Source organism: Kribbella sp. NPDC004138, from assembly GCF_053603655.1.
In genome coordinates this window covers 109,913-167,583 of the sequence record NZ_JBSGFZ010000021.1, presented here as the reverse complement: position 1 = coordinate 167,583, position 57,671 = coordinate 109,913, and the positions used below count along the sequence as shown (strand labels likewise).

Sequence of the window (57,671 nt, the reverse complement as noted above, 5' to 3'; positions counted from 1 at the left end):
GGCCGCGTCCTACGGGTACTCGGACTCGATCACCGACGAGCCCCTGCTGGCCGCCGTCGGGCACCCGTACGCGGTCAACCCGGACAAGGCGTTGCGCCGGGTCGCGGTCGAGCGCGGCTGGCCGATCCTGGAGTTCGCCGAGCCGGCCGAGCGGATCGGATTCCAGGGCGTACGGCGTCCCGCGCTGGCGGCCGGGGTGGTCGCCGCGATCGCCGCCGGGGCGCTGCTGCTGGCCTCCCGCCGCCGGGCCCGGGCGAGCTGAGAGCTGAAGCGCGCTTCATACTTCTCAACTCCATGAAGCACGCCGCATCCCCTTCCCAGAAAGGGGTTTCAGGAGTACAAAGGAATCAACAAAGGACCTTCGGGTCCGGTAGAGATTGCACGGAAACTCAGGTACCCACGCGGCGACCAGCCCATCCCAAACGGGCAGCGCGACCCAGGCCAGTCCTGTGGCGGCAAACCGGTGCACGCATGGTAACCAGGGCAACGTGCCAGCGACGGCGTTCTCCCAGGAGAGCGCCGTTCGCACGTTCGGCCGAGCATCCGGGGACGCGCTCAGGAGGCGAGCGGCGACAGCTCGGCACCTTTTGTCACGACCTCGCAGGATCGCAGCAGCCAATCACGAACACCCGTCAGTCCTCGCGCTGTGTAGTCGGTGAGGCCGGACGCATAGCTGGCTCGCAACACATAGTGACCACCCTCAGGGACCGTGACCGCGACCGGGTCGATGCCCCGGGCAACCAACAGGCAGCGCTCGGCGGCCCGGGCGACCAGTCCGTTCGCCGCCGGGAACGGGCGCAGCACGGCGAGTTCGGCGTGCACGATCGCCGCGACGACCAGGCCGGGCGCCTTCGTCGGGCGGGTGAGGTTCTGCGCGAGAGCGCTCAACCGCTCCCACATCTCGTCGGCGCCGGGGGCCGGCGGCAGTCCGGGGATGTCGTCGGGTACGGGTTCCGCACTGGTCCGGAGATGGCCCAACTGGTCTTCGGGGAGCAGATCGGCCGCGGCCAACTGGTGCAGTCTGGTCCAGACCTGCACCGGGGCCTTGTCGAGCTGCGGAGCGAGCGTCATCAGTTCGCCGGTCAGCCGGACCGCGCCGGAGGCCAGTCCGTCGGCGGTGCCCTGGCGTACGTCGTCCGGTGTCGCCGTACTGCCGGCCAGCGCGGCGGACGCGTGCGCCCCACGCAGCAGCGCCTCCGCGGTCATGTCCGAACCGACGCGGCGCAGACCCCGGTCCCGGAGCAGGACGTCGACCGCGTCCCGGGCCGCCCGGGCCGCCGACCCGACCCCTTCCAGACCACCCAACGGCTCGAACACGTCAACACTCATACCTGCACCCTAAGGCCGTGCCTGGCGGCCCCACGTCTACTGCGCGGCACTCGGCACGGCATCTCGCCGCACTGGAGCAAAGGACATGATGGATCCGCATCGCGCCCTTCGCTCCAGCACGCCGAGCTACCGCGCCGAGCACCTGCTCGCGACGACGTGGGACCACCAGGCACGGCCTAGGATGACTAGGCATGGCGCTCGGCACCGTCCCCAGGTTCAGCATCGTGGTCCCCTGCCATGGCTCGCGGGCGTGGTTGCGGCCGTGCCTGGACTCGGTGCTCGGTCAGTCGTTCAGCGATTTCGAGGTGATCGGGGTCGACGACGCGGACCCGGACGGCTCCGGACGGATCCTGGACGAGTACGCCGCCGCCGACCCGCGGGTCCGGGCGCTGCACCTGGAGGAGAACATCGGCCTCGGCCCGGCCCGCAACGCCGGCCTGAAGGAGTGCCGCGGCGAGTACGTGCTCTTCCTGGACGCCGACGACGAGTACCTGCCCGGCTCCCTGGAAGCGATCGCGACCCGGATCGACAACGCGCGGCAGCCGGACATCGTGATGTTCGACTACGAGCGGATCTACTGGGACGGCCGGGTGCTCGGCAGCCAGCGGCACGACGCGTTCGCGCGCGAGGGCGCAGGGGTGTTCACGGCGGCCGAGCGGCCGATCTTCCTGACTTTTCTCGAGGTGGTCTGGAACAAGGCACACCGGCGGGAGTTCCTGACCCGGCACGGTTTCGCGTTCACCAGCGGCTTCTACGAGGACGCGCCGTGGACCTACTCGACGATGCTCACCGCCGAGCGGATCGCGACCCTGGACCGGGTCGTCGTGCACTACCGGCAGCACCGGACCGGCGGCAACATCCACGCCACCAGCGGCCGCCGCCAGTGGGACATCTTCGACCAGTACGACCGGGTGCACGCGTTCATCCAGTCCGACCCGGACCTGGCCGGCTGGCGCCGGTTCGCCTTCGACCGGTCGCTCGATCACATCCTCGCCGTGCTCGCCAAGCCCGAGCGGATCGACACCGAGGACCGGGCCGAGTTCTTCCACGCCGCCCACGCGTTCGCCAAGCGGTGGAAGCCCGGGGGCTACAGCACCGACCGGACGGCCCGCGGGTTCAAGCGCTGGCTGCTGATCCACGACGACTACGCGACCTACTCGACGCTGAAGCTGAGCGCGCGGATGCTGCACGCCCCGAGCCCGCGCAAGCGGGTCGGCAAGCTGCTGCGCCGCGGCAAGCTCGATCCGAACCTGGTCGCGTACGCCGCGGGCGGGTGCACGCAGTACGCCGGCAATCCGCGCGCGATCTGCGAGAAGGCGGCCGAGCTCGCGCCGCAGCTGCGCGGGGTCTGGGTCGTCGACGAGGAGCACGTCGGCGCGATCCCGGAGGGCGTCGAGTACGTCGTCGCGGACTCCCCGGCGTACGAGAAGCTGCTCGGCAAGGCGACGTACTTCGTCAGCGACGCGAACTGGCCCAAGGACCTGGACAAGCGCCAGGGCCAGGTGCATCTGCAGACCCAGCACGGTACGCCGCTGACGACGGCGGCGTTGACCGTGGAGGGCAGGGACGAGCTGATGCGCGCGGTCGACCGCTGGGACTTCAACCTGTCCTCGAACCGGTACTCGTCGGAGATCTGGGAGCGCATCTACCCCTCGTACTTCGAGGAGCTCGAGTACGGCTACCCGCGCAACGACCGGCTGCTGACCGCGACACTCGACGAGGTCCGCGCGATCCGCGCCGGACTGGGGTACGACGACTCGCACCTGGTGATCCTCTACGCGCCGGCGTCCGACGAGCGCCTCGATTCGGACCGGCTGGCGACCGCGGCCGGCGAGCACACCCGCGTGCTCGGCATCGACGAGCAGTCCCGGGCCGAGGACCTGATGCTGGCGGCTGACGTCCTGGTCTCGGACCACTCGTCGATCATCTTCGACTACGCCAATCTCGACCGGCCGATCCTGCTCCTCGATGACGACCGGACCGACACGTACTTCGATGTCGCCGAGTTCCCGCCCGGCGTTGTCGCGCGCTCCGCCGAGGAGCTGTTCACCGCGCTGCGCAACGGCACGTTCGCGGCGCCCGAGGCGGCCAAGCACCGGCATCTGTTCCGGGAGAAGTTCTGCGAGTTCGACGACGGCCGCGCGGCCGAGCGCGTCGTCCGGCGGGTGTTCCTGGGCGAGCTCGAGCTCCCGGCGATCACGCCGTTGGCCGACCGGTCCCCGGCCCCCTCGGCGTACTTCGTGCATAATGGCTGACATGTCGATCAGCCTGAAGCCTGTCCACACCTCGCGTGTGCGCTTCAGCCTGCGACGACGACGCACTGTCTGAACACCTCAGCCTGTTCCAGTCGCGTCATCTTCGGTGAAGGACCACGTCATGTCCGCAGTTCTGCCTGTCCTGTCCACGAGACTGTCCGCTGCCGCCGCGGCCGCCTTCGGTACGCCGTACGACCCGGAGTTGCGGTCGGCGACCAAGCCCGAGTTCGGACATTACCAGAGCAATGTCGCGCTGCGGATCGGCAACGCCCTCGGCCTGCCGCCGCGGGGCGTCGCCGAGCGCCTGATCGCCGAACTACAGCTCGACGACCTCTGCCGGCCGCCGCAGATCGCCGGACCTGGATTCATCAATCTGACGTTGCTGCCCGAGACGCTCGCCAGGGCGGTCAACGAGCCCGAGACCTTCGGCAGCAACGGCCGGCGGGTCGTCGTCGACTACTCGCAGCCGAACGTCGCGAAGCAGATGCACGTCGGCCATCTCCGGTCGACGGTGATCGGCGACGCGCTGTGCAAGGTGCTCGAGTTCGTCGGGTACGACGTGATCCGGCAGAACCACGTCGGCGACTGGGGCACGCAGTACGGGATGATGATCGAGCAGTTGCTCGACGAGGGGATCACCGCGCATTCCCTTGATCTGCAGGGATTGCAGCAGCTGTACGAGCGGAGCCGGAAGCACTTCGACGCCGACGGCGCCTTCGCCGACAGGTCGCGGCTGCGGGTCGTCGCGCTACAGTCGGGTGCTCCGGAGACGCGGACGATGTGGCGGCACATGGTCGACGTGTCCCTCGACGACTTCGACCAGGTCTACGCGTTGCTGGGTTCCGCACTGACCAGACAGGACGTCGTCGGCGAGAGTGCCTACAACGACGACCTCCCGCACGTCGTCAGCGACCTGGATCAGCAGGGTCTGCTGACGGAGTCCGACGGCGCCCTGTGCGCGTTTCTCCCCGGGTTCCAGGGCCGGGACGGCGATCCGCTTCCGGTGATCGTCCGGAAGTCCGACGGCGGATTCGGCTACAGCGCAACAGACCTCGCCGCCGTACGTCACCGGGTGAGCACCCTGAAGGCGGACCGGATCGTCTACGTCGTCGACCACCGGCAGGCCCTGCATTTCGACATGATCTTCACCCTCGCGAGAACCGCCCACTGGCTCGACGTACCCGCAGAGCACGTCTCGTTCGGCACCGTCCTCGGACCGAACGGAAAGCCTTTCAAAACAAGAGAAGGCGGCACGGTCAAGCTCGTCGACCTGCTCGAGAGCGCGGTCGCCCGGGCCGACGCGCTGCTGGCGGGACGCGAAGGTGTCGACCGGTCAGCGACCGCGAGAGCCGTCGGGATCGGTGCGGTCAAGTACGCCGACCTGTCGAGCGACCGGGGCAACGACTACGTGTTCGACCTGGACCGGATGGTCGCGATGACCGGCAACACCGGCCCGTACCTGCAGTACGCCCACGCCCGGCTCACCAGACTGCTCTCCAAAGCAGACGTATCAGGTGAGGTCACCGAGCTGAAGGACCCGGCCGAGCAGCGGCTCGCTCTCCTCCTCACCGGCTTCGGCGCCGTTGTCGAACAGGTCGCCGAGACACTCCAGCCGCACAGACTCTGCACCTATCTGTACGACGTCGCCTCGGCGCTCTCGGTGTTCTACGAGCAGTGCCCCGTGCTGAGCAGCGAAGGCGAGACCAGAGCAAGCCGGATCGCCCTCTGCACCGCGACCCGGAAAGTGTTGCAGGATGGACTCGGCCTGCTGGGGATCGAGGCCCCCGATGCGATGTGAGTGGAGGACCGATGCTGCCGTGGTCGGCCGAGTTCAAGGGACGTCTGGACCAGACGACGTACACGAGTGAGTTGCTCCGCGGGAACCCGCTGGGCGATCCGCACGAGCGTCCGGTGCTGGTCTACCTGCCGCCGGGGTACGACGACCCGGCCAACGCGGGCGAGCGGTACCCGGCGATCTACGTGACGATGGGCTACACCGGTCACGTCGGCATGTGGTTCAACCGGGTCCCGTTCCGGCAGCCGTACCCGGAGCTGCTGGACGCGATGTTCTCCGACGAGAGCGTGCCGCGCGCCGTCGTCGTGTTCGTCGACTCGTGGACGAAGTACGGCGGTAGCCAGTGCCTCGACTCCCCCGGCACCGGGCAGTACCAGTCGTACCTGTGCGACGAGATCGTGCCGTGGGTCGACGCGACGTACCGGACGATCCCCGACCGCGACCACCGCGCCGTCACCGGCAAGTCGAGTGGCGGCTACACCGCGATGGTGACGCCGCTGCTGCGCCCGGACGTGTTCGGGGCGCTCGCGACGCACGCCGGTGACGCGCTCTTCGACGTCTGCTACCGGCCCGAGTTCCCGGAGCGGGCGCGGACGCTGCGGGACAAGTACGACGGCAGCTACGAGAAGTACTTCGAGGTGCTCGCGACCAAGACCGGCCGGACCACCAACGAGGACCTGCACCTGCTGGAGATGTACGGCTATGCGTCGGCGTACTCCGCCGAGCCCGACGGCACGGTGCTGATGCCGTTCGACGACCTCGGGGCGATCATCCCGGACATCTGGGCTCGCTGGCTGTCCCGCGATCCGGTCGAGATGGTGAAGGAGCCGCAGTACGCCGAGGCGCTGCGCTCGTTGCGCGCGGTCTGGATCGACGCCGGCCGGCAGGACGAGTACTACCTGGATCTCGGCGCCACCGCGTTCCACCGGGCCGCCCGCGAGGCCGGTCTCGCGGACGAGCGGATCCACTTCGAGTTGTTCGAGGGCACCCACGGCGGGATCGAGTACCGCTACCCGATGGCGGTGCGCTGGCTCGCCGAGCAGCTCGGCTAATTGGCGTGCCGTCGCCCGGCGGACGCCGTACCGTCGAGCCATGAACTGGCCGGAGGGGATCGCGGCGCGCCCGATCGACAAGGGTGACGTCGAGGCGTGGGCGGTGCTGATGGCCGCCAAGGAGAAGGCCGACCAGGACGGCGAGAACTTCGCCGCGGCGGACCTGGCCGAGGCCGTGAACCGCCCGAACGTAGACCTGGGCCGGGACAGCATCAGTCTGTGGGCCGACGGCCGGATGGTCGGCTACGGCCAGCTGCACGTGCCGCACACCGTGGTCGACGTCGACCGGGTACGGACCGAGGGCACGATCGACCCCGAATGGCGGCGGCGCGGCCTGGGTACGGTGCTGATGCGCTGGCTGATCCAGCGCGCCGGCGAAGTGCACGCCGCCACCCACCCGCAGGTGCCCGGCCTGGTCGGCACCGGCGCGGCCAGCGACAACGTCAGCGCGAGCAGCCTGTTCGAGGGCCTGGGTTTCAAGCCCGAGCGGTTCTTCTTCGACATGCGCCGTCCGCTCGACCAGCCGGTGCCGGAGGCGTCGGTGGCCGACGGGCTCCGGCTGACGGGATACGACCCGTCGTACGACGAGGCCCTGCGGCTGGCGCACTTCGAGGCGTTCTCCGACCACTGGGGCTGGGCGCCGCCGACTCCGGAGACGTGGCGGTCACGGTCGATCGGTTCGCGGGCGTTCCGCGGCGGGCAGTCGTACCTCGTGCTGGACGGCGACACCGTCGCGGCGTACGTGAACTGCTACGAGTGGGAGGCGGACACCGAGGCGACCGGCGTCCGCGAGCTGTACATCGGCCAGGTCGGCACGCGGCGCGCGTACCGTGGCCGCGGGCTGGCACGGGCGACCATCGCGAAGGTGCTCACCGAGGGCGCACAGGCCGGCTACCAGCGGGCCGGTCTCGGCGTCGACGCCGACAACCCGACCGGTGCGCTCGGCCTGTACGAGAACCTCGGCTTCACCACTCACAAGAAGTTCACCGACTACGCGCTGCCCCTTCCGTCAGACGTGTGAGTCCGCGACGACCGGGGCCTCGACCGGCTCCGGCTCGCTGCGGAACCACGTCCACGGCCGGACCGTGAACACGATCATCGCCAGGCTCACGGCCGCGTAGACGAGCGCTCCGACGAACGCGGCGTGCACGCCGTGGACCAGGACCTCCCGCGGTGCGGTCGCCGTCGAGTTGCGGCTCGCCGTACCGAAGATCGTCACCAGGATGCCCAGGCCGAGCGCGCCGCCGACCTGCTGGACCACGTTCAGCATGCCGGACGCGGCGCCCGAGTCCTCCGGCGCGACACCCGAGATGGCGCGGCCGACGAGCGGGATGAAGATCATCCCGGCGCCCGCTCCGAACAGCAGCATCGGACCGACCACGTCGTGCAGGTAGGTGCTGTGCGCGTCCAGCCGGGTCAGCCAGATCGTGCCGAGCGTGACCAGGGTGGACCCGGCCACCAGCAGCTTCGCCCCGTCGATCCGGGCGACCAGCTTCGGTACGACGCGCGACGCGGTGAACAGCAGACCGGTGAGCGGCAGGAACGCCAGACCGGCCGTCAGCGGGCTCAGCGCGAGCACGCCCTGCAGGTACTGCGTCAGGAAGAAGAACATCCCGAACATCGTCCCGACCACGAGCAGCATGGTGAGGTACGACGCCGACCGCTGAGCGGACTTGAACAACCGCAACGGCACGATCGGGTGGCTCACGCGGCGCTCGATCAGGACGAACGAGACCAGCAGCACGACGCCGGCCGCGAACGCGACCAGGACCTCCGCCGACGACCAGCCGGCCTCGGCGACCCGGATGAACCCGTACACCAGCGAGGTGATGCCGAGCGTCGAGGTGAGCGCACCGGCCACGTCGAACCGGCCGGTCTCCGGGGCGGTCTCGCTCAGCACGCGGCGGGCCGCGAAGACCAGGGCGATACCGATCGGGACGTTGATGAACAGGCCCCAGCGCCACGACACCCAGTCGGTCAGCATGCCGCCGAGCACCAGCCCGACGCTGCCGCCGCCGGAGGAGACGAGGCTGTAGTAGCCGAGCGCCTTCATCCGCTCGGGACCTTCGCGGTACGTGAGCATCAGCAGCGTCAGGGCCGCCGGCGCGGCGATGGCGCCGCCGATGCCCTGCAGGACGCGTGCGGCGAGCAGCAGCTCGGCGTTCGGGGCGAGGCCGCCGAGCAGCGACGCGAGGGTGAAGACACTGATACCGGTGATGAACACCCGGCGGCGGCCGAGCAGGTCGCCGGCGCGGGCGCCGAGCAGCAGCAGGCCGCCGAACGCGAGCGCGTAGGCGTTCTGCACCCACGACAGGCTCGACGGGCTGAAGTGCAATGCCTGCTGGATGTGCGGCATCGCGATGTTCACCACGGTGCCGTCGAGGATGACCATCAGCTGGGTGACCAGGATGACCGCGAGCACGACCCCCGGCCGCCGCGCAGGCGTGCCGGTTCCGGCGCCGGCCGGGCCTGAGGATGTTGCCGACATATTGCTCCTTACCCCGGAGGGGCTACAGTTGTGGAAGGAAAAGTGGAGTGCTCCTCCGGATACGATACGGAGGCACCCTCCGCTTTGCAAGCGATATTCTGGACCGACCCGTGAGGAGGTCGAACTTGGCGCCGCAACCCCTGCCGTGCGCACGGCCCACCCGTGCGGACGCCGCCCGGAACTACGACCGCCTGGTGACGGCCGCCCGGGAGACCTTCGGCGAGCACGGCACCGACACCTCGCTGGAGGAGATCGCCCGCCGGGCCGGAGTCGGCATCGGCACGCTCTACCGCCGGTTCCCCAGCCGGACCGCGCTGCTCGAGGCGGTCTACGTGGACGAGATCCAGTCCGTCTGCGACCGGGCGTACGACTTCGACCGGGAGCTGGAACCGTTCGACGCGCTGGCCGCGTGGCTGCGCAGCTTCGTCGGCTACGGGCTGTCCAAGAAGAGCCTGGCCACCGAGCTGATCGATGCCCTCGGCAAGGAGTCCCCGTTCTTCAAGGCCTGCAAGGTGAATGTGCAGGAGGCTGGGCAACTACTGCTGGACAAGGCGAAGGCGACCGGCGACGTCCGGCCGGAGCTGGAGCTGGCCGACGTCATGCGGCTCGTCGGCGGCATCACCCACAACGCCGACACCCCGCCGGAGCAGGCCCACCGCCTGCTCGACATCGTGCTCTGCGGGCTCAGGCCCGCTGCTCCCGCAGCGCAGCCAGCGAAGGGTTAGCCGCGTCCCGCTCGGTGTACTTGAGCTCCCGGACCGGCCACTCGATCGCCAGCTCCGCGTCGAACAGGTCCACCGCCACCCGCTCCGGCGACCAGTGCTCGTTCACCAGGAAGTTGTATGTCGTGTGCGGCGCCACCGTGCAGAATGAGTTGCCGACGCCGCGCGGCACGTAGAGCGCGTCCGACGGACCGAGCTCGAAGGTCTCGACGCGGCCGAAGGTGTCGTTGTCGCGGAGGTCGACGATCGCGGCGAACACCCGGCCGGACGACGGCGACAGGTACTTGTCCCACGGCTCCGCGTGGATCCCACGGACGATGCCGGCGTCCTCGAAGTACGCGACGTTGTGCTGGACGACGACCATGCCGAGCTCGGCCAGCTTCTCGCGGTGGAAGTTCTCCTTGAACCACCCGTCGTCGTGCGGCTGGACCTGCAGCCCGACATGCACCACTCCCGGGATCGACGTCTCCTCGGTCCTCACCGGCGCACCTGCCGACGGGCCTCGAGCTGCGCCTGGTCGGCGGCGGCCAGGCCCGCGTGCCACCCGGCGCCGTTGGTGATGCGGGTCCGCCGGGTCGTCGTCCTCGGGAACAGCTGGGTGAACAACGCATCCACCTGCTCCTCCCGCTTGGCGAGCACCGGCAGCAGCCGGCCCGCCTCGGCCTCGGGCACGGCGGCCTGGGTCGCGGCGGAGGCCTGCTCGAGCCGCTCGGCGATGCGCTGCGCATAGGCCATCAGGAACGACTGCCGGAACGACCGGGTCCGCGACTCGCCGCGCTGACCGATGTGCTTGCCGGCAGCAATCATCGCCCGGTTCGCCTGGACCAGCAGCGAGGTGCTGAGGATCTCGGTGAGCTGCAGATCGAGCTCGGCGCCGACGATCGTGACGACGGCCAGGTCCTCGATCACGACGGTCCGGCAGCGGTTCGCCGCGGCGACCGCGCCGACCAGCTGCGCCTTGGCCGAGACGTACGGCGTGTCGATCCAGAGCCGGCGCGCCGACGAGTCGTCCGGGATCTCCTCCTCCGCCGTCACCAGCACACTGTCCAGCGAGAACTTCGCCATCAGCTCCTGCGCCTTCCCGGACAGCGCTTCCGCCTCGTCCGGGAACTCGGTCGCTTCCGCCTTCGCGAGCAAAGCCCGGATCCGCGCCAGCATCTTTCCGTCCACGGGTACGGCGGGGCGTGCCGCGCGGGCCGGCGCACCGGGCAGCGGGAGCAGGCGGGCCATCACCGGCAGGGTCTGCAGGAAGCCCGCAAGCGCGAGCGCGTGATGCAGGCTCAGGTAGCGGCCGACCCGCGCGGTCGCGGCCCACGCGGTCAGGCGCAGCTCGGCGAACGGCTGCGGCACACCGAGATCGGTGAGCTGGTCGAGCCAGCGCGGATCGATGGCGGCGGGAGCATACTGCTCGTGCTCGGCCGAGATCGCGGCCAGCAACAACGGCTCGACGGCTGCCTCCAGCTGGCGCCGTCCGTGCTGGACCACATCCGCCGGCGCCCAGCCGCGCTCCCAGGCACCGCGGACCAACGCATTCAGGAATCCTTGCAGGCAACGATCCACGGCCGCCTGGTCGCGCTCGTCGTACGCCCCCAGCCTGGCCAGCTGGGTGTCTGCGCGGTCGTCGGCGACGGCAACGGCGGCCGCCGCGATCGGCAACAGCCGGAGGATTTCCTGATCAGTCACGCGGACGAGTCTGACAGTCGCGCACGGTCGACCCAAACGGCGTCCGCGGAACCTGTGGACAGACTCCGGCGGCAGATCAAGGCGACGTACGATTCGGACAACGCGTTCCACCGGAATCAGACCATCAGACCCGTTGCTTTGAGCCCGCGTCGGGACGATCCTGCCTACAGGGGACATCACAGGGGGAGGCTTCGTCATGACTCAACTTGCCGGCAGTGGGATCGGCGATCTGCGACAGAACTTCGAAGGATCGGTGCTCGGCCCTGACGACGGCGGGTACGACGACGCGCGCCGGCTGTGGAACGCGGACCAGGACCTGCACCCGGCCGTAATCGCCCGGTGCCGGAGCGCTGCGGACGTCAGCCGTGCGGTGTTGTTCGCGCGTGAGCACGGACTGGAGATTGCGGTCCGTGGCGGCGCGCACAGCATCAGTGGCATGAGCTCGGTCGACGACGGGCTGATGATCGACCTGAGCGAGTTCAACGAAGTCACGGTCGATCCGCAGGCGCGCCGGGCCACGGCCGCCGGCGGCGCGTTGCTCGGTCAGCTCGACGCGGCGGCGCAGGAACACGGTCTGGCGACGCCGGCCGGCATGGTGAGCCACACCGGTGTCGCCGGACTGACGCTCGGCGGCGGGATGGGCTGGCTGAGCCGGAAGTTCGGTCTCAGTATCGACAACCTGCTGTCGGTCGAGGTCGTCACCGCGGACGGCCGCATCCTGCGCGCGTCCGACGACGAGAACCCCGACCTGTTCTGGGCGATCCGCGGCGGCGGCGGCAACTTCGGCATCGTGACGGAGTTCGAGTTCCAGTTGCACGAGGTCGCGCCGATGATCCAGTTCGGCATGATGTTCTGGGATCTCGACCAGGGCGCCGAGGTGCTGCGGATGGCCCGCGAGGTGATCGCGAAGCTGCCGGCCGAGGTGAACATCGTGGTGGGCGCGATCAGCGCACCGCCGGCTCCGTTCGTGCCGGCCGAGTACCACTTCCGGCCCGGGTACGCGCTGATCGTCCCGAGCTTCGGGTCGGCCGCGGAGCACGCGGCCGTCCTGGACGAGATCCGCGCGACGGTGCCGCCGCTGTTCGAGTTCGCCAGTCCGATGCCGTACCTCGCGCTGCAGCAGATGCTCGACGAGGCGAACGGCTGGGGATTCCACGCCTACGACAAGGGCTTCTACCTCGACGACTTCACCGACGAGGCGATCGCGGTGCTCACCGAACACGTGCCGCGCAAGCAGTCGCCGGGCTCGGTCGTGCTGTTCTACCGCCTCGACAACGCGTACTCGAAGGTCCCCGACGACGCCACCGCGTTCAGCGGCAGCCGGGCGCCGGGGTACGCCGGTTTCATCATCGCCGTCTGCCCGACGCCCGAACTGCTCGAGCACGACCGCGAGTGGGCCCGCTCGTTGTGGGCGGCAACAATCCCGGTGAGCCGCGGGATCGGCAGCTACGTGAACGCGATCAGCGACACCGGCGTGGACGACCGGGTACGCGCGTCGTACGGCGCGAAGTACGACCGACTGGCGGCGATCAAGGCGAAGTACGACCCGGAGAACGTCTTCCACCGCAACGCGAACATCAAGCCCGCCTAGAAGCCCTTACAAGCAGAGAGCCTGGGGGTTCGGGCGCGTGGCCGGGTTCGTGGGCCGGTGACGTCTGTCGCCGTTTGGACCGCTCCCGGCTCACCGAACTCGCCCGCCGGACCAGTCGCTGAAGTTCTCCTCCTCTCTCGGCTGGTGCCGCGATCGAGCTGCGGACCGAGGGGGGCAGTCGTCCGCAACCGAGGACGCCCAGTCCTGAAGATGCCAGGGTGTTTGCTGGCGTGGGCCCACAGAAAGCCCACAAAATAAGGGGATTCCGGCTCGGAAACTGTCGGTGCCGCCGTCTAGAGTCAATGCCATGGAACTTCTAGGCGAACGGCCGGCGTGGTCGATGAGTGGCAGCGAACTGCTGTCCACCCTCGACACAGTCGAAGCCGAGCTCGCCCGCCTGGAGGCCTACCGGCTGAGCGTGATCGCCGCCATCGAGTCCACCGGGTACGCCGAGGAGCTCGGCGCCCGCGACACCGCCGAACTCCTGCGCTTCCGCTACCGCCTGGACCCACCGGCCGCCCGCCGCACCCTCCGCCTCGCCCAGACCGCCACCCACTACCCGGCCGTAGCCACCGCCCTCGAACGCACCGCCTCGCCCGCCTCCGCCACGACCGCCGACATACCCGACAGCGGATCCGGGGACGGCGTACCCGACGACAGCGGATCCGGGGACGGTGGATCCGAGGCCGGTGGTGATGATGGCTGGCTGCTGCGGCCAGCGCAGGCGGCCGCGATCGTGTTCGGGCTCGACCGGGTCCGGCCGCGGGTCCCGGTGGAACACCTGGACGCCGCCGCGGAGCAGTTGGTCGGGCTGGCCGGCCACCTGTCACCCGGCGAACTACGCACCGCCGCTAAGGAGATCGCCGACCTGCTCGACTCCGACGGCCCCGAACCAGAAGAACTGAAGGCGTATGAACGCGAGTCCCTGACACTCTCGGCTGCCGACAACGGCGTGAAGTTCAACGGCTTCCTGGCCAACGAGAACGCCGAACTCCTGCGCGCCGTCGTGCACGCCGGCGCCCGCCCACACAAGACCGTCGACGGCGAACACGACCCCCGCCCCCGCGACAAGCGCCAGGCCGACGCCCTGTCCGGCGCCCTGAGCATCGCCGCTGCCGCATGGGACACCACGGGACCCACCGCGCCCACCGGACCGACCGGACCGACCGGACCTGCAGCGGCGCCCACAGCCGCGGCGAGCAGCGCCGGCAACGCGGGCAGCGCCAGCAGCGCGGGCGATGCGGGGGGTGCTGGGAGGGTGGGGAAGGATCGTCGGGTGGCCGGGTACGGGGCGAAGGCGAACATCACCGTCACGATCGACCTCGAAGACCTCAGGTCCGCCACCGCGGACGCGATAGGGCGCACCGTCTACAGCGGACTGTCAGCGGCCACGATCCGGCGGCTGGCGTGCGACGCGAACATCATCCCCCTGGTGCTGGGCTCGAACTCCGAACCGCTGGACGTCGGGCGCCTCGAACGCCTGGTCACCAAGGCGATGCGCCGCGCGCTGGAGGCCCGCGACCGCGGCTGCGTGGTCTGCGGAGCCCCGCCGATCATGTGCGACGCCCACCACCTGATCTCCTGGATCGACGGCGGCGACACCAAAGTCTCGAACCTGGCGTTGCTCTGCCGTCGCCACCACGTCGACCTGCACAGGGGCCGCTGGCACATCACCATCCTCGACGGCATCGTCCACGTCGCCCGCCCCAGCTGGGCCGAACCCGCACCCAGCCCCGCCACAGCCCGACGCACAGCACCCCCGCGCGCCCGACCACCCAGCGGCAGGACGGACCCGCGCGAGTCCGAGCCCACCGAGCCCACCCAGTCCACCCAGCCCAACGAGCCCACCGAGCCCGGAGACGTCGGCCTGCGGGCGGTCGAGGGCGTCGTGGTGGAGACCGTCGCCGACCGCTCGCGATGGCGGGCCGACGAGGCTGCCCTCCGGGAAGCGGCCGCCTTCGCAGCCACCGGCTGAGCCCGGACAACACAACAACCTCCTACCCGCAGGCCTGCGGGCAGGAGGCTGTTGTGCTGCGGTAGGCCGGGAGCGGGTGAATGCTTCCAGCCGCCTCCGACGGCTGGCCCATGCTTTGTATACCCTTCGCGCGGTGCCCGGCGCGGCTTTAATCCGAGTGCAGGGGTCGAGTGGATCGACCTACCTGGGTCAAGAGTTGACGTGTGGAACTCCAACTCTTCTGCCCGGCATGATCGAGCGGTAGATCCGCGACACGGTCGGCCGGCTGGCGCCGTCGATGTCCACGCGTCCCGTCTGACCGACGTTCTGCCGCAGGTACATCAGCACCAGCGCTGACGTCGCGCAGAACAAACCGACGGCTGACCGCCGAAGCCGGCCACCATTCTGAATCGCTTTCTTTCTTGAATCTCTTTCCTGCAAGGCCTACTCGAGACTTCTGAATAGACCGCTGTCTTTATCTCTTTCCTTGGTTTTCCAACGAGGATTTCTGAGCGACCTGCGAGCCCTAGATCGAGGCGGCGCCGTCCACGACCAGGACCTGGCCGTTGATGTTGGTGTTGTCGAGTAGGAGCATGCGGACCAGCGGGAGGACGTCCTCCGGCTCGGTCAGGTGGCCGGTCGGGGTTCGGCGGACGATCTGGTCGAGTTGGGTCTGGCCGAGGACGGCCGACATCTCCGAGGCGAAGAACCCCGGGGCGATCGCATTGGCGAGGATGCGGCCACCGAGTTCACGGGCCAGTGACCGGGTCGCCGCGTCCATCCCGCCCTTGGTGGCCGAGTAGGCGACCAGGCCGGGGTAGCCGCGTTGCGCGCAGATCGAGGTGATGTTGACGATCCGGCCCTTCAGACCCTTCGCGAGCATCCGGCGCAGGACGAAGCGGGTCAGGACCAGCGGTGCGGTCAGGTTCGTCTGGATGATCTCGGCCAGGTGCTCCGCGGACGTGTGGACGTGCAACGAGTCCTGGCCGATCGCCGCATTGTTGACCAAGGCATCGACCGGCCCCAGGGCATTCTCGACCTCGCGAACGAACGCCTGCCCGGCCGCGGTGTCGTTGATGTCGACGGATCCGTAGTACAGGTGCTCGGGGTACTTCTCGCCGAGCGCGGTCAGCTCGGGCGTGACCGTCCGGGCGAACGCGGCGACCTTCAGACCGGCCGCGAGCAGATCGGTGACGATCGCCAGGCCGAGGCCGCGGGAACCGCCCGACACGAGCACGACCGAGGCCGGCGGGACTGTGGTGACGTCAGACATCGCTCTTCAGGGTTTCCTTCTGCGGGATCTCGTCGAGGAACCTGATCCGCCGCGGTACGCCGTAGTCCGGCAACCGGGTCGAACACCACTGCACCAGGTCGGCGTCGGTGATCGGGCCGAGGGACCGGTTCGGGACGACCTCGGCCGCGACCATCCGGCCGACCAGCGGGGCCTTGCGCGCGAACACCCGCGCCCAGGACACGCCCGGATGGCCCATCAGGACGTTGCGGACGACGCCCGCCGACACCTTCGACCCGCCGACGTTGATCTCGTCGGTGTCCAGGCGGCCGGTGATCAGCACCCGGTCGCCGTCGAACTCGACCCGGTCGCCGGTGCGGACCGCCCCGACCAGGCCGGCGCCGTGGTGCGGTGAGCGGATGACGAGCTCGTCGCCGTCGACGCTGACCACCGGGCGCTCCGGGTGCGGGTCGCGGTCCAGCCAGGACCTGGGGAATCCGGCCTTACCGTCGTGCACCACGATCGAGGCGCCGACCTCCGAGGACGCGTAGATCCACGAGATCCGGGTGGCCGGGAAGAGCTCCCGGAGCTGATCGAGGATTGCCTGGTCGACCGGTTCGCCGCCGAGCGTGATCTGCTCCAGCGGTACGCCGGCGAGCGCGTCGGCGTCCCGGTAGATCGCCTGCCGCCAGAAGGTCGGCGTACCCGAGGCGGCCGTGACGCCGTGTTCGGCGGCGATCGCCGGCCAGTTCTCCAGCTCGTGCGGCTCGATCACGACCAGGCCCTGGTCGGCCTGAGTCAGCGAGAGCGTGACGACCTGCCACCAGGCGTACGTCCCGGGCGAGTACGGCAGGAGCCAGGTCCGCGGCGGCTGGTCAGCGGTGACCGTGGTCAGCGACTCGAGTGTGTGGCCGATGCGCTTCGGACGGCCGGTGGAGCCTGAAGTGAGCAGCCAGGCCCGCCCGGACTCCTCGACGCGCTTCAGTCTGGCGGGTGTGACTGCCCCATCGGGCAGGACGACCGCGAACCCGGACTCGCCCAGCTCCTCGCGCATGCGCTCGTCAACGCGCGACTCGGTGGCGACCAGCAGCTCGGTGCCGTGCACGGCGTGGTGGCGCAGGGCCGCGAGCGCGTCGGCGCCGTTGTCCACCAGAACGGCCGCGGGCGACGGCAGCTGCGGCAGTTTGTGTAGCGTCCGCCAGGTCAGGCGCTTGCCCGCGACGACCACGGTGTTGTCGTCGCCGATCAGCGCGGTGGTGCGGCGCCGGCTGCTCACGCCGACTGGAGTTGCTCGATGAAGTCCAGTACGTCGCCGACCGTCGCGATCCGGCGCAGCCCAGGGGCATCGAAGTTCAGCTCGTCGCCGAGCTCGTCCTCCACCCGGAGGGCCAGCTCGGAGAAGTCCAGCGACCGGAACCCGATCTCGCGCAGGTCCGCCATGTCGTCGGCCGGTAATGCCCGGCCTTGTGCCGTCATCACCTCACCCATCAACTCCCTGACCCGACTCCGATCCACCGAACTCATAGTCCCGAAGCCTAGCGTTCGAGGCTTGGGGACTCCACGCGTGCTCCGTAGAGTCCCCACACACCGTGACTTCGGTGACTCATACACTTTGCCGTTGACGTCCTCCACCGCCCGAAGGCGGGGATTCCAACCCTTGCGGGTTGAGGTTCGCGGTTCACAGCCGTGCCCTACTGCGCAAGAAGGCTCCCCGCACTGCCACGGCCCGCCCGGCCGCGGTTGTCCGGTCCTGCAACTGCTGGTTGTTTGGCTATCACAACCAGTGACAAAGACTATCCGATCCAACCGACAAGTTCGAAGGACTCAGATGATCAGAGCGGGCCGGCGGCGTGCGACCGGACGGGGCATACGGACCGCGGCGGCGGCGAGTCTGCCCGTGCTCCCACTGGCATGGTTCGTGGCGCTGCAGGAGCACCCGCCGTGGATGCCGGCCGCCTACCTCGCCTATCTGCTGGTCGTGGTCGTCGTCCCGGGCACGATGTTCTGGCGGAGGCTGACCGGCGGCGTCGGCTGGCTGTCCGCGGACGTGATCCTCGGTACGGCGTTCGGGCTGGCCGTCGAGGCGCTGCTCTATCCGATCGGGATGCTGTTCGCGATGCCGTTCGCGGCGTTGCTGATGCCGGCGCTGGCATTCGGGATGTGGCGCGCGCTGCCCCGCCGCACGCTGCCCGAACGGCCGACGCCCTGGTGGTCGATGGCCGGGATGATGGTCGCGGTCGGCGTCGCGGCCGCGTGGTTCGTGCGGGCCGGCTCGCAACTCATCCCGCTGAACGGCGCACAGGCGCTGCGGCCGGACTCGGACGCTCCGCACAACCTCGCGCTGGCCGGTGAGGTCACGCACCACTTCCCGCCGCGGGTCCCGTACGCCGACGGCGGGTGGCTGACGAGCCACTGGGCGGCGTACGACCACATCGCGTCCGTGCACTGGATCACCAGCGTGCCGCTCGACGTGCTGACGCACCGGATGGTGCCGTTCGCCTGGATCCTGCTGACCGTGCTGGGCGCGGCCGCGGTCGGGATGCTGCTGACCGGGCGAGCGGTCGCCGCTCCGATCGCGGCCGGGCTCGTGGTGGCCGGCGGCGATCTGGTCGCGTGGCCGTGGACGGTGTCGGACCGGGTGTTTGCGGACGGTCCGTTCTCGCTGGGCGAGCTGACCAATCCGCCGCAGGCGTTCTCGACGGTGCTGTTGCTGCCGTTGATCGCGGTGACGACGCTGCTGCTCCGGCGACGGCCGGGGACGACGCGCGGTCAGTTGTTCCGGCTGTTCGTCGCGGCCGGCGTGCTGATCGCCGCGCTGGCGTTGACGAAGGCGACGACGCTGCCTGTCTACGCGGCCGGGCTCGCGGTCGCCTGGATCTACCTGACGGTGCGGGCCGGGCGGGTGAACCTGCGCGCGCTGGTGCTCGGGGTCGGCGTCGCGGCGGCGTACACGGCGACGTTCTTCCTGGTCCTGCAGGGTGCCGCGTCGAGCGTGCGGTTCGATCCGGGGGCGACCTTCGAGAGCCTCGCGGACCGGATGGGCGGCGGCTCCGCGGTCCCGATCATCGCGGTAGTGATCGTGATCGGGTGGGTCATGCCGCTGGCCGGCGCGCTGCTGATCAGGCGGCGGGTGACCCGGGACCCGATGCCGGTCTTCCTGGTGGCCGGATTCGCGGCGGCAGTGCTGGGCGCGTCGCTGCTGGCAGATCGTGGGGAGACCCAACTGTTCTTCGTGCGGACCGGGTTCGTGTTCGGCGTCCTGCTGGCGACCTGGGGACTGGGATCGCTCGAGGGCCGGCAGTTCTGGATCGCCGGGGTCGCGCTGCTGATCGGAGCCGCGGCGATCTACTGGGGCCGCGAGCGGTCGCCGAGGTCGTGCACGACGGCCGACTGCTTCGGGCAGAGCCTCGCCGTCGCGCTGGTGATCGCGGTGCTCGGGATCGGCGTGTTCGGGCTGATCCTGCGCGGCTCCCGGCGGACCTGGGCGGTGATCGCGGTCGCGGTTCTCGTCGGGACGACGGTGTCGCCGACGGTCGCGTCCGTCCGGCGGTTCGCGGAACCACCGCTGACGTCGTACGAGTCGATCGCCCCCGGCGGGATCGAGGCGGCGCAGTTCATCCGGCGGAACTCCGGCTCGAACGACCGGATCGCGACGAACCTGCACTGCCACCAGCCGCGGGCCTCGCACTGCGGGACAGGGTCGTACTGGATCGCCGGGTACGCCGAGCGCCGCGTGCTCGTCGAAGGCTGGGCGTACCGGACGCGGGTCGACGACACCTACCCCGCGGGCGTGCAAGGACCGTACTGGGACCAGGAACAACTGCGGTTGAACGACGAGGTGTTCAGCAACCCGAGCCGCCAGGTGATCGAGACGCTGCGCACGAAGTACGGCGTGCACTGGCTGCTGCTCGACGAGCGGGTCGGCGCGGCGCCGAAGAACCTGGACAAGCTGACCGAGCTCCGGTTCCAACAGGGCACCGTCCGGGTCTACCAGGTCTTCCCGCCGCCGTCCGAGACCCCGTTCCCCACGAAGACCCCGTCGCCGACGACGAGCCCGACGAACACCTCGAGCTTGCCGACCAGGACGCCGAGCTTCCCGACCGGCTCGCAGTCTCCAGGGGTGCCGACCGAGCCTCCGTCAGTCGGTCAGACGCAGCCGACGCAGCCGTTCCCGACCGGCCCGCTGCCGACCACCGGCAGCTTTCCGACCACTCCGGTCCCGACGCAGGTCACGACTACCCCGGTCCCGGCGCAGTTCACGACCACGCCGGGACCGACGACCAGCCCGTAGCCGGCTCAGCGGACGGTGACTGCCGGGATCGCGATGCTCTGGTTGGCGAGCCGGTCGAGCGCGGTCACCGAGTAGATGTACGCGGTGCCCGGCGTCGCGGTGGTGTCGACGTACGACTGAGCGGCGCCCGTCGAGCGGACCGTGGCGATCAGGTTGCGCGCGTCGTTGTCGGGGCAGTGGTCGCCGCCGCGGAGCTCCCGGCGGTAGATCGCGTACGACGTGGTGTCGTTCGACGTCCTGGACCACTGCAGCTGGACGCCGTCACCCGTGCGCGCCGCGTGGACCGCGTGCACGGGCAGCGGCGCCCGCGCGTCGAGGGCCGGCATCGCGGGGATCAGCGCCGGCCGCGTGTACCAGGTGTTGTTGAGCAGCGTGGTCGCACCGAGCCGGTCCGCGCGGACGTCCTTCGCGGAGAAGAAGATGTTGCCCTTCACCTCGGGGATCGTGCTGTCGAAGGCCAGGTGGTCGCTCAGCTCCTTCGGGTCCGACCAGTCCGGCGACTGCGTCGACGTACCGACCTTGTAGGTCGCCTCGCCGATGTAGAGGTGGACGTGCGTCCCGCGGACCTGCTCGGCCCACCACGGCACGATCTTGTTGTAGTCCGCGGGCGCGAACCCGCCGGCCCAGTACACCTGCGGGACGATGTAGTCGATCCACTCCTCGCGGACCCACTTGCGGGTGTCCGCGGCCAGGTCGTCGTACGTCTGCACGCCGGCCGTGGTGTCGGTGCCCTCCGGGTCGGTGGCCTTGTTCCGCCAGACGGCGAACGGCGAGATGCCGAACTTGATCCACGGCTTGGCCGCGTGCATCTTCTGGCCGAGCTCCTGGATCAGCAGGTCGATGTTGTTCCGCCGCCAGTCGGCGATGTTCGAGAAGCCGGCGCCGTACTGCGCGTACGTCGCGGCGTCGTTGAAGACCTGGCCGGCCACCGGGTACGGGTAGAAGTAGTCGTCGAAGTGCACGCCGTCGATGGCGTAGTTCGAGACCGCGTCCATGATCGCGTCCTCGACCAGCTTCCGGGCCGCGGGGATGCCGGGGTTGTAGTAGAGCTTCCCGCCGTACGAGACCACCCAGTCCGGGTGCTGCCGCGCCGGGTGGGTCGGCAGCAGGCCGTTGATGTTGGTGTCCATCGACAGCCGGTACGGGTTGAACCACGCGTGCAGCTCGAGGTTCCGCTTGTGGGCCTCGGCGACCGCGAAGGCCAGCGGGTCGTAGCCGGGGTCGCCGCCCTGCACGCCGGTCAGATACTTCGACCAGGGCTCCACCTTGGACGGCCAGAACGCGTCCGCCGTCGGGCGGACCTGCAGGATGACCGCGTTGTGGTTCTGCCGGACCGCGTCGTCGAGCCAGCCGATCAGCTCGGCCTGCTGCTGCGCGGCGGTCAGCCCGGTCTTCGACGGCCAGTCGATGTTCACCACCGACGCGACCCAGCTCGCCCGGAACTGCCGGAGCGGGGTGGACGCGTTCGGCGCACACGTCTGCTGCCCGTCCGTCTCCACGGCCGACGCCGTACCCGTCAGACCGCTCAGCATCAGTCCCGCCGTCACGCCGAGAACGCCCATCACTCGCCAGACTCTCATGTCACTCTCCGACTATTCTTTCCGGTGAAGTGGAAAGATGTTTACACATCAGCGGCCTTCCGGGAAGACGCTAGGTTAGGACCATGCTGCGCGCCGCGACCGAGGACGATGTCGACACGATCCGGCGACTGCGCAATCAGCAGGCGAACCGTGACGTCAGCATCACCGCACACGAGATCACCGCGGACGAGCACGCGGCCTGGTGGGCGAAGGCGTCCGCGGACAGATCGCGGCGGGTGCTGATCTACACCCGGGACGGCACGACCGCCGGGGTCGTCAACTTCTTCGATCTCGACGGCCCGTCCGGCGCCTGGGGGTTCTTCCTGGACGCGGACGGTCTCGCCGAGCGGGGCGAGACACTGCCGGCCTGGATCGAGGTCATGCGCGAGGCCACGGCGTACGCGTTCGACGACCTCGGTCTCGAGGTGCTGACCGGAGAGGTGCTCGAGCACAACACGGTGGTCCGGCAGATGAACCGGCGGTTCCGGTTCGTCGAAGGTACGCCGCAGACGCGGTACGCCGACGGGCGCGAGATCAGGGTGATTCCGATCAGCCTGCGTGAACAGGATCGACGCAAGGGGAAGTCATGAGCACCACCATCGAGATCGGCGGCGTCGCGGTCGGGCCCGATCACCAGCCGTTCGTGATCGCGGAGATGTCCGGGAACCACAACGGCGACCTGGAGCGGGCGCTGGACATCGTCCGCGCGGTCGCCGACTCCGGTGCACAGGCGCTCAAGCTGCAGACGTACACCGCGGACACGATGACACTCGACCTCGACCTGCCGGCCTTCCGGCTGCCGGCGGAGCATGAACTGTGGAGCGAGGCGCGGCTGTACGACCTGTACGAGGAGGCGCACACGCCGTGGGCGTGGCACGAGCCGATCTTCGAGCTGGCGACGTCGCTCGGGCTGGTCGCGTTCTCGTCCGCGTTCGACAGCACCGCGATCGACTTCCTGGAGAAGCTCGACGTCCCGGCGTACAAGGTCGCCTCGAACGAGATCGGCGACCTGCCGCTGGTCCGCGGGATGGCGGAGACCGGCAAGCCGATCATCATCTCCACCGGCTCCGCGACGCTCACCGACATCGACGCCGCCGTCCGGGCCGCGCGGTCGACAGGAAACGAGCAGATCATCGTGCTGTCCTGTACGGCGAGCTACCCGGCGCCGCCAGAGCAGTCGAACCTGCGCGGCATCCCGGTCCTGCGCGACGCCCTCGGCGTACAGGTCGGTCTCTCCGACCACACGATGGGCATCGGCGCAGCGGTGGCCGCGGTCGCACTCGGCGCGACCGTGATCGAGAAGCACGTGACGCTGAAGCGCGTCGACGGCGGTGTGGACTCCGCGTTCTCGCTGGAGCCGTGGGAGCTCGAGCTGCTCGTCGAGAGCACCCGGGTCGCGCAACTGTCGCTCGGTGAGCCCGTCATCGGCCCGAAGCAGGCCGAGCAGAACGTCCTCCGCTTCCGACGCTCGCTCTTCGTCACCCAGGACGTCCGGGCCGGCGACCTGATCACGTTCGAGAACGTCCGCTCGATCCGGCCCGCCGGCGGCCTGGCCCCGGACCTCTTCACCCAGGTCGAGGGCCGCCCGTTCCGCACCGACGCCAAGGCCGGCACTCCGCTCACCTGGGACCTGCTCTGATGTATCTGCTGTTCCCCGGGCGGCACCATGTCCTGACGCGTTTCCAGGCCGAGTTCCTGCGCGGGCACGCGGACCGGACCGTGGTCTGGGCCGTGACGTCGGCCAATCACCGCACGACCAAGCGGAACCCGGTGGCGTTCGATCGGCGGGAAGCGGCGATCGAGCGGTTCAGCGTGGCGGAGGGGATCCGCTCGCTGGTGGTCGGGGTGGTGGACACCCCGCCGACGGGCGAGTTCGCCGAGGTCACGGTGAAGGCGATCGAGGCCGGCACCGACGATCTCGTGCGGCTGACGCCGGAGAACACGCTGGTGGCCTGTTCGACGCCCGCGGTCAGCAAGCTGTACGAGCAGCTCGGGTACTCCGTGATCGACGTCGAGCCCGACGGTACGGCGCGGCCGTGGGACGTGCTGCTGATGATCGCCGCGGGCGACGAGCAGTGGAAGGAGTTCGCGCATCCGGCGACCGTGGACGTGTTCGAGCGGTACGCCCTGGACGCACACATCGCCCGCTGCGTGAACGACCCGGTGGTCGGCGACGACGGCGGCCTCACCACGACCCGCGACTACAAGACGTACGCCGACGCGTTCGAGACCGCGGCCGAGCGGAAATGGCTGCAGATCAAGGACTTCGTGCGTCCCGGCCGGATCCTCGACATCGGCTGCGCGACCGGCGCGACGCTGCAGCTCGCCGACCGCGACCCGCGCTTCCACGAGTCGGACCTGATCGGCGTCGAGGTCGCGCGGCACCTGTTCGCCGAGTGCGAGCACAAGAAGGAGCAGGGCCTCTTCAGCAACCCGAACGTCTACTTCTACCAGCGCAACATGCTCGGCTCCGCGGCCGGAAGAAATGGGTGGAGTCCGCCGCGCTCGATCGACACCACGCTGACGCTCGCGCTCACCCACGAGATCTGGTCGTACGCCGATGGGTCGCGGCCTGACACGGTCCAGCGGTTCGCCGACGCGCTGTTCGCGCATACCGCCCCGGACGGCGTCTGGATCAACTCCGACGTCTGCGGCCCCGACGAGCCGGAGCGTCCCGTCGTTCTACGGCTTGACGACAGCGACGGCGAGAACCCGGACGGCGTCGCGGAGCTCGAGGCACTCGCCGACCCCGCGGCGTACGTCGGGAGGCTGTCGACGCGGGCGAGGTTCTTCCAGTTCGCCCACGACTTCCGGCGGAACGCCCGCGTCCCGTTCGCGTACGACGTCCGCGCCGACGGGCTGGTGCTGCGGCTCGCGGACGCGATGGACTTCCTGACCCGCAAGGACTACGTCGACAACTGGCTGAGCGAGACCCACGAACAGTTCTGCGGCCTGACCTTCGCCGGCTGGTCCGCGATCGCCGAACGCGCCGGCTTCACCATCGACCCCGCCTCGAACGCCTGGCGCAACGACTGGGTGATCGAGAACCGCATCGCCCCCGTCGCCACCATCACGACCCCCACCGGCGATCCCGTCGACTGGCCCGTCACCCACCAACTGATGGTGGCGCGCCGGTAGTTCCGGCTACGTGACCTCGAGGTGGAGGGTGCCGGCTTGGGGGCGGACGGCGAGGGTTCGGGGGGAGCGGTTGATGGTGAGGGGGAGGCGGCTGGACAGGAACGGCTCGCACTGGACGGCGTGGGCGGTGTCGTCGGGGAGGGTGGCGAAGAGGATCCACTCGGCCGGCTCCAGGGCAGCCATCTCCACCACGGCAGCCCAGCCGTCGTCGGACACCGTCCGCCGGCACGGGACGTCGACGTGGTCGTCGGAGTCCGGCAGGTACCGTCGCCAGCTGAAGTCGACGTCGCCCCAGTCCGGTCCGCGCACCACCAACATGGTGCCTGCGGCAACCGCGGCGGTGGCGGTCATCCGGATCGGCGACTCGTGCAGGTTCACGTACCCGCCGGTCGACCGGGTCAGCATCACCGCGCGACCGCCCTCGGCATGCGACACCAGCCGGTCGCCCGCTGTCCAGAGCAGCACCTGCTCGCGTCCATGCGGCCCGCGGACTCGGAACGCGCGCGTCGTCCGCTGACTGAACGGGTCGTCCGGGTTGACCTCGGCGAGGATCGGCCCGATCGGCAACCGCGCGGTGAAGTCCCGGCCGTGCACCTCGAGCGGCAACTCCTCCTCGCCACCCGACAGCGGCCGGCTGACGAACAACGACGGCTCGTCGAATGCCGACCGGCCGTGCAGGATCAGCGCGTCCGGTGTCTGCTCGACCGACGTCAACCGGCACGGATCCGCCAGCCGCCGGAGCGCGAACGCCCCGTCCTTGCCCGGACCGGGCTGGATCCAGTTCGTCGCGTCGATCCACGCGCCCGGCGGCCACCCCGGACTGCCGGCCTTCTGCCCGCGCAGCAGGTCCCGCCGGCGGATCCCGCCGGCCCGCAGCCGGACGTCGAAGTGCGACGGGCCTGCGGTACACCTGGCCAGCAGCTCCCGGCTGACGCGAACCTCGAACCCCACCAGGCTTTCCGCGCCGCGAAGGTCCGTCGCCGGGTAGCGCCGGACCGGGAGCCGGTGGCTGCGGCCGGCGATCACCAGGGCGATCCGGAGGCTCGACGGCTTCGACTGGAGGTGCCGGATCTCGGCGGTGCCGCTGATCGAGAGGTCGCCGTCGATCCAGGTCACCTCGCGCACCCCGGTCGCCATCGTCAGGTCGGTCCTCGCGAGCTGCAAGTGGTCCTGCGCCGTGTCCGGGTCGAGCGCGACCTTGCGCAGCAGCCCGAGGTCCCCGGCGCGCAACGCGTCGAACTGGAGCTGCGCGACGCGGGGCGAGTTCACCAGCACGTCCGCGTCCAGCCGGTCGAGAAGCTCGGTGGTGAGCTCGACCAGGTGCTGCTCCTCCTCCGCCGGGACCGTACCGAAGGCCGAGAGGATCGCATGCAGGTCGATCTGCCGGAAGTGCGCGTGCACCCGCCGCCGGATCTCCGGCTGCGCGTCCTCGACCTCATCCAGCACCAGGCCGGCCGAGACCACCCGGTCGCGGATGTTCGCGAGCTGGAACTTCTGCTGCGTGATCGAGTCGCCGGACTCGCGCTCGCGCCAGAAGTACACCGGCGCCGCGAGCGTGTCGACGGTGACCGCGTCGAGGTGCGCCTTGAGCGTCACCGGATAGTCCTCGTACCGGATCGCCGGGAAGCGGTAGCCGTACTCGTCCCAGAACGACCGCCGGTACACCTTGTTCCACACCATCCGGTCCAGCACCAGCTGCGGCGTCTCGGAGACGTGCGTGGCCAGGCGGTCGGCCGTGAACGCCTGCGCGTGCAGCCACGACGGCCGTACGCCGTAACTGTTGTTGAACCGTCGCGCATTGCCGCCGGCGAAATCCGAGCCGGTCCGGTCGAGCACGCGGATCAGCATCCCGTAGCCGTGCCGGGTGACCAGGTCGTCGCTGTCGACGAACGTGACGTACTCCCCCGTGGCATGCTCGACGCCGGTGTTGCGCGCCGGTCCGAGGCCGGCGTTCTGCTGCTCGACGATCCGGAACCGGGAGTCGTCGACGCAGAACTCCTTGGCGATCACGGCGCTGTCGTCCGGTGACCCGTCGTCGACCAGGATCGCCTCGAAGTCGCCGAAGGTCTGCCGCGCGATCGAGTCCAGGCAGTCCCCGATGTAAGCCCCCACGTTGTAGAACGGCACTACCACGCTCAGGCGCGGCCGCTTCACCGCTTCCGGATCCGGCGAGCGAGCTTGCGGGCGACGACCTTCGGCTTGCGGACCTGGGCCGCGTGGAAGATCACCCGCGAGACGGCGTACGTGCGGGATCCGCGGATCCGGTCGTGGGCCGTGGTCAGCCGCTGGAGCTGACCGCGGAGCTCGCGAATGCGGTTCTCACGGGTCTTCATCGCCTTGTTGCGGAAGCCGAGGGTGCGCTCCAGACCGTAGACGTGCCCCTTCAGCTCGAACAGCTCCTGCTTGGCGTCCTCGGCCTCGGCGAGGCTGGTGCGCACGTCGACGGTGGCAGGTTTCCCCAGTACGACGGCCAGAGCGTCGGCCAGCTCTTTGCCGTGAGCAACTTGTTCGGTGGTGGCGGCAACCGTGTCGGGAGACGTGGCCTGCGTCGGCTCGGGCGGCTCGACACCGGACATGCCGAGCCAGGCGGAGACGAGGTCGTCGCCGATCATCCACGGCGGCCACGGATGCCGCCGATGCTGTCCGACCAACCGCTCGTGGAACCGCACCCAAGCTGCTGCGAGAAGATCCTCCTTCTCCACGGCTTCCTCGGTCACCCACCCCGAAACACCGTGAGCGAAGGACTCGCCGTCGTAGATCACGTCGTCCCACCGCACGATCACCCGCGAGGCAGTCACCCAGTCGCCGAGCTCCGCCGCCAGCTTCCGGAACGCCGGCACATCCTCCGCGGCCGCGAGCCGGAACAACACACTCTCGACCGACACCCCCGCGGGCACCGTCGCAGGCACGACCGCAGGGTCGAAGGACAGGAGCTCCGCCGCCGGATCGGGATCGCCGGTCAGGGCGATGTCCCAGCCTGTCAGGGTCTGGCCGGCGGTCAGGACGGCGTCGGCGGTTTGAGCGTAGACGTCGTGCGGGGGCTGGACGCCTACGACAGCCAGCCAGCCGGTGGGGACGGCCGGGAGGAGCCCCGCGCGGGCGGCGGTGTCGATGCCTTCGTGGGCGGGAGACAGGAGCGGCACGTCGATCGTTTCCAGCGCGGCGACCGCCAACCGGGTGGGTAGCTCGCCCGGGCGGGACGCGGCGGCGACATCGGCGCGGACGAAGGTGCGTGACGCGAAGTCGGCGTACACCTCGGCGGTCCACGGGAGCGCGGCCCGGAACTGGTCGACGGAGACCGGCCGGGTCGGGTCGTCGTGGAGCGGGCGCCACTCGTCGTCGCCGTGGCGCTCGTGCGCGGGCCTGCTGTCCAGCAGGTTGACCAGCGAGAACTCGTTTTCCAGCCCGAGGACGACGACCGCGCCCGGACCGGCCAGCGCGCGCACCGCCTCCAGACGTGCGGTCCAGGACAGATCGGCGCTGTCGTACCCCAGCACCCGGTCGAGACCGTCCGACGCGATGATCACGTCGTACGGCTCGGCCTGGAGCCCGTCCAGCGCGCCCGCGATCACCTGCAGGCACGGGCCGAAGTCCTCGCCCAGCTGCTGCGCGTCGGCGACCGAGCGGACCAGGATCGACACGTCCGCGGAATGCGCGAGCACCGACTCGATCAGCTGCGGAGCGTGCGGCCCGAGGATCAGCGTCCGCCGGTTGGCGGGGACGACGTCGGTGAGCAGCGCGGCGAGCGCCGGCCGCGGCGTCGTGTGATCGGTCCACGGCTGCATCTCACCGCGGACCACCTGAACCTCAGACACGCTCTCTCCAATCGAACAGGCTCCGCAGTTCCGCGGCCGGCATCATCCAGGGCTTGCCGAGTTCCACGTCGGTGGTGGCCCGGGCGGCTTCGAGGTCGACGGTCTTTCCGAGCATTTCCGGCCAGAGCCGCTCGATCCGGCCCTGACCGCCGAACAACGGGTTCTCGCCGTCCATCTCCATCGGGTCGCCGTACACCGCCGGTTCGCAGCCGGCGGCGACGCCGTAGAAGATCGCCGTCGACAGCCGGTTCGCGGCCACCCGCTTGTGCTTGCGCAGCTCGGCGAGCTGCTTGAACAGGAACCGCCGATCGGTCCCCTCGTACGAGAACCCGCGGCGCCCGAACGAGACCACCCGGAAGCCCGCGTCCTCGTAGAACCCGCGCACCTCGGGCCGGTCGTACTCGGTGTAGTACAGGCTGAACGTCACCGGGCCGGGCTCGGTCTCGCGGATCTCGTCGATCAGCCGCTGGTGGTCGCCGTGGATCTTGCCGCCCTCCCACCCGTGGAAGAGGAACCACAGCGTGCCTTCGCGCTCGACCGGCCCATCTTGGTCCGACACAGCGGGCTCCGGCTCGAGCTCCGTCAGGTACAGGAACGGGGCGCCGATGCTGTGGTAGTTCCGCCGGCCGAGCGCGTGCCCGCGGCGCTTCGGCGCGTCGCTCCAGGTGAACCGCCAGGCGCCGTCGTAGAACTCGTGCACCGGGTTCCACCCGCAGCCGATGTTCCACCCGTGCTGCAGGTACCCCCGCAGCCGCGGCGGGTGGTCGAAGTCGAACCCGGCGTACCGCGACAGGATGTGCGTCTGGCCGTAGTAATGGTTGTGGTGATGCATCAGCGCACCTCGACGTGCAGAGTGCCGGCATGGGGTCGGACGGCGAGCGCGTGCGTCCCGTGCGTGATTGCCAAGGGCAACCGGCTGCACAGGAACGGCTCGCACTGGACGGCGTGCGCCGTACCGTCGGGAGCGGTTGCGAACAGGATCCAGTCGGCCAGCGCGGCGAGCGGATCGACCGAGACCTGCACCGCGGTCACCGGGATCAGCGCGTCGACGTCGACCGCCGCGGACCACCCCTCGGCGGTGCGGGTGTGACGGCACGGGACATCGAGATGCTCGTCGGAATCGGCCAGGTACCGCCGCCAGGCGAAGGTCACATCACCACGCTCCGCACCGCGCACCACCAACTGCTTGCCGTCGGCGACAGCAGCCACGGCGGTCGTCCGGATCGGCGCCTCGTGCAGGTTCACGTAACCGCCGGTCGACCGGGTCAGCGTGACCACGCGATCGTCCACGACGCACGACACGGCCGCGTCGCCCGCGGTCCACAGCAGCACGCGCTGCTGGCCCTCGGGCCCGCGGACGCGGAACACCCGGGTCGTGCGCTGGCCGAAGGGGTCGTCGTGGTTCGCCGCAGCGAGGATGTCCCGGAAGGGCACCCGCGCGACGAAGTCCCGCCCGTCGATCTCCAACGGGATCTCTTCCTCGCCGCCGACGACCGGCCGGCTCAGGTACAGCTCCGGCTCGTCGAACGACGCTGTGCCGTGCAGCACCAGCTCGTCGCCGATCTGCTCGACCGCGGTCAGCCGGCACGGATCCGTCAGCCGCCGCAGCGAGAACCAGCCGCGCGTCCCCGGCCCGGGCTGGATCCAGTTCGCCGGGTCGATCCAGGCGCCGGGCGGCCACCCGGGACTCCCCGGGCCCTGACCGCCGAGCATGCCCTTCCGCTCCCGCCGTCCCGATCGCATCCGCACCTCGAAGTGCGCGGGTGCGCCGGTGCACCGGCTGAGCAGCTCCTGGTCCAGCAGCACCTCGAACCCGACGAGCGTCTGGTCCCCGTGCAGGTCCAGCGCGGCATATCGCCGTACGTCCAGCGGGTATGTCGTCTTGCCGACGGCGAGTGCGATCTCGAGGGTCGACGTACGCAACGTCTCCAGGTGGCGAATCTCTGCGGTGCCCTTCACCGACAGCTTGCCGTCGATCCAGCTGACCTCGCGGACGCTCGTTGCGAGGGTCAGGTCCTGCTCGCGGAGCTTGTACAGCGCCTGGGGCACGACGGGCTCGCCGAGCCCCGGATAGTTGTATTCGAGCCGCCAGGCCCGCGGTACGGCGCGCGCCCCGCCGCGGAGGCCGCCCGAGTTCCGGAAGACGGCGAGTCGCCGGAGCAGCTCGACGTCGCCGGACCGGAGCGCCGCGTGCTGGATCCGGTCGTACCGGTGGGTGGCCGCCAGGACGTCCTCGTCGAGCCGGCTGAGCAGCTCGCGGGACAGGTCGACGAGCGCCTGCTCGTCCTCGGACGGGGCCGAGCCGAACGCGGACATCAGCGTGAGGACGTCGATCTGCGCGAGGTGTGCGTGCGTCCGCCGGCGGACCACCGGCGCGGCGTCCGCGACCAGGTCGATCACCATCCCGGCCGACGTGACCCGGTCCCGGATGTTGCCGAGCTGGAACTTCTGCTGCGTGATCGACTCGCCCGACTCCCGCTCGCGCCAGTAGTAGACCGCCTGCGTGATCGTGTCCACGGTCACCGCGTCCAGATGCGCCGCGAGCGCGACCGGGTAGTCCTCGTACCGGATCGGGGGGAACGTGTAGCCGTGCTCGGTCCAGAACGACCGCCGGTAGACCTTGTTCCAGAGCATCCGGTCGAGGACCAGGTCGGGGAACTCGGTGACGTGCGTGGCGTGCCGGACCCGCGCGAACGGCTGCTTGTGCAGCCACGACGGCCGGACCCCGAAGCTGTTGCTGAACCGCCGCGCGTTGCCGCCGGCGAAGTCCGAGCCGGTGCGGTCGAGGGTCCGCACCAGGGCGGCGAAGCCGTACCGCGAGACCAGGTCGTCGCCGTCGACGAACGCCAGGTACTCGCCGGTGGCCTCGCGGATCCCGGTGTCCCGGGCCGGACCGGGGCCGGCGTTGTCCTGCTGGATCAGCCGGAACCGCGGGTCCCGGGTGCAGAACTCCTTCGCGACGACGGCGCTGTCGTCGGGCGAGCCGTCGTCGACGAGGATCGCCTCGAAATCGCCCCACGCCTGCCGCGCGATCGAGTCCAGGCAGTCACCGAGATACTCGCCGACGCCGTAGAAGGGCACCACAACGCTCAACCGCGGCGTCACTCCGGTGGGCCCTCCCTCGCGGTCGCTACGAAGATCTACGTAGCGGCAACGAGGTGGACCGTCAGGAGGTTATGCACAGGTTCGAAGCCGTACCGGGACCAGATGCGTTGGATGCCGATCTGGTGGGCCTGCGTGGTGACGACCAGGCGCCGCGTCGTACAGGCGTCCTCGACCGCCGCGAGCAGGTGACCGTACCGGCCGCGGCCCTGCTCGGCCGGTACGACGCCGGCCAACTGGATCTCGGTCCAGGACCGCTGCTCGTCGACGGCCGCCAGCGCCAGCACCCGCCGATCCGGCCCACGCAGTACGACGGCACCCGCCGCACCGATCCGCCGCCGGGCCCATTCCTGCCGGCCGGCCAGTGCGAGCGCCCGGTCGAACACCGGGTCGGCGCAGTAGTGGTTGCCGGAGTCGCCGAAGACGTCCGCGACCACGTCGTCCACCAGGTCGTCGTCGACGTCAGGCTCGACCTGCGCCGTAAAACCGGCCAGCGGCGCCGGGCGGCGGCCCTTGCCCACGGGCAGCGCCCAAGCGGTGACGGTGTCGGCCAGCAGCGCCCGGCGCGGACCATCGGCGAGCGCCGCGAACCAGGTGGTCTCGCGCGCCGGGTAGCGCAGCACGATCACGTCGGCCGTCGACTTCTCGACCGCGGACAGTACGTCGGCGAGCGGCGTCCCGGCCGAGGCGGACACCGACATCCGGTCGATGGAGACGCCGAACCGCTTCGCGGCGTCCACGGACGGCCGCACGGTCAGCTCGCCGGCTTCGAGCGCGTCGTACCAACTCATAGGCCGTCGAGCTTAGGGCATCCGAGCCGCCTAGGCCTCACGGGGAGTGACACGTTGCATTCGTGGTGCGACTGATTTCACATTAGTGTTACGGCATGCGCGCGAGAGCGAGGCGGCGGGGGCCGCGGACCGCGGGGCCTTCGCTGTCCGGTCTGGTCGCCGGGCTCTCGGTCGTGGTGCTGGCGATCGTCCTGCTCGCGCTGCAGGCGACGGTCTTCGAGGTTGCCCGGTTCGTGCTGTTCACGGCGGTCGCTGTCGCGCTGCCCGGGTTCGCGCTGTGGCGGCTGATCGGCGGGTACGGGCGCAACCTGGTGGAGGACCTCTCCGCCGGATTCGCGGTCGGTACGGCGGGGCAGGTTCTGGTCTACCTGGCGAGCGCGTCGATCGGGCTGCAGGCGTGGTCGTGGGTGTGGGCGCCGGTCGTCCTGGTGATCACCTTCGTGGACGGTGACGCCCGCGCCCGGGTCTGGCGGCGGGTCGAGCGACCCGTGCGCCCGCTGCAGGCCTGGCTGCTCGCGGCGTCGACCGCGGTCGTGCTGCTGATCGTGTACCGGCTCGGCCCGGCACAGTTCCTGCCGGCGTACACCGATCCGCTGCGCGCCTACCCCGACCTGGCTTTCCAGCAGGCCCTGGCGGCGAGCGCGAAGTACGACGTACCGATCTCGACGCTGTGGCTCGGCGGCGAGCCGATGAAGTACCACACGTTCTTCCACCAGGCGACTGCCGCGACCCAGTGGGGGACGCGGATCGACCTCACTGATCTGATCCACGCGCTGAGCTGGCTGCCGCTGTTCCTCGCCGGATGCGGGCTGGTGTTCGCGCTGGCCGGCCGGTTGGCGCCGACCACCGAGTCAGGCGCCACGTGGGCCGGGCCGCTCGCGGTCTTCGTTGCCGGTCTCGGCGGAGCTGTGCAGCCGCTCGCGAGCACCGGGTTGGGCGGGATCTCGACCGCGGTGGCGGCGTACCTGAGTCCGACGCAGAACCTCGGGGTCCTGATCACGCTCGCGTTCTGCGTGGTGGCAGTGGATCTGCTGCGGGCCGACGGCAGGCCGCGGAGCCGGTGGGTGCTGCTCGTCCTGCTCGCGTTGATCGCGGCCGGGTCGAAGTCGACGATCCTGCCGCTGGTGGGCACCGGGTTCGCCTTCGCGTTCTTGCAGCTGGGGCTCGTACGGCGAAGCACGCGGCCGGCGTTCCTCGGCGGGTTGCTGTCGTTGACGGTGTTCGTGGCGGCGTTGATCGCGATCTTCGGCGGGAGCACGTGGGGGACGGAGATCAAGCCGTTCGAGACGTTCGTCCAGCTGGCGCCGTACCCGATGCTGGTGTCGAACCCGCACGCCCAGTTGTTGTCCGGGGCAACGACTCTGCTGAGCTGGGCACTGGCCGCGTCGGGGTTGTTCTTCCTCGGCCGGCGATGGCGAGACACCGGTGCCGTGTTCCTCGCGGGTGTCGCGGTGGCCGGGCTGCTGGGCACGGTGCTCACGACGCAGTCCGGCGTCAGTCAGCTGTACTTCCTGCGGACGGCCTTCCCCGTCATCGCCGTCCTCGCAGCCGTCGGGCTCGCGAATCTGGTCGGCCGGCTCGGCGACCGGCGGGCCGTGGTGCTCGTCGGCGCAGCCGGACTTCTCGGCCTGATCGCGCTGGCAGCTGCACGCTCGCAGTCGAGCGACCTGCGCGGCATCAAGGGCCCGTGGGCGTGGACTGCAGTGGCCGTGGCGGCCGTCGCGGTGCTGGTGGCTGTCGGCTGGAAGCTGTCCCGGCGGCCGGGCAGCTTCTTCGTCGCGCTGATCGGTGCGGCGGTCGCCGCCTGCATGATCGGCGCGACGCTCGTCCCGCTGCAGGGATTCGTGTCGGACAAGGCGTCGAACCTGGTCTTCGCGCATCCGTTCCGCGGCGGCGCGACGGCGGCCGAGGCCGGGGCCGCGCAGTGGCTGCGGCGGAACAGCGCGCCGGGCGACCTGGTCGCGACGAACGCGCACTGCATCATCGAGCGCGACGGCCTCTGCGACAGCCGGCACTTCTGGCTCGCCGCGCTGTCCGAGCGGCCGGTCCTGATCGAGGGCTGGTCGTACTCCAACCAGGCGAACCGGATCGCCCTCGAGAACGACGGCAACCCGAGCCTCATCCCGTACTGGAACCGCGAAGAGCTGGTCGCCAACGACATCGCGTTCAAGGCGCCCACGCCCGCCGCGATCGAGCGACTGCGCCAGGCCGGCGTGCGCTGGCTGTACGCCGACCACCGGGCCGGCCAGGTGTCACCCGCGCTCCGCAACTACGTCCGCCTGCGGCACGCCACGCTGGACGCGACGATCTACGAACTCAGATGAGGCTGAGCAGGGCGTCAGCAACTCGTTCACGCCCGCGGCCGTCGACCAGCTCCCACCCCGCTCTCGCCAACCGGCCACGCTCGGCCGGATCGCCGAGCAGCCGCTTGAGCACCTGATCCGCCGACGAGCTGTCCTGCTGCAACGCGCTCAACAAACCGAGGCCGGCGGCGGCGCCGGTGCCGACAGCGCGCTCGTAGCCCATCACCTGGTTGTCGACCACGCACACCAACGCCGCGGTGGCGCCGAGACAGAGCAGCTCCCACGTCGACGTACCGGAGGCGCTGATGGTCAGATCGGCCTCGCGGACGCGGGCCGCCAGCTGATCCGTCGGGCCTATCACGTCGAGCCGCTGGTGCGGCTGCAGCTCGACCGCGGCGATCCGCGCGGCGAGATCCGGTGCCGGCGCGACCACGGTGGCCTCGAACGGCAGACCGGTCGCCGCCAGCGCGCGGGCGACGTACGGCCCGGCGCCGAACGCGTCCGTGCCGCCGAAGAACGCGAACACCCGCGGTACGACGCTCGCGCGGCCTGTGGCGGGCGGCGTACTGGGGCGGTGGCCAAGGATCTCGTCGCGGATCATCACGTACGGCAGGCCGGCGAGGCGGACCGCATCCCGCGGCAGCGACGGGTGGTCGAGCTCGGCGGCCAGGTTCTGGTCGACCAGCACGTCGGCCTCGGCGCCGCGGAAGTCGCCGTCGACGATCGCGAGCGTGGGCAGGCTTGCCCGGACCGCGGAGTAGACCGACGCGTCCAGGTCGTAGGAGTCGAAGACGACCGCGTCGAGCCGCAGCCGCTTGAAGAGCTCCACGTGTTCGTCGGGGCTCCCAACCGCGCGTTCGACCACCATCCCGCGCGCGGCGATCTGCTCCGCCGCCCACGGCACGGTGTACGCGTCACACACGAACACCAGCTCGACCCCGCGCCGCCGTACCTCCTCCGCGAGCGCCAGGCAGCGCATCACGTGCCCGATCCCCCGGCCCGGCCCGACATCACACCGCACCCCGACGCGTCTCACTCGGCCCAGCGTACGTTTGATGTCGCGGTGCTGAGACAGTGGATTGAGGAGGTACTGAACGGGGCAGCTATTGTTTCGAGGTCTGCACCGCGTGTGTGCGGTTCGGAACTGTCCGTCAGAAGGGTCCCGCTCGCGTGTCAATCCTTACCGGCTCCGACATCCTGGTCACCGGAGGTACCGGGTCGTTCGGCCGGAGCTTCGTACGGCACGCGCTGACCCACCTGAACCCGCGGCGGATCATCGTCTTCAGCCGCGACGAGCTGAAGCAGTGGGAGGTCCGGCAGTCGTTCGGCGACGACCCGCGGCTGCGGTTCTTCATCGGCGACATCCGCGACCGCGCCCGGCTGAACCGGGCGATGCACAAGGTCGACCACGTCGTGCACGCGGCCGCGCTGAAGCAGGTGGACAGCGGTGAGTACAACCCGTGGGAGTTCGTCCAGACCAACGTGGTCGGTTCGCAGAACGTCATCGAGGCGGCCATCGACTCCGGCGTGCAGCGGGTCGTGGCGCTGTCCACGGACAAGGCGTCCAGCCCGATCAACCTGTACGGCGCGACCAAGCTCACTGCGGACAAGCTGTTCATCAACGGCAACCACTACGCGGCGGCGTACGACACCCGCTTCAGCGTCGTCCGGTACGGCAACGTGATGGGCAGCCGGGGCTCGATCATCCCGAAGTTCCGCGCGCTGCACCTGAGCGGCCAGCCGCTGCCGATCACCGACCTGCGCTGCACCCGGTTCCTGATCACGCTGCCGGAGGCGGTCGAGTTCGTGGTCGACTCGTTCGACCTGATGACCGGCGGCGAGCTGTACGTGCCGCGGATCCCGTCGATGAAGGTGACCGACCTGGCGGAGGCGATCGCGCCCGGCGCGGCGATGCACGACGTCGGCCTGCGCCCCGGCGAGAAGCTGCACGAGGAGATGATCAGCCCGGAGGAAGGCCGCCGGGCGCTCGCGCTCGGCAACCGCTTCGTGCTCCAGCCGGATCTCGCCACCTGGGGCTACCAGCCGCCCGCCGACGGCACACCGGTCCCGGACGGCTTCCACTACGCCTCCGACACCAACGACCAGTGGTACTCGATCGAGGAGATCCGCAAGATCCTCGAGAGCGACGTCTGACGTGCTCCCCTACGGGCGTCAGTCGATCGCGGAGGAGGACATCGAGGCGGTCACCGCCGTACTGCGCGGCGACTGGCTGACCACCGGCCCCGCGGTCAGCGCCTTCGAGAACGCGATCTCGGAGCTGGCCGGCGGACACCGGGCGGTGAGCTGCACCTCGGGTACCGCGGCACTCCACATCGCGTACGCCGCCCTCGGCGTCGGCCCCGGCGACGAGGTCGTCACCACCCCCATGACCTTCGTGGCCACCGCCTCCTGCGCCGCCATGCTCGGCGCTCGCGTGGTCTTCGCCGATGTCGACTACGACACCGGCCTCCTCGACCCGGCGGCCGTGGACGCTGCGCTGACGGAACGTTCCAGGGTCATCGCAGCGGTGGACTATGCCGGCCAAGCCGCCGACTACGCAGCGCTGCAGTCCTTGGCCGATCGGGTGGGTGCGAAGACCCTCGCCGACGCGGCACATTCCGTCGGCGGATCGGCGTACGGCCGCCCGGTCGGCGACCTCGCCGACGTCACCACCATGTCGTTCTTCCCGACGAAGAACCTGACCACCGGCGAGGGCGGCGCGGTCGTCTGCAAAGACCCGGCGATCGCCCAGCGGGCCCACGAGTTCCACTTCATCGGCCTCGTCCGCGACCCGTCGCGCTTCGAGATCACCGACGAGGGCCCGTGGCACCAGGAGGTCCACGAGTACGGCGTGAACTATCGTCTGACCGACCTCGGTGCCGCGCTCGGCCTGTCCCAGCTCCGACGGCTCGCCGAGTTCAAGCGCCGCCGCGCGGAGATCACCGCCCGGTACAACGCGGCCTTCGCCGCCGCCGACGGCCTGCGAACGCCGGTGCAGCGGGCCGGGGTCGATCCGATGTGGCACCTGTACCCGGTCCGCGTGCTCGGCGGACGCCGCCGCGAGGTGTTCGAGGCGATGCGCGCCGCGGGAATCGGTGTCCAGGTGAACTACATCCCGGTCTACTGGCACCCCGTCTTCGCCCACCAGGGATACCGGCGCGGCCTGTGCCCGAACGCCGAGCGTTTCTACGCCGAGGAACTTTCCCTCCCGCTCTTCCCGGACCTCACCGACAGTGACGTCGACCGGGTGATCGAGACCCTTCTGACTCTGGTTGGCTAACGTGACCGATGTGACCCGATCGAATCTGGTCGGCGGGGAGATGCTCAACTGGTCGGATCTGCGCCCCGGCGACGCCCGTCCCGCGGCTGCCGGACCCGCGGCCGGAGCACTCCTGGCCGCCACGCTGACCGCCGACGACGCCGTTCTGCTCGCCGGTCCGCATGCTGTCGAGCTGGTCTCGGCCGTCGCGGCCCAGGTCGCGTCCGTCGATCTGCTGGTCCGGTCGGCGCCGGACGCGGAGGAACTCGCCGAGTTGCTGGACGACGTCAAGGGGCAGGTCTTCTGCGGCTCCGTCGACCGGTTCGCGGTCGACGAGAAGAGCGGCGTGGGTGACGGGTACGACGTGGTCGTCGCGCTGGACGGACTCGAGCGGCTCGTCGGGCCGGACACCGCCGGGTTCAGCTGGGCGGACGGTCTCGATCGGCTCACCGGCCTGCTGAAGCCTGGGGGCCGGCTGCTGCTCGGCGCCACGAACGCGTTCGGCTTCGAGCGGCTGGTGCAGCCGGACATCACCGCGGCACTCCCCCGTGACGAGGACTGGGGCCGCGACGTCGCAGACCGCGCGCCGGCCGGCTTCAAACCACTCGTGACAGCCCTTCGTACGGCCGGCTTCGACAACGAAGCCGCGTACGCGGTGTTCCCGTCGCTTGTCCAGGCGGAGGTTGCGGTCACCTCGGTCGAAGGATTCGCCGCCGTGGTCGCGGCGCGGGCTGTTGCCGCGCGCAACGAAGGCCCCGTGCTGATGGACCCGTATCGCGTCGTGCTGGACGCAGCCGCGGCCAGGCTGGCGTTCGAGCTGGCGCCTGCCTGGTACTTCGTGGTCGGCGCCGCAGCACCTGCCGCGCTGCCCGAAGGCGTGGTCCCCGAGGGCGAAGGCGTTCTGTTGGAGGAGCACCTCCTGGCGGCCCTGCGATCCGACGATCAGGCCGCCTTGCGCAGGACGATCCCCAGTTATGTGGCTTGGCTGGGAACGGGCGGCGCGGGGTCGCCGGACAACGTGATCCTCGACGGGTCGGCGTACCGGCTGTTCGGGGAGGCGCAGGAGCTGGATGTCGTCGGGCACCTGCGGCGGTTCGCGCAGCGCGCGCTGGACAGTGGCTCGCGGCAACCATGGCCCGCGGCGGCCGATCCGCACGCGTTGACGGCGCGGCTCGCGGCGATGGCCGGGATCACGGTGCCGGAGCAGGAGTTCAGCCCGGACGAGGTGGTCCGTCCGCGCGGCAGCGCCGAGCAGCTCACCACCGTCGCCCGCCTCGCCGACGAGCTCGCGCACGCCAGTGCCCGGGCGATCCTGTTCGAGGGCACGGTCAGCGGTATCCGCCGTTCGCGGCCGTACCGCGTCGGCCACGCGGTGATGAACCCCGCCCGGGTGATCCGCCGCCGGCTCAAGCGGGTCCTGCGGAAGGTCCGGCGCCGCTGATGCACCACGCCAACCACTTCTACGGGCACGCCAACATCATGGCGTCGTACGCCGGGCTCCCGGAACCGCCGCGGATCTGGGGCTACCTGCAGCACGGCTGGAACATCCTGGACGGTTTCGCGCACGGCACGAACTTCGCGCCCGGGATGCCGAAGTTCGTGTGGTCCGACAGCGTCCGCCGCCGCGGCCACGCGCTCGGCTTGCGCAACTACTCGGTGATCGGCTCGGTCTGGCTGTACCTGCTGCGGATCCACCCCGAGCTGGCGACGCCGGACAAGCGGGCCAAGGGCACCATCTTCTACCCGTTCCACGGCTGGGAAGGCCAGCACGTGCTCGGCGACCACGGCCGGATCGTTGCCTCGATCAACGAGCACGAGACCGGCCCGGTGACCGTCTGCCTGTACTGGAACGAGTACGAGAAGCCCGCAATCCGTAACGTCTACAAGGACGCCGGGTTCCGGGTGATCACGCACGGCTACCGCGGCCTGCACTGGCGCCGGACCGACGCCAAGTTCCTGGTCAAGCAGCTGCGTGAGCTGCGCCGGCACGAGCGGGTCGCCTCCAACCGGCTCAGCTCCGCCGTTCTGTACGGCGCCTCGCTCGGCCTGGGCGCCGGGGTCTACGGTGATCCCATGGTGCTGGAGAACGAGCACCCGTCGTTCGGCGGTCAGGCGCGGATCAAGCGGCTGTGGCCGGAGATGGACCAGCCGTACGTACCGGCGGCGGTCGCGGCCGAGTTCACCGACACCGAACTGGGCGTCGACCACGTCGCCGGACCCGCAGAAATCCGGGAGATGTTCCGATGGAACAGCTGAAGATCGGCATCGTCACGCAGGTCCGCGTGACCAGCACACGGCTGCCGGCCAAGGTCCTGCTGGCCGTCGCCGGCCGCTCGTACCTCGAGCACCACCTCGACCGGCTGGGCCGCACCGGCCTGCCGGTGATCGTCGCGACCACGACGAACTTCAACGACGACCTCGTCGCCCAGCTGTGCGCGGAGCTGGGTATCCCGGTGTTCCGCGGCAGCGAGGACGACGTCCTCAGCCGCTTCGCCGGCGCCGCCCGCGAGCACGCTCTCGACGGCCTCGTCCGGGTCACCTCCGACTGCCCGCTGATCGATCCGGAGATCGTTGCCGCGGGCGTCGATCGGTGGCGCGCCGAGAACGACCCCGACCTCTACATCTCGAACTGTCTCGAGCGCACTTACCCGCGCGGCATGGACTTCGAGATCTTCTCCGCGGCCCGGTTGTACGACGCGGAGGCGAAGGCCACCCTCAAGGCCGACCGGGAGCACGTCACGCCGTACCTGCACCAGAACCGTTCCGGCGAGATGCGGCTGCTGAACCTGCCCTGGTCGGGCGGCCCGTCGTCCAAAGCAGCGCAGTACCGGCTGACCCTCGACACCGCGGACGACTGGAAGTTGCTCGACGCCCTCATCGAGGACTTCGACGCGACCCGGCTGGGCTGCGCCGAGCTGGTCGCGATCCTGGACGAGCACCCGGAGCTGGCCGCGCTGAACGCGCACATCGAACAGAAGAAACTCGGCGAGTAGCAGGCTTCGCGCCCAGAGCTACGGCATGATTTACGGTGATGACCACCAATGATCCGGCCGGGGACTCCGCCGCAGTCCCGGACAACAGCGCGCACGCCGCCCGGGCGACGTCGTTCGGCGCCGTCGCGGACGCGTACGACGCCGGCCGGCCGACGTTCCCGGTCGAGGCGCTGATCTGGATCCTGGGCCCGGGCCGCGGCCTGCAGGTGCTCGACCTGGGCGCCGGCACCGGCAAGCTCGCCGCGGTCGCCGCCGGGCTGGGTCACGACGTGATCGCCGTCGACCCGTCCCAGGAGATGCTCGAGGTCTGCCGCCGGCGGACCGGCATCGACACGATGGTCGGCGCGGCGGAGTCGATCCCGCTCGCGCACGCGTCGGTGGACGCGGTGATCGTCGGACAGGCCTTCCACTGGTTCGACCACACCCGCGCGCTGCCGGAGATCGCCCGGGTGCTGCGCCCGAACGGCGTCCTCGGCCTGCTCTGGAACAACGCCGACACCGTGGTGCCGTGGGTCCGCCGGCTCTTCCAGGTGATGCAGGGCGACGGGTTCGGAGGCAGCGACCGGTTCGACCCGGCGCCGATCCTGGAGCAGTCGAACCTGTTCACGATGATCGAGCAGGCCCGGTTCCGGCACTGGCACGACCTGGACCGCAACGGCCTGCGGCAGCTGGCCCGGTCGCACTCGCGGGTCGCCGTCCTGAAGGAGACCAGGCGCGAGCAGGTCCTGGACCAGATCGACCTGATCTACGAGCACACCGCCCGGCCGCCGGAGCCGCTGCGGATGCCGTACTTCACCGGCTGCTTCCGCACCCACCCGAGCGAGTTCGCGAACTACCGCCGAACGCTCGACGGCCCGGTGGCCCCGCACCTCTAAGAACATTTTGGTTGCAGTAGGTCACAAACGGGCGACTTGCGGCTAACGTGCACCTGTTCGGTCCAGTGAAGGGGAACTCATGGACGAGAAAGTGGTGCACGAGCGGGACGCCCGCGCGTACGAAGCGGTGCACGACGCGGCCGACTTCAAGGAGCTGAAGCGGCGCTACCGGAACTTCGTGGTGCCGTGGACGATCGCCTTCATGGCGTGGTACCTGGCGTACGTCGCCTGCAACAACTGGGCGCGGGACTTCATGAGCCACAAGATCGGCGGTTCGCACATCAACGTCGCGCTGGTCTTCGGCCTGCTGCAGTTCGTGTCGACGTTCTTCATCGCAGCCCTGTACGGGCGGTTCGCCAACCGCAAGCTCGACCCGCTCGCCCACGGCCTGAACGCCAAGTACAAGAGGGAGCGTCGCCGGTGAACGCGCTGCTCGTCCCGCTCGCCCTCCCGTTGGCCGCTGAGCCGGGCAACCGTACGCTGACCATCTCGCTGTTCACCGCGATCGTCGCCGTGACGCTGTACATCACCTGGTGGGCGTCCCGGCAGAACAAGACCGCGGCCGACTACTACGCCGGCGGGCGCTCGTTCAGCGGCGCGCAGAACGGCCTCGCGATCTCCGGTGACTACATGTCCGCGGCGTCGTTCCTCGGCATCTCCGGCTCGATCGCCCTCTACGGGTACGACGGCTTCCTCTACTCGATCGGGTTCCTGGTGGCCTGGCTGGTGGCGCTGCTACTGATCGCCGAACTGCTGCGGAACTCCGGCCGGTTCACGATGGCCGACCAGTTGGCGTTCCGGATGAAGCAGCGTCCGGTCCGGACCGCGGCCGCGACCTCCACGATCGTGGTGTCGATCTTCTACCTGCTGGCCCAGATGGTCGGTGCGGGCTCGCTCGTCGGCCTGCTGCTCGGGGTCAAGAGCGAGGGTCTGAAGGCCGGCGTGATCATCCTGGTCGGCGCGCTGATGATCATCTACGTGACGATCGGCGGCATGAAGGGCACCACCTGGGTGCAGATCGTGAAGGCCGTGCTGCTGATGGCCGGCACGGTGCTGATCACCTTCCTGGTGCTGGTGAAGTTCCATTTCAACCTCTCCGACCTGCTCGGCACGGCCGCCGAGAAGTCCGGGAAGGGTGAGGCGTTCCTGCAGCCGGGCCTGCTCTACGGCAAGGACCTCACCGGCCAGATCGACTTCCTGTCGCTGGGCCTCGCGCTGGTTCTCGGTACGGCGGGTCTGCCGCACATCCTGATCCGCTTCTACACCGTGCCCGACTCGCGGTCCGCGCGTCGCTCGGTGCAGTGGGCGATCGGCCTGATCGGCGCGTTCTACCTGATGACGCTGGCCCTCGGCTTCGGCGCCGCGGCGCTGCTGGACACCGGGAAGGGCTCCGCTGTCCAGGCGTCGAAGGGCAACGTCGCCTCGCCGCTGCTGGCAGAGTCCGTCGGCGGCGGCGCCGGCTCGACCGGCGGTGCGGTCCTGCTCGCACTGATCGCGGCGGTCGCATTCGCCACCATCCTCGCGGTGGTGGCCGGGCTGACGCTGACCTCGTCGTCGTCGTTCGCGCACGACCTCTACGCGAACGTGATCGCCAAGAAGAAGCCGACCGAGAAGCAGGAGCTGCGGGTGGCGCGGTTCGCGGCGATCGGGATCGGCGCGGTGTCGATCGCGCTGGCGATCCCGGCGCAGAAGCTGAACATCGCGTTCCTGGTCGCGCTGGCGTTCGCAGTCGCGGCCTCGGCGAACCTGCCGGCGCTGCTGTACAACCTGTTCTGGAAGCGGTTCAACACCGCGGGCGCGACCTGGAGCATCTACGGCGGTCTGATCTCGGCCGTCGTGCTGGTGATCTTCTCGCCGGTGGTGTCCGGTAAGCCGACGTCGATGATCACCGACGCCGACTTCGCCTGGTTCCCGCTGTCGAACCCGGGCATCGTCTCGATCCCGCTCGGCTTCCTGTTCGGCGTGCTCGGCACGTACCTCGGCAAGGACCGGTCCAGCGAGGCCCGGTACAACGAGCTCTCGGTCCGCTCGATGACCGGCGCCGGCGCGGAGGGTCCCGCCAAGCACTGACGCAGTACCTCGAAGGGCCGGCTCGCAGATGCTGCGAGCCGGCCCTTTCGTCGTTCACGAACCGTTGACGCCCGCGTAGTGGTGCCGTAACAATGAGCCATCGCCGCGCAAGAATTGAGCAAACCTACGAAAGTTTTGAACTCCCTGTGCGGCGGCACTTCCCTGTCCCGCCCACCAGGAGAGGTCTCATGCGAAACCCCCGATGGCGGTTGCTGACCGCCTTGCTGGCCGCGAGTCTCGCGGCCGCACCCCTCGTCCGGCCGGCGCCGGCCGCGCAGGCCGCCGTCCTCGCCGGCCCCAACCTCGCCGCCGGCAAGGCCGCGTCGGCCAGCGGCAGCACCCAGAACTACGTCGCGTCGAACGTCACCGACGGCAACCAGAGCAGCTACTGGGAGAGCGCGAACAACGCGTTCCCCCAGTGGGTCCAGGTCGACCTCGGGTCCTCGGTCGCGACCAACCAGGTCGTACTCAAACTGCCGACCGCGAACTGGGGCGCCCGGGACCAGACGCTCGCGGTCCAGGGCAGCACCGACGGGCAGAACTTCACCGACCTGTCCGCGTCCGCGGCGCACACGTTCAGCCCGCCGGACAACACCGTGACCGTCGACTACGGCACCGCCACCACGCGGTACGTCCGGATCCGAGTCACCGCCAACACCGGCTGGCCGGCCGGGCAGCTGTCCGAGCTCGAGGTCTACGGGCCTGCGACCGGTGACACCCAGGCTCCTACCGCCCCGGGCGGCCTGGCCTTCACCGAGCCCGGCGCAGGGCAGATCAAGCTCACCTGGAACTCGTCGACCGACAACGTCGGCGTGACCGGGTACGACGTGTACGCGAACGGCCAGCTGCGGACCAGCGTGGCCGGCAACGTACTGACCTACACCGACAACCAGCCCGCCAACGTGTCGATCGCGTACTACGTCCGCGCGAAAGATGCCGCTGGCAACCAGTCCGCGAACAGCAACATGGTCACCCGGAACGGCAGCGGCGGGACGGGAAGCAACCTAGCGCTGAACAAGCCGATCACCGCGTCCGGGTTCGTGCACACCTTCGTCGCGACGAACGCCAACGACGACAACGTCACGACGTACTGGGAGGGCAACGCGAACCCCGCGACGCTCACCACCCAGCTCGGCGCGAACGCGGACCTCAGCTCCGTCGTGATCCGGCTGAACCCCGATCCGGCCTGGGGACCGCGGACGCAGACGGTCTCGATCCTCGGGCGCGAGCAGAGCTCCTCGACCTTCACGACGATCGTCGGCTCGGCGGCCTACGACTTCACCCCGGCGAACGGCAACGCGGTGACGATCCCGGTCAGCGCGCGCGTCGCCGACGTACGGCTGAACTTCACCGGGAACACCGGCGCCCCGGCCGGGCAGGTGGCCGAGCTGCAGGTGCTCGGCGTGCCGGCGCCGAACCCGGATCTCACGCTCTCCAACGTCAACTGGACACCGACCTCGCCGGTCGAGACGGACGTGATCACCGTCCGCGCGACCGTCAACAACGGCGGCACCGGCGGATCCGCGGCGACGGACGTCAACTTCTACCTCGGCGCGACCAAGGTCGGCACGGCGGCGGTCGGCGCCCTCGCGGCCGGTGCGTCGACCACGGTGAGCGCGTCGATCGGGACGCGGGACGCCGGCTCGTACACGCTCAGCGCGAAGGTCGACGAGGCCAACGCGGTGATCGAGCAGAACGACGGGAACAACACTGCCCAGGCGTCCGGGCCACTGGTCGTGACGCCGGTGGCGAGCTCGGACCTGGTGGCGGCCGCGGTGAACTGGACACCCGGAAATCCGTCGGCAGGAAATTCCGTCGCGTTTTCCGTGGCGTTGCGGAACCAGGGCAGTGTGGCTTCCGCGTCCGGTGCGCACGGGATCACGCTGACGGTGCTGAACGGCTCGTCCGTGGTGACGACGCTGACCGGCGCCTACACCGGGTCGATCGCGGCCGGTGCGACCACCCCTGCTGTTGCTCTCGGCAACTGGACGGCGTCGAACGGCCGCTACACCGTGCGTGTAGTGCTGGCCGACGACGCGAACGAGCTGCCGGTGAAGCGGACCAACAACACCAGTGAACGACCGCTGTTCGTCGGTCGCGGCGCGAACATGCCGTACGACCACCTCGAGGCCGAGGACGCCGCGGTCGGCGGCGGCGCGGCCGTGATCGGGCCGAACCGGACGATCGGCGACCTGGCCGGCGAGGCGTCCGGGCGGCGCGCGGTGACGCTGAACTCGAACGGCGCGTACGTCGAGTTCACCACGCGGGCCGCGACGAACACCCTCGTCACACGCTTCTCGATCCCGGACTCCGCCGGCGGCGGCGGCCAATCCTCGTCGCTGAGCGTCTACGTGAACGGGACCTTCGCGAAGTCGCTGCCGCTCACCTCGAAGTACTCCTGGCTGTACGGCGCGGAGGCGTCGCCGAACAACTCGCCCGGCTCGGGACCGGCGCGGCACATCTACGACGAAGCGAACCTGATGCTCGACCAGACCTACCCGGCGGGCACGAAGATCCGGCTGCAGAAGGATCCGGCGAACGGTACGACGTACTCGATCGACTTCCTCGACACCGAGGCGGTGACCGCGGTCCCGAACCCCGGCGCGGGCTTCGTGACGCCGAACGGGTTCACCCAGCAGGACGTGCAGAACGCGCTCGACCAGGTGCGGCAGGACTCCACGCTGCAGGGTGTTTACCTGCCGGCGGGCGAGTACCAGACGTCCTCGAAGTTCAACGTCTCCGGGCGGGCCGTGCAGGTCGTCGGCGCCGGGCCGTGGTTCACGCGGTTCGTGGCGCCGCAGAACCAGTCGAACACCGATGTCGGGTTCGACGCGCAGCCGTCGGCGAACGGGTCCACGTTCCGCGGGTTCTCGTACCTCGGGAACTACGACAGCCGCAACGACGGCCCGGGCAAGGTGTTCAACTTCGCGGCCACGTCGAACATGACGATCGACAACATCTGGATCGAGCACCAGATGTGCCTGTACTGGGGCGCGAACACCGACAACTCGGTGATCAAGAACTCGCGCATCCGGGACACGTTCGCGGACGGCATCAACATGACGAACGGGTCGTCCGGAAACACCGTCAGCAACAACGAGGCGCGCTCGACCGGTGACGACAGCTTCGCGCTGTTCAACGCCACCGACAACGGTGGCGGCGAGGTCCGGGACAACGTGTTCGAGAACCTGTCGGCGATGCTCACCTGGCGGGCCGCCGGGTTCGCCGTGTACGGCGGGACGAACAACGTTTTCCGGAACCTGTACGCGGCCGACATGCTCACCTATCCGGGGATCACGATCAGCTCGCTGGACTTCGGGATCCCGATGAACGGGTTCGGGGCCACGCCGCCGACGCAGTTCCAGAACGCCTCGGTCGTCCGGTCCGGCGGTCACTTCTGGGGTAACCAGACCTTCCCCGCGGTGTGGATCTACTCGGCGACCAAGGTGTTCCAGGGCATCCGGGTCTCCGACCTGGACGTCGTCGATCCGACCTACTCCGGGATCATGTTCCAGACCGACTACGTCGGCGGAAGCCCGCTGTTTCCGGTCGCGGACACGGTCTTCACCAACACCACGGTCTCCGGCGCCCGCAAGTCCGGCGACGCGTTCGACGCCAAGTCCGGCTACGCCATCTGGGCCAACGAACTCCCCGAACCAGGCGAAGGCCCCGCCCGCGGCGAAGTCACCTTCAACAACCTGACCCTCACCAACAACGCGGTAGACATCCAGAACACCACCACAACCTTCACCATCCACCGCAACTGACCCCACGCCCAGGGGCCGCCGAACCATCTCCTCCGGCGGCCCCTGGCACAAATCGCCACCGTATCCCCTTGTTCTGCGTGCGTCTGAGCCCTCTTCCAATCTGCCCCGGGATGCCAAAGAGCCTGCAGGTCGTCACCGACTTTCGGCTGTTGGTCGACCTGTACCCGGTCCGTGTGAACTCTCACGAGGCCCGCAAACGGTGTCTGGACGCGATCGTCAGAGACACCGCAACGTCGGCAGAACGTCTGGTGATCGAGCGCGATGACTCGACCTACGAGCACGATCGCAGGTGCTTGCGGGAGGCGGCGCACCGCTTCGGGTGTCACGACACGCTTCGCTGGGATGTGTTGGCGGCGAAGAGCGATCCGCTTCTCTGGATCCCGGACGCCGTCGCCTGGAGCTGGGTACGGGGCGGAGAATGGAAGAAGTCGGTCGCCGCCCTTCTGCCACGTCAAAGTGCCCTGACAGCGCGAAACCCGGCTCGTCCACCGTCCGGAGGGCTGCCGGGTTCACTTCCGGGGACTCGTGTCCCTCGGCAACCACAACTGTAGCGCTGGATTCAGGTGTTCGGGGTGGATTTTGCTATCTGCCCCTGGATGCCCTGGGATGCCCCGGTGAGGAGGTTGTGGGCGGTGGGGGTCAGGGCGTGGAGGGCGGTGCCTTGGGTTCTGTGGGTGGTTATCAGGCCGGCGGTGCGGAGGACTCGGGTGTGTTCTGAGGTGGAGGCCAGGGAGATGCCTACTCGGCGGGACAGTTGGGTTGTGGTGGCGGGGTGGGTGAGGGAGCGGAGTACAGCGGCTCGGGTGCGGCCCAGGAGGTCTGCGAGGGCGTCTGCGGCTTCGACGGTCGGCTCGGTCAGGTCGGCGCAGGGGTAGACGAGGACGGGGCGTCGGTCGGGTGCGTCCATCGCCAGGCAGTTCGAGACCAGCGGTGACGGATAGAGCTCCAGGCCGCGGCCCTCCAGGTGGATGTCCGCGGTCCAGTCGTCCTCCGGGCCGTACGTGGTCAGCACCGGCGTCGACCATTCGACGTCCGGATGCAGTGACGACAGCAGCGCATCGGTCCCGCCGTGCAGGACCGCGCGCGACCGGACTCCGAGGTCGGCGCCGTACCGCCGTTGCAGTTCACCCGACGACGGCACCAGCACCTGCCGATGAAAGTCCCGGACCGCCGCCCCCAGCGCCCGCCGCGATCCGGCGCGCCCGTCCAGCAACCCGCGCATGTACCTGTCGATGTCCGGCGGCAACCACGGCTCCAACTCGCCCCGGATGACATCAGCCGGCGTATCCAGCAAAGCCTCGAGCGCCGAGTCCAGATCGGGCCCCGGCACGTCCGGGACGAGGAAGTCGGGGAACAACCCGCCCGGCGAGATCAGCTTGAACAGTGGCCGCATCGACCCTTGCACCCGCGGTGCCGCCGTACGTCGCCAGCGTCGCGCGGCCGGTGAAATCGACCGGTCCCCGAGCGCCCGGGCCGCGAGCGCTGCCTCCCACAGCGGGTGCGGCTCGGCCGGGAACGTGACCCGTCCGAGGTCCGACGCGGTGAAATGGACCCGGATCATTCCCCGATTGTGACGGCCGCCGGGTCTCCCGCCCAGACCTCTTCGGCCCAGGCCGAATCCGGTCGCCGCCGGACGTCGTACGATCCCACGCTGGCCCGATGAAACGTCTCGCAGTCCTCACCGTCCTGGCCCTGGCCGCGGCCACCCCGGCGGTCACCGCGCAGGCCAGTCCCGTCCATCGCCCGACCGAGTACGTCGTCTCGACCACGCCCGGCGAGAACCTCGAGGGAATCGCGGTCACGCCCGGCGGCACGATGTACGTGACCAGCGTCGCCACCGGCGCCGTGTACCGCGGCACCACCCGCTCGTCCCGCCTCAGCCTGTTCCTCGAGGCCGGCAGCGACGGACGGACCTCGGCCACCGGCATCCACCTGGACCGCTGGGGCCGGGTCCTGGTCGCCGGGGCGAGCACGTCGAAGCTCTTCCTGTACGACGCCCGCGGCCGGCTGCTCGGCGTACGGAAGGCTGCCGACGGCTCGTTCCTCAACGACTTCACGATCGCCGGCGACGCCGTCTACGTGACCGACTCGGCGCACAACCAGATCTGGAGGGCGCCGCTGACCCGCGACGGTCTCGGCGAGCTCGAACCGTGGATCACCCGCGACCGGATCCAGCCGACGCCGTACTTCCTGAACGGGATCGTCACCGACGGCCGCGTCCTCCTGGTCGGCGAGCAGGGGCAGGACGTCACGTACCGGATCGACCTGCGCAGCCGGCAGGTGACGGTCCTGGACGTCCCGAACGGGATCCTGTCCGGCGACGGCTACCTCCTCGAAGGACACCGGCTGTACGCCGTCCACAACGCCGGCGGCGGGAAGTACGTGACCCGGCTCGCGATGCTGAACGACGACCTCACCCAGGCGACGCTGGTCGCGGACTCGGGGCCCGGCGCGGCCGGTGCGACCCCGACGACGATCGCCCGCGACCGCGGCCGGCTGCTGTGGGTGAACAGCCAACTGGACGTCGCGCCCGGCACCCCGCCGTACACGGTGACTGTCGTACCAGGGCTGCGTTAGAGCCCGTCGGTCACGCGATTCAGGATCGTGCCTGCCTGCAGAACGAGGGCCCGGTCGGACTCGTCGAGACGGTCGAGGAGCTTGGCGAGCTCGTCCGCAGCCTGACGGCCGGACGCCGCGACGGTCTGGGCGCCCGCCTCGGTGAGCACCACCGCGGTCGCCCGGCCGTCGACCGGGTCCGGTTCCCGCCGGACGAGGCCGGACTCCTCCAGTGCCGCGACCGTGGTGGTCGCGGTCGGCTGGGAGCACGGCACGCGCGCGGCGATCTCACCGATCCGGATCGGCTGCTCGTCGGCGATCAGCATCAACGCCAGGAACTGCGTCGGATGCAGCAGCGTGGTGGTCCTGCTGCGGCGCAGGTGCCTGACGATCCGGTGCATGCTGACCAGCAGCTGCAATGCTTCCTGCGCCATCGTGATCACCTCCGTCGGGAAGCGCAATCCTGGCACAGGCATCCAAACATCACCTACCGCTCCGGCCCGCGGCCCGGAGCCCGGGGAGTCAGGACGCAGGCAGGTCGCCGCCATTGGCCGGTGCCGAGACCACGCAGTTCCGCCCGGCGTCCTTGGCCTGGTACATGGCCAGATCGGCCGCCATCTGAAGCTCGTCGAGGCTGCTGCCGGACTCCGGGTACGTCGCGGCGCCGATCGAACACGTGATCGTCTCGCACAGGACGGGCCCGTTCGGGGTCGGGATCGTGACCGCCAGGCCGGCCACCCGGCGCCGGATCCGCTCGGCGGCCAGCGCGGTGTCGGCCGCGGACGTCTGCGGCAGCAGGATCACGAACTCCTCGCCACCGAGCCGCCCGACCAGGTCGTTGTCGCGGACTTCCTGGCGCAGCTCGGCGGCGACCGCCTTCAGGGCCTCGTCACCGGCCATGTGACCGAAGGTGTCGTTGATGGCCTTGAAGTGGTCGAGGTCGAGATACAGCACACCGAGCCGGGAGCTGGTGCGTTCGGCGCCGGCGAACTCGCGGCGGGCGATCTCGTGCCAGAACGCGGCATTCGCCAGGCCGGTCTTCGGATCGGTGCGCGACGCCGCCTGGAACTGCTCGACCAGGAGCGCCCGGTGCAGGCCGAGGATGGTCAGCAGCAGGACCGCGACGGCCCACGGTTGGCTGAGCAGCAAGGCGGCGGTGGCGACGCCCAGCCCGAGCGAGCCGGCCACGATCAGCTGCTCCGAGAGCTTGCCGATGGCGTTGCGCCCCGGGGAGTCCGGGTTCGACAGCATGATCGCGCCCGCGACCAGCGCGAAGTTCACGAACCAGTACGCCAGACCGGCCGTGACGACGGCGACGAGTCCGAGCGGACCGCCCGGATAGCCGGGATAGACGCCGGGGCGGATCGCCGCCAGCGCGACGGCACCGGCGGCTCCGGCCAGCACCACAGTCGTCGCGGTGAAGACCGAGCGGTACGGCGGAACCCGGCGTACCCGCAGCCAGGAGTGGACGTAGGTGCTGACGATCAGCGCGGCCGCCAGCGGCGGCGGCAGGATGAGGACGCCGGCGAAGGTCCACATCCCCTTCAGGTTCGTGTACGGAATGCCTTCGGCGCCGACCTTGCGCAGCCGCTCGATGTCGCGGGCGGCCTCGATGTGGATCGCCGATCCGGCGGCCAGCACCAGCAGCCGGATCCAGTCACCGGATGTGACCGCGACCAGGTCGAACGTCGAAGCGACGACGACCGCGGTGATGATCTCGACCGCCAGAACGTAGCCCAGCACCGTGCGCGGCAGCGACCACAACGCCCACTTGGTCGGGCTCCACGCCGCGTCCTGACGCCGGCGCAGGCGACGGTGCGCCAGCCGATGCCGGATACTCATGAAAAAGACCCCCGCCTCACAGTCGGTCCTTGTCACAGAGTAGCCGCGATGTGCACGCATTGTCATGGCTTCTCTGGTTTTACCTCGCCCGGATTCCGCGAGAGGAGGCCGCCGCCATGCAGAACAACGACTGGTGACCACTCATGCCGGTTGTCGCGTAGCGCCGGCGTATCCGTACGCCGCGCCCGCTGCGACGAGCACACCGACAATACCGGCGGTCGCCACCACCAAACCCGGCGACCACCGATCTGCCGCCGCCCCGGCAGTGAGCACTCCGACTCCCTGGGAGACGATCAGCGCAGTGCGCGCCAGGCCGAACGCCTGGCCGCGCTGTGCGTCGGGGACGTTCAGCACGAAGGCCGCGCTGGCGGCGAGCTGGTACGACGCACACAGTCCGGAGAGCATCCACAACACGACGGTCATCCACAGCCCGGGCTGGACGACGCAGCCGATCAGCGGTGCACAGGACCCGATCGCCAGCGGCCCCATCAGCGTGAGCCGCCGCGCCGGTGCGGCACGCGTCAGCAGCAGCATGCCGACCATCTGGCCGGCCGGATTCGCGGCCAGCAGGATCCCGACGGCGATCGGTCCGCCGCCGACCGCCGCGGCGTACGGCGCGGCAAGTCCCTCGACGCTCACGTAGAAACCCGCGACACAGGCCAGCGCGACGAGGTAGCGCAGCCGCCGGTCGCTCCAGACGAGCCCGGCGCCCGCCGACAACGATTCCCACCAGCCCGGACGCGCGTCGGCCGACTGCGGCAGCGGGCGCTCCCGGACGCCGAGTTTCAGCAGCAGCACGGACAACGCGAACGTGGCCGCGTCGGCCAGCAGCGCCTTCTCGACGCCGAAGGCCGCCACCAGCGTGCCGCCGGTCACGAACCCGGCCAGCTGAGCCGCCTGCGCGGTGATGTTGGTCACTGAACTGGCCAGGACGAACTTGTCGCCGGTCAGGATCGACGGCAGCAGGGCCGCCCGCGCGGACTGGAAGGGTGAGGCGAGCAGCTGCACCGCGACCAGCAGGACGCACAGGATCCACAACGAGGTGCCGGGGATCGCCATCGCGGCGAGCAGCAACGCCCGCAGGATGTCGCAGCAGATCATCACCCGGCGGCGCGGATACCGGTCGGCCAGGCCGGACAGCAGCGGGCCGCCGACGATGTCGGGCAGGAAGGTCAGCGCGTATGTGACCGCGGACAGCCCGGCCGAGCCGGTCCGGTCGAAGACGAGCACGGCGAGGGCGACCCGGGCCAGCTGGTCCCCGATCACCGAGCCCAGCTGCGCCAGCCACAGCCAGCGGAACTCGGCCACACCGAAGACCTCGCCGTACGTCGCAGGCTGCTCGGCGGGGTCTGTCGGAGGATGAACAGGGCGGGTCACCAGGTCAAACTACCCACGATCCGCGACGGAATGCGCACACTACGGTGCGCCGCTTTTCACAGGTGTGCGGCGAGCACTCCCAGAGCGAATGCTGTACCGGCCAGTCCGAGCATCGCGGTCGCCAGTGTCACCAAGCGTGACTGCAGCTTCGGCAGCTCGGCCGTGGTCGCGAAGATGCGCTGCGGCCAGTGCCGCCAGGAGACGTACCAGAAGATCCCGGTCGCGATCAGCAGGAGCAGTCCCTTGACGGCATGGAGCTGCCAGTGGTCCTGGTTGATCAGGAGCAGGCCGCCACCGGTGAGCGCGACGACGGCGATCAGGCCGATCACCTTCCACCTGTTGCCCGAGGCAATCACCGCGGTCAGCGTCTCGCGACCGTCCTGGTCGGGTCCGAAGTACCTCTTCAGCTTCGGCTGTACCACGAACAACGAGTACGCCATTCCGCCGACCCAGCCCGCAGCCAGCCCGGCATGAATGATCGCAAGCACGGCCGTCATGCCTCGAAAATAGTCCTCGCCAGGGGCCAGACCTCTATAGCCTCGCGGCATGGACCCCTGGCAAACGCTGACGACCGACTACGAACGATCCCGGGCCCGCGACGACTCACTCGACCAATTGATGGAATGGGACGCGCAACGCTCCCTGATCGGCCCCGTCGAGGGCCGCACCGTGCTGGACATCGGCTGCGGCAACGGCGAGAAGACGATCGAACTCGTCCGCGAGCACGGCGCCGCCTCGGCGGTCGGCGTGGACGTCGGCGGCCAGTTCCTGACCCCACCCGCCGGCGCAGACGTGACTCTGGTCCCCGGCGACCTGTCGACGCTCGACGAGATCTCCGCGCTGGACGGCCGGCGGTTCGACGTCGTCCTGTTCCTGCAGTCGCTCGCCTACGCCCAGGACCGCGGCAGAACCCTTCGCACCGTGCGGTCCCTGATTGCCGACGACGGCGTGCTGGTGGTCTCGATGGCGCACCCGATCCGCTGGGCGGTGGAGCGCTCCGCGCAGGAGGGGATCGCGCTGGGAGACGCGTATCACACGGTCGGCCCGTACTCGTACCCGTCGCGATGGAATCCGGACATCACCATCACGCACACGACGGACACGTTCTCCAGCATCCACAACGCGCTGACCGACAACGGTTTCCGGGTCGAGCACGTGCTCGAACCGCAACTGTCCGACGAGAACAAAGAGCGTTTTCCGCACAAGCAGGAATGGCTCTCGGAGCACGTCGGAATCATCATTTTCCGCGCCCGGCCGGCATGAGGGTCCTGCACCGGTCCGGGCAGTGGTGTCCGGCCCGGCAGGTCGGAGAGGTCGTCGCGTACGACGTGCGGATCCTCCCGCGGTACCAGGTGCCGGGCCGGCCGGCCGTCGATCGGAGTTATCTGCTGCTCGGCGAAGGGGTGCAGCTGACCAAGCCGGGCGTCTTCGAGGGGCCGGTCGAGGGCTGGTGGTACGTCGACCTGGTGGAGATCGAGCGCACCGACGCCGACGACTTGATCGTGCACGACCTGTACGTCGACTTCCTGATCCCGCCCGCGGTGGATCGCTATCAGATCCTCGACCTCGACGAACTGGGTGAGGCTGTGCGGGACGGCAAGCTCACTGCCGCTCAGTGCGCCGACGTCCTGATCACGACGCAGCGCTTCGTCGACCGCTACCTGCGCCGTCCCGAGGAAGGCCCGAACGGCCCATCCGCCGCGTTCCCACCGCCCGAGGTGACCGCCCTCGAGCAGCTGCCGTCGTTCCTCTGACAACAAGAGGCCCCCGGGATGCACCCGGGGGCCTGTTGTTTGCGAGTTGTCAGTCCTCGTCGGACTTGCCCGCCTCCAGGTTGGTCTTGATCAGGTCCATCACCGTGGAGTCGGCGAGCGTCGTGACGTCGCCGACCTCGCGGTTCTCGGCCACGTCACGGAGCAGCCGGCGCATGATCTTGCCGGAGCGCGTCTTCGGCAGCTCCGAGACGACCATGATCTGCCGCGGCTTCGCGATCGGGCCGATCTCCGTGGCGACGTGGTTGCGGAGCTCCTGCACCACGTCCGGACCGCCGTCGCCGGCCTCCGAGCGCAGGATGACGAACGCGGCGATCGCCTGACCGGTCGTCGGGTCGGTCGCGCCGACCACGGCGGCCTCGGCGACCTTCGGGTGCGAGACCAGCGCGGACTCGATCTCGGTCGTCGAGAGCCGGTGGCCGGAGACGTTCATCACGTCGTCGACCCGGCCGAGCAGCCAGAGGTCGCCGTCCTCGTCCTTCTTCGCGCCGTCACCGGCGAAGTACATGCCCGGCCAGCGCGACCAGTACGTGTCGACGAACCGCTGGTCGTCGCCCCACAGCGTCCGGAGCATGGCCGGCCACGGCTTGGTGATGACCAGGTAGCCGCCGGACCCGTTCGGCACCGGGTTGCCGGCGTCGTCGACGACGTCGACGTTCACGCCCGGGATCGCCTTCATCGCGGCGCCCGGCTTACCGGCGGTCACACCCGGCAGCGGCGAGATCATGTGCATCCCGGTCTCGGTCTGCCACCAGGTGTCGACGACCGGCGCCTTGCTCCCGCCGATGTGCTCGCGGTACCAGACGTACGCCTCCGGGTTGATCGGCTCGCCGACCGACCCGATCACGCGCAGCGAGGACAGGTCGAACTTCGCCGGGATCTCGGCGCCCCACTTCATGAACGTCCGGATCGCGGTCGGCGCGCAGTACAGGATCGAGACCTTGTACTTCTGGACGATCTCCCACCAGCGGCCCTGGTGCGGCGTGTCCGGCGTGCCTTCGTACAGCACCGAGGTGGTCGCGTTCGCCAGGGCGCCGTACACGATGTAGCTGTGGCCGGTGACCCAGCCGATGTCGGCCGCGGTCCAGTAGACATCGGTGTCCGGCTTCAGGTCGAACACACCCCACTGCGTGTACGACGTACCCACCAGGTAGCCGCCCGTGGTGTGCAGGATGCCCTTCGGCTTGCCCGTGCTGCCGGACGTGTACATCACGTACAGCGGGTGCTCGGCGTCGAACGCCTCCGGCGTGTGCTCGGCCGACTGCTTGCCGACGAAGTCCTCCCACCAGAGGTCGCGGCCCTCGACCATGGCGGTCTCCCGGCCGGTGCGCTTCACCACGACCACGTTGCGCACGTCGGGGCAGTCCGCCAGCGCGGCGTCGACGGCCGGCTTCAGCGCCGCCGGCGCGCCGCGGCGGTAGCCGCCGTCCGAGGTGATCACGACGCGCGCGTCGCAGTCCAGGATCCGGTCCTTGAGCGCCTCGGACGAGAAGCCGCCGAAGATGACCGTGTGCGGAGCGCCGATCCGGGCGCAGGCGAGCATCGCGACCACGGTCTCGGGGATCATCGGCATGTAGATCGCGACGATGTCACCGGGCCGGACGTTCAGCTCGAGCAGCGCGTTGGCCGCCTTGCTGACCTCGTCCTTGAGCTGGGCGTAGGTGATCTCGCGGGTGTCACCGGGCTCGCCCTCGAAGTAGTAGGCGATCTTGTCGCCGAGACCGTTCTCGACGTGCCGGTCGACGCAGTTGTACGCCGCGTTCAGCTTGCCGTCGGCGTACCACTTGGCGAACGGCGGGTTGCTCCAGTCCAGCGTCTCGGTCGGCTCGGTCGCCCAGGTCAGCCGCTTGGCCTGCTCGGCCCAGAACCCCTCGAAGTCGGCCGCGGCCCGGTCGTAGGCGTCGGCCTTCAGGTTCGCGTTGGCGGCCAGCTCGGCGGGCGGGTCGAACCGGCGCTCCTCGTGCATCAGGTTCGACAGTGCCTCGGACTGGGGTGGCTCTGCATTCGTCACGTCGACGACTCCTCCTCGCTGGCTTCGGC

Annotated in this window: 45 protein-coding genes (1 of these 45 cut by a window edge); 25 read left to right on the top strand and 20 right to left on the bottom strand. The window is 69.8% G+C overall.

The features are described 5' to 3' along the window. A protein-coding gene (locus ACWEOO_RS28225; protein WP_452145593.1) for an HAD family hydrolase crosses the window boundary here: on the top strand, positions 1-262 show its final stretch. The gene continues 536 nt to the left of window position 1, outside the view; 262 of the gene's 798 nt are visible here — the last part of the coding sequence; the start codon falls outside the window, past its left edge; it ends in the stop codon at positions 260-262. Positions 263-555: 293 nt separating this feature from the next. Here the strand turns inward: ACWEOO_RS28225 and ACWEOO_RS28220 are convergent, their stop codons facing one another. Further along, on the bottom strand, positions 556-1,329 hold the full coding sequence (locus ACWEOO_RS28220) for a cell filamentation protein Fic (protein WP_452145592.1): 774 nt from the start codon (positions 1,327-1,329) through the stop codon (positions 556-558). Positions 1,330-1,520: 191 nt separating this feature from the next. Between ACWEOO_RS28220 and ACWEOO_RS28215 the strand changes: the two genes are divergently transcribed. The 4 genes from ACWEOO_RS28215 to ACWEOO_RS28200 all read left to right on the top strand — a co-directional run bounded on the left by ACWEOO_RS28215 (position 1,521) and on the right by ACWEOO_RS28200 (position 7,452). Beyond that, complete coding sequence (locus ACWEOO_RS28215; RefSeq protein ID WP_452145591.1) at positions 1,521-3,584, top strand: bifunctional glycosyltransferase/CDP-glycerol:glycerophosphate glycerophosphotransferase; 2,064 nt, start codon at positions 1,521-1,523, stop codon at positions 3,582-3,584. Positions 3,585-3,705: 121 nt separating this feature from the next. Next, positions 3,706-5,382 carry an arginine--tRNA ligase gene (gene argS, locus ACWEOO_RS28210; protein ID WP_452145590.1) on the top strand — a complete coding sequence of 559 codons (1,677 nt, stop codon included), beginning with the start codon at positions 3,706-3,708 and terminating at the stop codon, positions 5,380-5,382. A gap of 11 nt (positions 5,383-5,393) precedes the next feature. Next, positions 5,394-6,431, top strand: a complete 1,038-nt coding sequence (locus tag ACWEOO_RS28205) for an alpha/beta hydrolase-fold protein (RefSeq protein WP_452145589.1) — start codon at positions 5,394-5,396, stop codon at positions 6,429-6,431. Between the two features lie 40 nt (positions 6,432-6,471). Continuing rightward, entirely contained in the window at positions 6,472-7,452 is a 981-nt protein-coding gene (locus tag ACWEOO_RS28200; RefSeq protein ID WP_452145588.1) for a GNAT family N-acetyltransferase, read from the top strand. Here the strand turns inward: ACWEOO_RS28200 and ACWEOO_RS28195 are convergent. Then, a complete protein-coding gene (locus ACWEOO_RS28195; protein ID WP_452145587.1) occupies positions 7,441-8,919 on the bottom strand; it encodes an MFS transporter in 1,479 nt (492 codons plus the stop codon). The genes ACWEOO_RS28200 and ACWEOO_RS28195 overlap by 12 nt on opposite strands. 125 nt (positions 8,920-9,044) lie before the next feature. On the opposite strand from ACWEOO_RS28195, the gene ACWEOO_RS28190 reads away from it, so the two are divergent. Next, positions 9,045-9,644 carry a TetR/AcrR family transcriptional regulator gene (locus ACWEOO_RS28190; RefSeq protein ID WP_355699655.1) on the top strand — a complete coding sequence of 200 codons (600 nt, stop codon included), beginning with the start codon at positions 9,045-9,047 and terminating at the stop codon, positions 9,642-9,644. On the opposite strand, the gene ACWEOO_RS28185 is transcribed toward ACWEOO_RS28190, so the two are convergent. Together ACWEOO_RS28185 and ACWEOO_RS28180 are read right to left on the bottom strand one after the other, a co-directional pair. After that, positions 9,604-10,122 carry a dTDP-4-dehydrorhamnose 3,5-epimerase family protein gene (locus ACWEOO_RS28185; protein ID WP_452145586.1) on the bottom strand — a complete coding sequence of 173 codons (519 nt, stop codon included), beginning with the start codon at positions 10,120-10,122 and terminating at the stop codon, positions 9,604-9,606. The two genes, ACWEOO_RS28190 and ACWEOO_RS28185, sit on opposite strands and share 41 nt — an antisense overlap. Then, a complete protein-coding gene (locus ACWEOO_RS28180) occupies positions 10,119-11,324 on the bottom strand; it encodes a DUF2786 domain-containing protein (RefSeq protein WP_452145585.1) in 1,206 nt (401 codons plus the stop codon). Before ACWEOO_RS28180 ends, ACWEOO_RS28185 begins: the two co-directional genes overlap by 4 nt. Positions 11,325-11,520: 196 nt before the next feature. On the opposite strand from ACWEOO_RS28180, the gene ACWEOO_RS28175 reads away from it, so the two are divergent. Beyond that, a complete protein-coding gene (locus tag ACWEOO_RS28175; RefSeq protein WP_452145584.1) occupies positions 11,521-12,915 on the top strand; it encodes an FAD-binding oxidoreductase in 1,395 nt (464 codons plus the stop codon). Positions 12,916-13,222: 307 nt separating this feature from the next. Continuing rightward, entirely contained in the window at positions 13,223-14,890 is a 1,668-nt protein-coding gene (locus ACWEOO_RS28170) for a DUF222 domain-containing protein (protein ID WP_452145583.1), read from the top strand. 505 nt (positions 14,891-15,395) lie between these two features. On the opposite strand, the gene ACWEOO_RS28165 is transcribed toward ACWEOO_RS28170, so the two are convergent. Genes ACWEOO_RS28165 through ACWEOO_RS28155 form a run of 3 tightly spaced genes read right to left on the bottom strand, consistent with a single transcriptional unit; the run spans position 15,396 to position 17,588 of the window. Next, the gene (locus ACWEOO_RS28165) at positions 15,396-16,142 is read right to left on the bottom strand and encodes an SDR family NAD(P)-dependent oxidoreductase (RefSeq protein WP_452145582.1); all 747 of its coding nucleotides are present in this window, start codon (positions 16,140-16,142) and stop codon (positions 15,396-15,398) included. Continuing rightward, a complete protein-coding gene (locus tag ACWEOO_RS28160) occupies positions 16,135-17,376 on the bottom strand; it encodes a class I adenylate-forming enzyme family protein (protein ID WP_359941127.1) in 1,242 nt (413 codons plus the stop codon). Before ACWEOO_RS28160 ends, ACWEOO_RS28165 begins: the two co-directional genes overlap by 8 nt. Continuing rightward, positions 17,373-17,588, bottom strand: a complete 216-nt coding sequence (locus ACWEOO_RS28155) for an acyl carrier protein (protein WP_452145581.1) — start codon at positions 17,586-17,588, stop codon at positions 17,373-17,375. The genes ACWEOO_RS28160 and ACWEOO_RS28155 overlap by 4 nt, the downstream gene beginning before the upstream one ends. A 340-nt stretch (positions 17,589-17,928) precedes the next feature. On the opposite strand from ACWEOO_RS28155, the gene ACWEOO_RS28150 reads away from it, so the two are divergent. Continuing rightward, on the top strand, positions 17,929-20,391 hold the full coding sequence (locus ACWEOO_RS28150) for a hypothetical protein (protein WP_452145580.1): 2,463 nt from the start codon (positions 17,929-17,931) through the stop codon (positions 20,389-20,391). Positions 20,392-20,396: 5 nt separating this feature from the next. Here the strand turns inward: ACWEOO_RS28150 and ACWEOO_RS28145 are convergent, their stop codons facing one another. Next, entirely contained in the window at positions 20,397-21,971 is a 1,575-nt protein-coding gene (locus ACWEOO_RS28145; RefSeq protein ID WP_452145579.1) for a glycoside hydrolase family 10 protein, read from the bottom strand. Between the two features lie 83 nt (positions 21,972-22,054). On the opposite strand from ACWEOO_RS28145, the gene ACWEOO_RS28140 reads away from it, so the two are divergent. Genes ACWEOO_RS28140 through ACWEOO_RS28130 form a run of 3 tightly spaced genes read left to right on the top strand, consistent with a single transcriptional unit; the run spans position 22,055 to position 25,109 of the window. Further along, a complete protein-coding gene (locus tag ACWEOO_RS28140) occupies positions 22,055-22,561 on the top strand; it encodes a GNAT family N-acetyltransferase (RefSeq protein WP_452145578.1) in 507 nt (168 codons plus the stop codon). Continuing rightward, positions 22,558-23,610 (top strand): pseudaminic acid synthase, encoded by a 1,053-nt coding sequence (gene pseI, locus ACWEOO_RS28135; RefSeq protein ID WP_452145577.1) that lies wholly within the window; start codon positions 22,558-22,560, stop codon positions 23,608-23,610. Before ACWEOO_RS28140 ends, pseI begins: the two co-directional genes overlap by 4 nt. After that, a complete protein-coding gene (locus ACWEOO_RS28130) occupies positions 23,610-25,109 on the top strand; it encodes a class I SAM-dependent methyltransferase (RefSeq protein ID WP_452145576.1) in 1,500 nt (499 codons plus the stop codon). Before pseI ends, ACWEOO_RS28130 begins: the two co-directional genes overlap by 1 nt. Before the next feature lie 6 nt (positions 25,110-25,115). Here ACWEOO_RS28130 and ACWEOO_RS28125 read toward each other — a convergent pair whose 3' ends face one another. Genes ACWEOO_RS28125 through ACWEOO_RS28105 form a run of 5 tightly spaced genes read right to left on the bottom strand, consistent with a single transcriptional unit; the run spans position 25,116 to position 32,817 of the window. Further along, positions 25,116-27,263, bottom strand: coding sequence for a glycosyltransferase family 2 protein (locus ACWEOO_RS28125; protein ID WP_452145575.1), 2,148 nt, complete (start codon positions 27,261-27,263; stop codon positions 25,116-25,118). Then, entirely contained in the window at positions 27,260-28,924 is a 1,665-nt protein-coding gene (locus ACWEOO_RS28120; RefSeq protein WP_452145574.1) for a hypothetical protein, read from the bottom strand. The genes ACWEOO_RS28125 and ACWEOO_RS28120 overlap by 4 nt, the downstream gene beginning before the upstream one ends. Continuing rightward, positions 28,917-29,756 carry a hypothetical protein gene (locus ACWEOO_RS28115; RefSeq protein ID WP_452145573.1) on the bottom strand — a complete coding sequence of 280 codons (840 nt, stop codon included), beginning with the start codon at positions 29,754-29,756 and terminating at the stop codon, positions 28,917-28,919. The genes ACWEOO_RS28120 and ACWEOO_RS28115 overlap by 8 nt, the downstream gene beginning before the upstream one ends. Then, positions 29,756-32,029, bottom strand: coding sequence for a glycosyltransferase family 2 protein (locus tag ACWEOO_RS28110; RefSeq protein ID WP_452145572.1), 2,274 nt, complete (start codon positions 32,027-32,029; stop codon positions 29,756-29,758). Before ACWEOO_RS28110 ends, ACWEOO_RS28115 begins: the two co-directional genes overlap by 1 nt. Positions 32,030-32,064: 35 nt before the next feature. Beyond that, entirely contained in the window at positions 32,065-32,817 is a 753-nt protein-coding gene (locus ACWEOO_RS28105) for an N-acetyltransferase (protein ID WP_359941163.1), read from the bottom strand. Between the two features lie 95 nt (positions 32,818-32,912). On the opposite strand from ACWEOO_RS28105, the gene ACWEOO_RS28100 reads away from it, so the two are divergent. Beyond that, positions 32,913-35,141, top strand: a complete 2,229-nt coding sequence (locus ACWEOO_RS28100) for a hypothetical protein (protein WP_452145571.1) — start codon at positions 32,913-32,915, stop codon at positions 35,139-35,141. On the opposite strand, the gene ACWEOO_RS28095 is transcribed toward ACWEOO_RS28100, so the two are convergent. Beyond that, positions 35,134-36,156: a PseG/SpsG family protein gene (locus tag ACWEOO_RS28095; protein WP_452145570.1), complete on the bottom strand. Its 1,023-nt coding sequence runs from the start codon at positions 36,154-36,156 to the stop codon at positions 35,134-35,136. The two genes, ACWEOO_RS28100 and ACWEOO_RS28095, sit on opposite strands and share 8 nt — an antisense overlap. A 134-nt stretch (positions 36,157-36,290) precedes the next feature. Between ACWEOO_RS28095 and pseB the strand changes: the two genes are divergently transcribed. The 9 genes from pseB (at position 36,291) to ACWEOO_RS28050 (ending at position 48,084) form a co-directional block, all read left to right on the top strand. Further along, positions 36,291-37,274, top strand: a complete 984-nt coding sequence (gene pseB / locus ACWEOO_RS28090) for a UDP-N-acetylglucosamine 4,6-dehydratase (inverting) (RefSeq protein WP_363707584.1) — start codon at positions 36,291-36,293, stop codon at positions 37,272-37,274. A gap of 1 nt (position 37,275) precedes the next feature. Continuing rightward, positions 37,276-38,400: a UDP-4-amino-4,6-dideoxy-N-acetyl-beta-L-altrosamine transaminase gene (gene pseC, locus ACWEOO_RS28085; protein ID WP_452145569.1), complete on the top strand. Its 1,125-nt coding sequence runs from the start codon at positions 37,276-37,278 to the stop codon at positions 38,398-38,400. A gap of 10 nt (positions 38,401-38,410) precedes the next feature. Then, positions 38,411-39,820: a hypothetical protein gene (locus tag ACWEOO_RS28080; protein WP_452145568.1), complete on the top strand. Its 1,410-nt coding sequence runs from the start codon at positions 38,411-38,413 to the stop codon at positions 39,818-39,820. Beyond that, positions 39,820-40,635 carry a hypothetical protein gene (locus ACWEOO_RS28075; protein WP_359941178.1) on the top strand — a complete coding sequence of 272 codons (816 nt, stop codon included), beginning with the start codon at positions 39,820-39,822 and terminating at the stop codon, positions 40,633-40,635. The genes ACWEOO_RS28080 and ACWEOO_RS28075 overlap by 1 nt, the downstream gene beginning before the upstream one ends. After that, positions 40,623-41,372, top strand: coding sequence for a cytidylyltransferase domain-containing protein (locus ACWEOO_RS28070; protein ID WP_452145567.1), 750 nt, complete (start codon positions 40,623-40,625; stop codon positions 41,370-41,372). The genes ACWEOO_RS28075 and ACWEOO_RS28070 overlap by 13 nt, the downstream gene beginning before the upstream one ends. A gap of 38 nt (positions 41,373-41,410) precedes the next feature. Beyond that, positions 41,411-42,247: a class I SAM-dependent methyltransferase gene (locus ACWEOO_RS28065; RefSeq protein WP_452145566.1), complete on the top strand. Its 837-nt coding sequence runs from the start codon at positions 41,411-41,413 to the stop codon at positions 42,245-42,247. A gap of 79 nt (positions 42,248-42,326) precedes the next feature. After that, positions 42,327-42,671, top strand: a complete 345-nt coding sequence (locus ACWEOO_RS28060) for a DUF485 domain-containing protein (RefSeq protein ID WP_355475032.1) — start codon at positions 42,327-42,329, stop codon at positions 42,669-42,671. Positions 42,672-42,676: 5 nt separating this feature from the next. Beyond that, the gene (locus tag ACWEOO_RS28055) at positions 42,677-44,317 is read left to right on the top strand and encodes a solute symporter family protein (protein ID WP_452145612.1); all 1,641 of its coding nucleotides are present in this window, start codon (positions 42,677-42,679) and stop codon (positions 44,315-44,317) included. Between the two features lie 188 nt (positions 44,318-44,505). Next, a complete protein-coding gene (locus ACWEOO_RS28050; protein WP_452145565.1) occupies positions 44,506-48,084 on the top strand; it encodes a discoidin domain-containing protein in 3,579 nt (1,192 codons plus the stop codon). A 559-nt stretch (positions 48,085-48,643) separates the two neighbouring features. On the opposite strand, the gene ACWEOO_RS28045 is transcribed toward ACWEOO_RS28050, so the two are convergent. Beyond that, positions 48,644-49,645: an ArsR/SmtB family transcription factor gene (locus ACWEOO_RS28045; protein ID WP_452145564.1), complete on the bottom strand. Its 1,002-nt coding sequence runs from the start codon at positions 49,643-49,645 to the stop codon at positions 48,644-48,646. Between the two features lie 98 nt (positions 49,646-49,743). Here ACWEOO_RS28045 and ACWEOO_RS28040 point away from each other — a divergent pair, with 98 nt between their 5' ends. Further along, the gene (locus tag ACWEOO_RS28040; protein ID WP_452145563.1) at positions 49,744-50,661 is read left to right on the top strand and encodes a superoxide dismutase; all 918 of its coding nucleotides are present in this window, start codon (positions 49,744-49,746) and stop codon (positions 50,659-50,661) included. Here the strand turns inward: ACWEOO_RS28040 and ACWEOO_RS28035 are convergent. The 4 genes from ACWEOO_RS28035 to ACWEOO_RS28020 all read right to left on the bottom strand — a co-directional run bounded on the left by ACWEOO_RS28035 (position 50,658) and on the right by ACWEOO_RS28020 (position 54,356). Further along, on the bottom strand, positions 50,658-51,116 hold the full coding sequence (locus ACWEOO_RS28035) for a MarR family winged helix-turn-helix transcriptional regulator (protein ID WP_359941203.1): 459 nt from the start codon (positions 51,114-51,116) through the stop codon (positions 50,658-50,660). The genes ACWEOO_RS28040 and ACWEOO_RS28035 overlap by 4 nt on opposite strands. 46 nt (positions 51,117-51,162) lie before the next feature. After that, positions 51,163-52,482, bottom strand: a complete 1,320-nt coding sequence (locus ACWEOO_RS28030) for a diguanylate cyclase (protein ID WP_452145562.1) — start codon at positions 52,480-52,482, stop codon at positions 51,163-51,165. Between the two features lie 141 nt (positions 52,483-52,623). Further along, a complete protein-coding gene (locus tag ACWEOO_RS28025) occupies positions 52,624-53,859 on the bottom strand; it encodes an MFS transporter (RefSeq protein WP_452145561.1) in 1,236 nt (411 codons plus the stop codon). Between the two features lie 56 nt (positions 53,860-53,915). Continuing rightward, on the bottom strand, positions 53,916-54,356 hold the full coding sequence (locus ACWEOO_RS28020) for a hypothetical protein (protein ID WP_452145560.1): 441 nt from the start codon (positions 54,354-54,356) through the stop codon (positions 53,916-53,918). 49 nt (positions 54,357-54,405) lie between these two features. On the opposite strand from ACWEOO_RS28020, the gene ACWEOO_RS28015 reads away from it, so the two are divergent. Continuing rightward, positions 54,406-55,122: a class I SAM-dependent methyltransferase gene (locus ACWEOO_RS28015; protein ID WP_452145559.1), complete on the top strand. Its 717-nt coding sequence runs from the start codon at positions 54,406-54,408 to the stop codon at positions 55,120-55,122. After that, on the top strand, positions 55,119-55,613 hold the full coding sequence (locus ACWEOO_RS28010; RefSeq protein ID WP_452145558.1) for a hypothetical protein: 495 nt from the start codon (positions 55,119-55,121) through the stop codon (positions 55,611-55,613). Before ACWEOO_RS28015 ends, ACWEOO_RS28010 begins: the two co-directional genes overlap by 4 nt. Positions 55,614-55,662: 49 nt before the next feature. Here ACWEOO_RS28010 and acs read toward each other — a convergent pair whose 3' ends face one another. Continuing rightward, positions 55,663-57,597 carry an acetate--CoA ligase gene (gene acs / locus ACWEOO_RS28005; RefSeq protein ID WP_452145611.1) on the bottom strand — a complete coding sequence of 645 codons (1,935 nt, stop codon included), beginning with the start codon at positions 57,595-57,597 and terminating at the stop codon, positions 55,663-55,665. Positions 57,598-57,671: the final 74 nt, after the last annotated feature.

What these genes read in the sequence shown, in the direction of transcription:
- ACWEOO_RS28145 (WP_452145579.1), bottom strand. Translation starts at nt 21,971, where the DNA reads ATGAGAGTCTGGCGAGTGATGGGCGTTCTCGGCGTGACGGCGGGACTG.
- ACWEOO_RS28170 (WP_452145583.1), top strand. Translation starts at nt 13,223, where the DNA reads ATGGAACTTCTAGGCGAACGGCCGGCGTGGTCGATGAGTGGCAGCGAA.
- ACWEOO_RS28020 (WP_452145560.1), bottom strand. Translation starts at nt 54,356, where the DNA reads ATGACGGCCGTGCTTGCGATCATTCATGCCGGGCTGGCTGCGGGCTGG.
- ACWEOO_RS28030 (WP_452145562.1), bottom strand. Translation starts at nt 52,482, where the DNA reads ATGAGTATCCGGCATCGGCTGGCGCACCGTCGCCTGCGCCGGCGTCAG.
- ACWEOO_RS28215 (WP_452145591.1), top strand. Translation starts at nt 1,521, where the DNA reads ATGGCGCTCGGCACCGTCCCCAGGTTCAGCATCGTGGTCCCCTGCCAT.
- ACWEOO_RS28065 (WP_452145566.1), top strand. Translation starts at nt 41,411, where the DNA reads ATGACCACCAATGATCCGGCCGGGGACTCCGCCGCAGTCCCGGACAAC.
- ACWEOO_RS28060 (WP_355475032.1), top strand. Translation starts at nt 42,327, where the DNA reads ATGGACGAGAAAGTGGTGCACGAGCGGGACGCCCGCGCGTACGAAGCG.
- ACWEOO_RS28015 (WP_452145559.1), top strand. Translation starts at nt 54,406, where the DNA reads ATGGACCCCTGGCAAACGCTGACGACCGACTACGAACGATCCCGGGCC.
- ACWEOO_RS28200 (WP_452145588.1), top strand. Translation starts at nt 6,472, where the DNA reads ATGAACTGGCCGGAGGGGATCGCGGCGCGCCCGATCGACAAGGGTGAC.
- ACWEOO_RS28100 (WP_452145571.1), top strand. Translation starts at nt 32,913, where the DNA reads ATGCGCGCGAGAGCGAGGCGGCGGGGGCCGCGGACCGCGGGGCCTTCG.
- ACWEOO_RS28175 (WP_452145584.1), top strand. Translation starts at nt 11,521, where the DNA reads ATGACTCAACTTGCCGGCAGTGGGATCGGCGATCTGCGACAGAACTTC.
- ACWEOO_RS28150 (WP_452145580.1), top strand. Translation starts at nt 17,929, where the DNA reads ATGATCAGAGCGGGCCGGCGGCGTGCGACCGGACGGGGCATACGGACC.
- ACWEOO_RS28050 (WP_452145565.1), top strand. Translation starts at nt 44,506, where the DNA reads ATGCGAAACCCCCGATGGCGGTTGCTGACCGCCTTGCTGGCCGCGAGT.
- ACWEOO_RS28045 (WP_452145564.1), bottom strand. Translation starts at nt 49,645, where the DNA reads ATGATCCGGGTCCATTTCACCGCGTCGGACCTCGGACGGGTCACGTTC.
- ACWEOO_RS28035 (WP_359941203.1), bottom strand. Translation starts at nt 51,116, where the DNA reads ATGCCTGTGCCAGGATTGCGCTTCCCGACGGAGGTGATCACGATGGCG.
- argS (WP_452145590.1), top strand. Translation starts at nt 3,706, where the DNA reads ATGTCCGCAGTTCTGCCTGTCCTGTCCACGAGACTGTCCGCTGCCGCC.
- ACWEOO_RS28075 (WP_359941178.1), top strand. Translation starts at nt 39,820, where the DNA reads ATGCACCACGCCAACCACTTCTACGGGCACGCCAACATCATGGCGTCG.
- ACWEOO_RS28115 (WP_452145573.1), bottom strand. Translation starts at nt 29,756, where the DNA reads ATGCATCACCACAACCATTACTACGGCCAGACGCACATCCTGTCGCGG.
- acs (WP_452145611.1), bottom strand. Translation starts at nt 57,597, where the DNA reads ATGCACGAGGAGCGCCGGTTCGACCCGCCCGCCGAGCTGGCCGCCAAC.
- ACWEOO_RS28165 (WP_452145582.1), bottom strand. Translation starts at nt 16,142, where the DNA reads ATGTCTGACGTCACCACAGTCCCGCCGGCCTCGGTCGTGCTCGTGTCG.
- ACWEOO_RS28105 (WP_359941163.1), bottom strand. Translation starts at nt 32,817, where the DNA reads ATGAGTTGGTACGACGCGCTCGAAGCCGGCGAGCTGACCGTGCGGCCG.
- ACWEOO_RS28130 (WP_452145576.1), top strand. Translation starts at nt 23,610, where the DNA reads ATGTATCTGCTGTTCCCCGGGCGGCACCATGTCCTGACGCGTTTCCAG.
- ACWEOO_RS28205 (WP_452145589.1), top strand. Translation starts at nt 5,394, where the DNA reads ATGCTGCCGTGGTCGGCCGAGTTCAAGGGACGTCTGGACCAGACGACG.
- pseI (WP_452145577.1), top strand. Translation starts at nt 22,558, where the DNA reads ATGAGCACCACCATCGAGATCGGCGGCGTCGCGGTCGGGCCCGATCAC.
- ACWEOO_RS28010 (WP_452145558.1), top strand. Translation starts at nt 55,119, where the DNA reads ATGAGGGTCCTGCACCGGTCCGGGCAGTGGTGTCCGGCCCGGCAGGTC.
- ACWEOO_RS28220 (WP_452145592.1), bottom strand. Translation starts at nt 1,329, where the DNA reads ATGAGTGTTGACGTGTTCGAGCCGTTGGGTGGTCTGGAAGGGGTCGGG.
- ACWEOO_RS28155 (WP_452145581.1), bottom strand. Translation starts at nt 17,588, where the DNA reads ATGGGTGAGGTGATGACGGCACAAGGCCGGGCATTACCGGCCGACGAC.
- ACWEOO_RS28195 (WP_452145587.1), bottom strand. Translation starts at nt 8,919, where the DNA reads ATGTCGGCAACATCCTCAGGCCCGGCCGGCGCCGGAACCGGCACGCCT.
- ACWEOO_RS28040 (WP_452145563.1), top strand. Translation starts at nt 49,744, where the DNA reads ATGAAACGTCTCGCAGTCCTCACCGTCCTGGCCCTGGCCGCGGCCACC.
- ACWEOO_RS28070 (WP_452145567.1), top strand. Translation starts at nt 40,623, where the DNA reads ATGGAACAGCTGAAGATCGGCATCGTCACGCAGGTCCGCGTGACCAGC.
- ACWEOO_RS28140 (WP_452145578.1), top strand. Translation starts at nt 22,055, where the DNA reads ATGCTGCGCGCCGCGACCGAGGACGATGTCGACACGATCCGGCGACTG.